A 57,671-nucleotide genomic window follows, 5' to 3' on the forward strand; every position below is an offset into this window, starting at 1 on the left:
ACTTTCGCTGATTCGGCGCCCCGATGCGCCTAATGCTGTGAGATATCCGGGCTAGCGCCACCAGCGGCTTGACCCAGGCGGTGGCCTGCTCGGCCAGCGTGGCGCGGGTTTTATCCTGCTGGGCCTCGCGCATCGCCTTGCCCACCGCGGTCAGAATCGAGGTCATGGTCGCCGTGAGCTTGTCGAAATCGGCACGGACCTTGGGGTCGGCGCATTCATAGGCCTCGATCGCGAGGTCGCGAGCCTTGAAGTTGGAGGCCCAGAAATGCTCCGCGTAGGACAGCGGCGTCCAGGTGAGAAAATCCTCGGCGCATTCCGGCATGTCCGGAACCATTTCGAGCAGCATGATGGCTTCGTTGAAATGATTCAGATAGTCGGTGGCGAGCCCGGTGCGGGGATTGATGTTGGCGGCGCGCAATTGCTCCGCGCGGGCCTCGTCTATCCGGCCCGTCGATGGTCGCATCGCGCAATCGGATCGCACTTCTGTGGCGGCCATGGAGGTCATCCACCGCACTGTTAACATCTGGGGTTAACACCCATTAAACGGAAGCTTATGTTGGTCAGATAATGTGCGGACGCTTCGTCATCACCTCGCCGCCGGAGGCGCTCCGGCAAATTTTCGGCTATATCGAGCAGCCCAATTTCCCGCCGCGGTATAATATCGCGCCGACTCAACCGATTCCGGTGGTGATTCGCGAAAATGGCGGCCGCCACTTCCGGCTGATGCGCTGGGGCCTGGTGCCGTCCTGGGTCAAAGATCCCCGTAAATTTACGCTCCTGATCAACGCGCGCTCGGAGACGGTGCTCGACAAGCCCGCATTCAAAAACGCCATCAAGCGGCGGCGCTGTCTGATCCCGGCGGACGGCTACTACGAATGGCACGACGCCGGCGGCCGCAAGCGACCGTTCTTCATCCATCGCCGCGACGGCCGTCCCGTTGGCTTTGCTGCGCTCGCGGAGACCTGGATGGGGCCGAATGGCGAGGAGACCGACGGCGTTGCCATCGTCACCGCACCGGCCAGCCGCGATCTCGCCACGCTGCATCACCGCGTGCCCGTGACGATCGCGCCTGACGAATTCGAGCGCTGGCTCGACGGCCGCATCCACGACGCCGAGGATGTCATGCCGCTGCTGCGCGGGCCTGTTGAGGGCGAGTTCGCCTGGCACGAGATTTCCACGCGCGTCAATCGCGTGGTCAATGACGACGCGCAATTGCTGCTGCCGATCACGGACGAGCAGCGCGCAGCGGAGGAGCCGAAGCCTGCGAAGCGAGCTGCGCCGCGTAAGGTGGCTTCGGCGGTGCCGGAGGATGACGGACAGGGCTCGTTGTTTTGAGGCGTGATGCTCTCTCCGTCGTCGTCCCCGCGAACGCGGGGACCCATAACCACAAATATCGGTTGTGAATGGGAACGTGGCCACGGCATTTCTCAACAATAAGATCAGTGGTTATGGGTCCCTGCGTTCGCAGGGACGACAAGTTGATAGAGTCATTCACCGAAAAATATTCAGCGCTGCGTATTGCAACAGCATGATGGTCTTGGCGTCGACGATGCGGCCGTCCGATATCATCGCGAGTGCCTGGTCGATCGGCAATTCCAACACCTCGATGTCCTCGCCTTCGTCGGCCAATCCGCCGCCGTCGCCGACCCGCATCGCAGCTTCGTATTCGGCGACGAAGAAGTGCAGTTTCTCGGTAACCGAGCCCGGGCTCATGAAGGCCTCGAATACCTTGCGCACATCGTGCAATCGATAGCCGATTTCCTCCTCCGCCTCCGCACGAATCCGATTCTCGGGAGTCTCGTCGTCGAGCATGCCGGCGGCGGCCTCGATCATGAGATCGTCGTGACCGGCACGATAGGGCGGCAGGCGAAACTGCCGCGTCAGCACGACGGTGCGGGTTGCGATATTGTACGCCAACAGCGTGGCGGCGTGACCGCGGTCGAAAACCTCGCGCTTCATCGTCTGCCATTGGCCGTTGCCGCGGCGATAGTCGAACTCGACTTCCTCCAACCGATAGTGCCGGTCGGAGAGCACGCTGACGTTCTTGACGCGGACACGATCTGCGAGGCTCATGGCAATCCTTCAGCTCACCGCGGCGGCTCGCGGCCGTCGAGCCATTTGGCGAAGAACAGGATCTGTTGTTCGCCGAATCCGATCGACTGGTAGAACGCGGCGACATCAGAATTTTCCGGCCGCACCAGCAATTGCAGTTTCGGAATGCCGGCTGCGCGCAGCCAGTCCTCGGCCGCGTTCATGATGGCGCGGCCATAGCCTTGCGCGCGGCGATCGGGATCGGTGGCGACGTAATAGACCCAGCCGCGATGCCCGTCATGGCCGACCATGGCGGTCGCGGCAATCGCGCCACCGTCGCGGCCGATCAGCACCGTGGAGTGCGGTCCACGGCGAGCCAGCGCAATATCGCTGGCGGGATCGTTCCAGGACCGCGTCAGGCCGCTGGCCTGCCACAGCGCGATCACAGCCGCGACGTCGGCATCTGCGATGTCGGTGATGGCGAGCGCAGGCACGGGCTTCGTCGCTGATACGGTCACAGCACCTTGCCCGGATTCATGATGCCGAGCGGGTCGAGCATCGCCTTGATGCCGCGCATCAGTTCGATCGCGACCTTGTCCTTGACGTCGGGCAGTTCGTCGCGCTTGAGCACGCCGATGCCGTGCTCGGCGGAGATCGATCCGCCCATCCGCAACACGATTTCGAACACCACCTCGTTGACTTCATGCCAGCGCGACATGAAATCGGCGGTGTTGCCGCTGATCGGCTGGCTGACATTGTAGTGGATGTTACCGTCGCCGAGATGGCCGAACGGCACCGGCCGCGAGCCCGGAATGAGCTTCACCACCGCCGCATTGGCCTCCTCGATGAAGGCGGGAACCGCCGCGACCGGCACCGAGATGTCGTGCTTGATCGAGCCGCCTTCCGGCTTCTGCGCGGCCGACATTTCGTCGCGCAGTTTCCAGAACGCGGCGCGCTGCGAGAGATTGGCCGCGATCACGGCATCATCGACGATGCCTTCCTCCATGCCTTTGGCGAGGATCGCTTCCAGCGCGTCACGCGCGTCGTCGCGCGAGGACGACAATTCCATCAGCACATACCAAGGATGCTTGGTCGAGAGCGGATCGCGGATGTCGATGCCGTGACGCAGGCTGAAATCGACGGCGATGTCGGCCAGCAATTCGAAGCTGGTCAGGCTGCCGGCAGCCTCGTTCTGCGCGATCGACAACAGTTTTAGCGCCTGCGCCGGGGATTGGAGACCGACATAAGCGGTCTCCACCGCGCGCGGCTTCGGAAACAGTTTTAGCGTTGCCGCGGTGATGATGCCGAGCGTGCCTTCGGCGCCGATGAAGAGGTTGCGCAAATCGTAGCCGGTGTTGTCCTTTTTCAGCTTGGACAATCCGTTCAGGATTCGGCCGTCCGCCAGGACGACTTCGAGCCCGAGCGCCATCTCGCGCGCCACACCGTACGCCAGCGCCGCCGTGCCGCCGGCATTGGTGGAGAGATTGCCGCCGATGGTGCAGCTTCCTTCCGCACCGAGCGAGAGCGGGAACAGGCGATCGACTTCCGCCGCGCGAGCTTGCGCGATCTGCAGCACCACGCCGGCCTCGCACGTCATGGTGTTGGAGGCGGGATCGATCTCGCGAATTTTGTCCAGCCGCCGCAGCGAGACGACGACCTCGCCATTGTGCGGCGTCTGCCCGCCGACCAGCCCGGTGTTGCCACCCTGCGGCACCAGCGCGATTTTGTGTTCGCTGGCGAGCTTGCAGATCGCGGACACTTCTGCCGTCGAGCCCGGCCGCAGCACCAGCGGCGAGCGGCCGTGGAACAGGTCGCGTTCCTCGGTGACGTAGGGCGCAATATCGGCGGCATCGGTAACTGCATATTTGTCGCCGACGATGGCGCGAAATTTTGCTATCAGCTCGGCGGGAAGCGGCGGCGCGGAACCCTGAACGATATTCATTTTCTTCTCTTTCATTCCCGCCCCACCGCTGCGCGGCGCAGCCGGTCGTTGATGGCTTCGCCCAATCCTTCGTCGGGAATTGGCATCACCGCGATGGTGCGCGCGCCTTTGCTGTCGAGCGCGCGAAGATGACCGAACAGGTTGGCGGCGGCCTCGTCGAGATCGCCACGCTCCGACAGATTCATCACATGAGAGGCGGCGTCAATTCCCGAAATTGCTCCGAGGCCAAACGCGAGCAATGCTTCGCCCGGCTCGAGCGCAACCGCATTGAGCCGCACACGCGCGCGCGGCGCGTAGTGCGAGGCCAGCATGCCCGGCGCCAGCGGCTGGCCGCTTTCGCTCTCAGTGTCCGCCGGCGGCTGCAGCAGCGCGCGGCCCAGCACGCGCTCGATCTCGGTGCGCGGCAGGCCGCCGGGGCGCAGCAGCATCGGCGCGTCAAGGCAGCCGACGATGGTCGATTCGACGCCGACCTCGACCGCACCGCCATCGACGATCAGGTTGATCCGCCCCGCGAGGTCACTCTGCACATGGGCTGCAGTTGTTGGCGAGACATGGCCCGAAATGTTCGCGGACGGTGCGACCACCGGGCCGCCGAACTCTCGCAGGATGTCGCGCGCGATCCTGTGGGCCGGAATGCGGACCGCGACCGTATCGAGGCCGGCGGTCGCAAGATCGGCGACTGCGCAACCTTCCGTCTTCGGCAGCACCAGCGTCAGCGGGCCGGGCCAGAACGCTTCGGCCAGCGCCGTCGCAGCCGCGTCAAACCGGGCGATCTGCCGCGCGGCGGCGACGTCGCCGACATGGGCGATCAGCGGATTGAACGCCGGCCGGCCCTTGGCCTGGTAGAGGCGGGCGATCGCGGCCGGATTGGTGGCATCGGCGCCGAGGCCGTAGACCGTCTCGGTCGGGAACGCCACCAGCCCGCCTTCTGAAAGGGCACGCGCGGCAGCCGCCACGGCGGCCTCGCCGGCGGGCAGAATCTGGGTTTTCAGGCCAACATTCACTGTGATTAATTTCCTTAATTCGGCTGCTTGCGGTCGCCGAAACCCAAGGCTATAAGCCGCGTTCCAAGTCGGAGTGTGGCTCAGCCCGGTAGAGCACTGCGTTCGGGACGCAGGGGTCGCAGGTTCGAATCCTGCCACTCCGACCATCCTTTCAAGTACTTATAGTTTCGATGTTTTTCGTGCGCAATGAAATGCGCAACGATTTGCGGCGCGGCAGCCATGCCCGTCGATTTCGAGGCGTGTGCCAAGGACGTCGAAGGGCAGATCCGCGGACGATCTTGAGCCGCTCGAAGCCGGAAAAATGACGATCGGGAAACGTGAGGGAAGCGGCCCTTGGCGCGATGCCACGCAGGACATGATCAAGCACCACAAGTCCTCACTCCGGACCTATGAGCTGATTTTGGCTGACATTAAGTAAGGCACGAATAACACGCGGCGGATAGCGGCCAGCTTAGCGCCTTCCCCCAAACGCTTCCGCCGCCTGTTCCTGGAAGTCCGGGTGGTGATGGCCGTAATTGGCCTCCAATTGCTCAACCGTCATTCCAAGCCAGCCGGCGGCTTCCCACATGTCCACGCCCGCCTGCATCAGCTAGGTCGCCGCTGTGTGGCGTAGCGAATGCCGGACGACGTCATCGCCCAGCCCCGCATCCTCCAGAATGCCTTCCCAGGCTGACCTTATCTTCCCGGCTAGCGGCTGCCCGTCGTGCATGCGGTTCACGACAAACCGGATTTGCTCACCGTCCCTCATGACTCCAGCGGCGCGGAGTTCTGCCGACCGAGCGTTGTCGATCCTGCGCCAACGAACTAGGTGGGGGCGCAGGCGGCTGGCGATCTTTGCCGGCGGCCGCCGCTTCTTGGTTGATCGCTCCAGCGCACCCTTGCCCTGGTAGACCATCGCGTCCAGGTTCATCCACGGATGAGTCGTTGTTGGCAGCCACTGGGTGCGCCGGATGGTCTCTTCGCGACGAGCGCTATAGATGCCAATTAGGCAGAAGCGCACCGCAGGATAGCGACGGCGAATGATCCACCGTTCCCGGCGCACGAGTGTGCCATTGTCCCTGCGCTTCCACGTCTCCTGCTCAGCGTCCCAAACGTAGCCGATTGCTGCACCGAGCAGGCGCGCGGCCTCATTGCGCGTCAGCCAGCGGTGTCGTCCCTCTGCTTTGGTGGGAAGAGTGATCTTCGGAACCACGCTGAGCGTGTGCTCGGCGTGGTAGGCGTTCACCGCAGCTCGCAAGTCTTCAAGCCGGCGTCGCGCGGTTTGATCGGAGACGGTCCCGTTGCGCGGGTTAATGCCGGCTCTCCTATTGTTGTCATTTGCAGTGCCGGTAGACCAGTCGACAAAGTCGCGACAGAGCTGGGCTTTAAGTTCGCTGACGGTCTTGTCGCCAAAGAAATTGTTGAGGTCGAGCAAACGAATGAGCAGCAGATCATGCTGCGCCCACGCGCGTTCGTCGCTCTTATTCTTAGGCCGCTTTGAAATTTCATAGGCAGTAAGAACGTCGGCTATTGCGAGGACGCTAGGGTCGGTTGCTCCGATCGTACTGGTATGCCGCCCGCCGATGTAGGTTTCGCGCGCCTTCGCAGCTCCGTCAATGTCGTCGCGGCAGCAGCCTGTGCGGATTTGCCGGCCACGGTCGAGGATGATCCAGGTTTCATCGTCCTCTCTGAACCAGAGGCGTGGGGGCTTGGCTTTACGACCCGGCATGACGGCTTGACCAATTTGCGGATAGCGCGAGGTGTGGTCAAATCCTTGCCTGCCACTTTGGCGATTTCAAGAGTCCCAGCGGCCGCTGCCCTGCGCAATGATGATAATGTCAGTGGACCTTGTGGGAAAAACACGGCAGCAGCCTCGACAAGGGTCATTACTTCGTCCTCGCCCCATTGGGCGGGATCGGGTCGTGCTTTCGCGCGGGCAAGCTTGTCGGTGTTACGCTTGCGCATGATTGGAAGCGGTGCTCATGAATTCGCGAGACCTTTGCCTCGGCCGTCTATCCAACGTGTACGCGAAATCTGCTCTTCGCGAAGCTTGAAGCCTTGGCTGGTGCGGCAATCGGCGACTTTGGAGTGCAATTGGGACGATGAAGGCGCTTCATCAGCGGGTCGCAGGTTCGAGCCCTGGTGCGCCCACCAAATCAATGCCTTAGCGAGAGAAAACCGTTTGAGCAGCTGATTTCAAACGGTCTTTTTTGACGAAGAGCGACCAACCAGCCGCTCGATGATGTGAAGGGCTACATCGCGCCATAGCTCAGCAGTTCGCGGTGCTGAATGCAGCCTAGACAGGTCTCAGCAGATGACGATCAGGGATGGCGCTGCGATGCGTCCAGTGATGGATTGGAGCGAGAGTTTAGTCGTTTCAAATGGTTAGAGGGCTGCGTGTGCACCATGTGTGCACCGGGAGATCAAGAAAAATCTTGTGAGCGCCAGAGTAAGCAAGTCTCTGAAGCAGGACTAGGCGGCGCGAGGTCGAGCGACGCGCACGACAATAATTCCCGAGAGCTGAGAAGATACGCCCGAAGGATGACCCGACCTCAGTTGTCGGAAGTGGAGAACTCAGCGCCTGCGTGCCAAAACGAAAAATTCTGGTAGGGGTTGGTAGCGCTCCCCCGCTACCACCTTTCCCCAAACCCTTGCGACCGTTTGATCGGATTGTTTCGGCTGGCTACCGCCACTGTTGAAAGGCAAGACAATTGATGTGGTCACTAGCCAAGGTCTGTTCGAATTTCAGAGCGAGGCGGGCGGCCGCGCTCGAATCTTGTCGCGCGCCTACGCTGAAGAAACGATGACTTTGCTCGGCTGCGCTGCTGCATAGGGCGAGCGCTGGTCGCTTACGTTGAGCCAGGTACCAGACCAATGGGTGGGAGATTGCGAGGGCAAGCTCGAGCGATAGATTCGGTCCTTCCCTCATCTAGATGGACGAAGGGGCCGCATGATTGATTTAGAGTGTGCCCGATACTGCCCACTCCAATGCCTTTTGCAGCAGCGCAACTTTTCCTGATGACTCAGGCGCGCCGCCGGCATGGGCCGAGAACGGCGCAGCCGGCCCCGTGACGAGTTCGACACGGGCGATTAATCCAGGCGCCTGCCTCGACGTTGACTCAGGCGGGTGCCGGCAGCGCGGCTACGGCCTGTCGATCGAGATGGCTGACCAACTCAGCTGGCAGCTTCAGCCGATGCGCCAGTGCTTCCAGATAAGCTTTCTCAGCCGCTTGGTCGGGATCGATCGCGAGGCGCGAAGCGAGATAGAGCTCGGCTGCCTGTTCCTGGCTCTGCGCGGCGGCGGCGATGTCCCCGATGTCGATCGGCTTGGCCAACGCATCGAAGACAAAGGCTTTCGCCTCGGCATCGAGGTCGAGCTTTTCGACATGCTCAAACAAGAGCCTCTGCTCCGCCCCGTCGACATGACCGTCGGCTTTGGCGGCGCCAATCATCGCGCGCATCAGCGCGAGTTCGAAGGGTTGGCCGTTCGCGGCGGGGCTGGCCGCCGGTAGGAACGCGGGATCGGCCTGCTGGATCTCGGAAGGCGTAGCGACCGGTGCCGATGCAGCGTTCTGGCCTTGCCTCCAGTTCTCGTAGGCCTTGTAGGCAAGTGCGCCCAGCGCTGCAGCGCCGCCGTAGCCAACGATACCACCTGCCATCTTGCGCGCCTTCTTGTTGCTGAGCAGCAGCGCCAGCAGGCCGCCGGCTGCTGCACCGCCGGCCAACCCGCCAAGGCCCCCTATGCGGTCCATTGCCTGACTGGCCTTGCCGCCAGTCTGATGCAGCATTCCCTGCGCATTACCGCCGAGGAATTGGTCGAGCAGTTTAGTCGGGTCCATTCTCTACTCCTTGTTGTGATCGGTTGATGATGTGAGGGAGCACGTCTGCACGAATACGCGGGATCGGCGCCTCAACACCGGGTTCGATTCGCGACAGGTGCTGTGCTCGTCGACTTCACGAGGGGCCGGCGTAGTTCCCGGTGATCCGGGCGAGGAAATCATCACTTTCGGCTGCGGAAGGGACATCGTGATCAGCCTGATGAGCCTGATCGCCTGCCATTCGTGCGAATGCATGTAACGGTCCGCTGCGGCCACTCGCTCCGCAAGCTCGATGATGTGCGGCGCGAGAGACAGTTCTGATACGGGCCGAAGCGCCTCGATAGCCACGTTCGCAAAGTCCGGCTGCTCGAGGCGGCGTACGCGCTCGTCGAACAATTTGGCGACGTCGGGCTCTGCGATCGTGGGCACGAGCTGCCGATCGTTGATGTAGCGCATGAACTCCTTGCGTTCCGTCGTGTCTGCCTGCTTGTCGGCAATCGCGACGAGAGCGCCTGCTGTCACGAGGGCGGCTGCAGCCCTTTGGTCACGCTCGGAAGGCCCGATGATCTCGCCTCGGGTATCGGCACGCGGTTCCCTGCTAGGCATAAAGTTGCTCCTCAACGTAGGCTGCTTATGCGCGCCGGAAGCTCTGAATCGCCTGATCAGGGAATGCAAATGTTTGGGCCCTGTGGTCGGCCGATCCAACGCGTCTGGCGCAGGATAGGTGATCCGACATCACGAGGTTGACCGACCAAAGCGGCGTCCTCGCCAGAGGGGCCCGGATTCGATTGTTAGCTCTACAGTTAGGTAGAACGTGGACAGCTGCAATCAAGGCGGAGGAATGCGACCACCTGTCGCGGAAAAATGTCGCAAGCCACACTGACGTTCTAAAGAAAGGCACAGCTCTCTCCCATGCGGCCAGCACTAGCTCCCCATTTCTTCAGCTTGATAGCTTAAGCCACGCCGCTCGCCACCGCGGATCGCCTGCATAGCTGCGTTCGCGAACCGCCGGCGCTCGCGCATGACCGGGTTGCCGCTGGCGTCCTTGATCGGCTTTCCCTCGTTATCGATCGCGGCGACAGAGACCAGTTTGTCGCATCCACGAAGCCTTTGGAGAAACTTGCAAGTTGCTTCGCACCAACGCGGCTTCCGTCCTTCAAAATGTAGTTCCCGACGAGGGACAACCCTTGTTCGTAGAGGCGCTGCGTCTTGTGGTCGATTTCCTTCCAAACGCGGTGAGCCTTAAAGACGGATACCAGCCAGTCGAAAGAGCCGCGCTGCACTGCCGCCGGCACCATGTCGGTCAGGCCGCGCGATCGCGGGAAGCAAGAAGTTTTTCAACTCGCTCCACGGCGGCCGAGTAATCTCGCCCCAACGCTTCAGCCTCAATTTGGCATCCCTGCTTGCGTGCCCAACTCGGCGGCTCAAGGAAATATGCCCATCGCCCATTTTTCAATGGCTTGCGCCGGAAATAACGCCGCGCAGTGCGAGGCGGTTTCATACGAGGGAGGCCAAGTTTTGTTGTCGTCCTAGACCATCGGAATCCGGCTCGCTGAAGTTGTCAATGGTGGTCTTCGACCAGATCGGTTCTCGCGAGCGGCCAACTCCATGATAGCCGGTCGGCGGAGGCGCTTCGCCGCGGCGCACGCCGCGCGCCAACTCACCAGTATCACCGTAATCAAGGTATGCGGCGGCCATGTCGGCACGCATCGCCGCAGGCCATGCGCCGGCGGGATAGCGGGCGGGAAGGGGAGAGCGTGCCGACATCACTCAAGCCCTTCACGCGCAGACCGACATCGACTTGGACAATTCAGCTCTTGGCGGCTCGGCTCCGCAACTCCGCGTCACTTCTCACTCCTTTGACCGAAGTCGGTACCGGTATGGGAGCAAACAAAGAACGAAGGTGAATAGTAGCGCGTCTTGGGCGTGCGGAATTCGGCAACTTTGGAGTGTGAACAGGATGAAGGCGAAAATCGCTGGATCAATTGCGTTCCCGATGCAAGGCGTCGCCCAACCAATTCAGGGAGCGCTCCTGTAGAACTCTCAGTTCTGTTCGGGTCGGAAGAAGGAGACGATCCCGCTGAAACTGGTGCGCTCACCAAGTGCCGCCGACATAGAGTTGCCCTAACCACTTGAAAATAAGCGAGCCTCGAAACTTGCAATCAGACCGTTATGAGCGGCAGGAGATCGATTGGATCCGTTGATTTTGCTGAATTTTCGATCTGTTTCGATCGCGTTCGTTGCGTTCTGTTTGCGTCGTTTCTGGTGCGAAACTGGTGCGGTTCGGCTGATGCAGTAACAAAATCGAATTCTGCCATGCGGAGGTTCGATCCCTACCGCCCCAGCCAAGCAGTCACTCGACCTTAGATTTTGGCTAATTTGTGCGCGAAATACCTGCATTTGCTGGGTTCGCGCTGTCGCGCGAGTCTCTGGTTGGCCCGAGTTAGCAACTTTGGCGAGAATTTGTCGAAGTCTCCAGCCCAAACGCGGAAAATTCCCGTTTTGGGGAGACTTTTCGCGGAGACAATTTCGATCTGCACTGAGTGGTAGGGTTGCCGGTACCGGAGCCAGCTGGACTGCATTCTTACGTGCGACGGCGTGCCAGGCGTGATGTATCACCGTTGGTGCGAATCCTAGGTGTGATCTATGCCAGACCCCAAATTCCCGAAGATCCCTTCCAACTTGGATGCAATCTTCAAAGCGGCCTCCCAACTAAAAAAGATCGATGGCCTTAGCCCCCGTTGAGCGCTATACCGAAGGTGGAGGCGCTCCAAGTGCCGCAGGTCGATCTGTCGGCATTCACAGAAATGCGGAAGAATGCGCTGACTGTCTTTCCTGAATGGCAGAGGCAGATAACCCGGCAAATGCAGCCCATGGCCGACCTACAATGGCAGATGCGGCAAATTGCGCTACCGCCGCAGTCCGTCATTGATCAGTTCAACGATGCTGCCAAAAATATCCGTTCATCGTTCCAGTTTTTGGTCCCTTCCGCCGAGCAGCTGGAAATTTTCAAGCAGCTAGCTGAACTCGAATTTCAGAAGCGCGCGCTTGAGCGAATTGGTCTTCTGCCTCATCGCTCGATACCACTTTCCTTGCTGACCGAGCAAGACGATGACGTGCTGAGGTCATCACTCCAACAGCACTACACCGAGAATTGGGAACGCATCGGCGAAGGCATCCGGGAGCGCGTGAACTCCTTCGATATCGATGATGAAGCGAAGGCGGTTATGGCCGAGGCGTTGGAGGCGCACCGCAACGGCCACTACCGGGCGGTCTGCCGGCTTCTACTGCCGGAAATCGAGCGTGTTGCCCGTGTTGAGTTCGAGGGCAATAGGGCAGGCCCAGTCAACATGAAAAAAGTCATGGTGGAGCCGGCTCTCGACCTTCCCCTCAGCAAGACAAGGTTGAACGGGTATTTCGCGCTTCTCCTGTTCGATCACCTAGCCGATCACTTGTACGTCCATGTCGACGAGAAGAACCGCTTGCAGCTTCAGCAAGACCCCGTCCCCAATCGGACGCGGCCATTCACGGTATCGTCGTGTACCGCTCGTTCTGGAATTCGCTTAACGTGATTTTCATGACCGATTTTGCCTTCCAGCTCATGGCCGCCATCAAAGAGGCCCAGAGGCAGTCTGGTGGGCTTAGTTGATGCCGAGGCGCAAAGGCTTGCGGAACAGTTCAGTGAGGCCGCGCTCGCCTGACCAGAGACGCGCTACGGCGACACGACGACGCGGAAACCGGCGGCCGCCGTTTTCTTCAGGTACAACTCCGTCGTCCCGAGGAGCAGCAGCGCATCGTCGTTGAGTGTAGCCGCAGATGCACCTGGTTGCGCGATGATGACTTCAAACTCGATAGCTGCGCGCCGGGATTTATCCCTGAAGTGAGCCAACTGCTTGATATCGCCCTTGAGGAAGCGAGAGACCCCGTCCTTCATCCAGAGTTCGTGCCGGCGCTTGAGATCGTTGTAGAGTCGCGACATGCCGTGGTGCTTGACGGTCACGCTTTTCTGCGCCTGTCCGCAAAGGACGTAAAAATTCTGGATATCCTGCGAAATCACGCCCTTATGCGCTTTTTTGCAATGGATCAGGCAGAGGCGGATGGTCTTCTCGTCGACCTCTTTCAGCCCGACGAGGTCGGCGGCTTCACCCGAACCATCGTCATTGAAGATGAGGTCGAATTCGGCCTTGAGACGCTGAAAGGCGTAGTGCTGGATGGTGTCCGCAGCGCGGGTCTTGCCCATGGATTCCCGGTTCAGCGGGATACTCTTCCATGGCCAGGATTCAAGCCGCCCGGCGCGGGAAGCGGCCCGCATTCAGGCTGGTCGGAATGTGATAGCAATTGTAGGAGTAGGTCCCGTCAGCGTACCTCACGATAAATGGATCAACCGCAAGATGCTCGTCAAGCGGCACGACATCCTTGTTTTTCTTTTTGAAGCCGACATCGGGCCCCGAGACCTTGATATGACGGTAGCCGGCCGGAAAGCTGCCCGAGATGCTCAACCGGTAGGTCGCGCTCAGCGTCTCTGACGAAAGGCGGATGTCGATCGAACCATCGGCTTGCACGGCGTCAACGTCCAGATCGACCAGGTACAGCGGAACGGCCGCGGGGCCGAAGTCCACAAACTGATCCGAAAAAGCGTTCTGGGCGTGCTCACCCCACTCGATTGCGATCGGGTACGAGTTGTGCGACGTCAGCCGGAAAGGCCTCAGAAAGTCTTCAGTGATGTTGGGCGCGGATGCTTTCTCTGCAGAAACCTTCTTCCACGTCTGCTTGCACCATTCCACCCATTCGGCGAGGGTGCCAGCCCTCTGCTGCCAGACCTTGCCTTTGCGTTTGGCGCCGCCCCAGAGCACGCGATCGCCGTTCTCATATCCAATGCAAGCGATGTTGTTCAGCTCGGATTCGGCCTTCTCGATGCTTGCTAGGCCTTCCGTGACGTTGGGTCCAAAGTATGACGTGAAGCTGATCGCGCCGACGCGCGATGAGCCCAGACTCTTGGCCAGCGGTAGCTCGACGTTATTCAGAATCTGGAATATCGGCGTGCCGGAGAGAAGGCGAGCGCTGTCCCCTGTTACGACGGATGCGAGCTGTTCGGTCCGCAGGGCCTCGTAATCGCTCGCGTAGATAAAAAGAGCGTTGTTAGGTTGATCCCACCACATCACCAGAAGATGGTAGGCGGTCTCTTCCAAGGTCTGATAGTTACCCCAATCCACCGCCTCTTCACGGTGGACGACCGCCACCATCAGGTTCTCGGCTTCGTCCAGTGCGTACCAGGTCTGGTCCTTTGATTTCAGCACCTTTGTATAAAGCGTCGGCGTCCACTCCAGGCAGCTTGTGCGGTAGATTTGAGTTGAGCGGGGCCGCAGGTTCCAAAGCGACAGCTGATCATGCAGGGTGCCTTTGCCCTTGAGGCCGGCCACCACGTCCTGCAGCAAAAGCTCCTGCTCGATCCGCTCCTCGCTAAGACGCTTGATGATCTTGTCCCAATCCGCTCCCTCGGCGTAGAGGTCACCCAGTTTTTTCTCGGCTTCCGGATCGGCGATGTTGGTGACGACGGTCGCCTCACCGATGGTCGCATCCGCGCCCTTGCGGGTGATGCGACCGATAAACTGGAGCGTAACTGCAAGCGACTTGTGCGTGTCGTGGAGGGCCGCAATCTTGAGGTTTGGCAGGTCCACCCCTTCACCGAGCATGTCCACACAGACGACAATTCGAGACCCGCTCGCGCTCCGATCGTAGAGCTGCGCCATGGCCTTTATATTCGCCGCTTTGCGTCCAGGACCCGAATAGACAAGCACAGGCTTCATTTCCGGGGCGAGCTTTCGGCAGTGCTTCCACACCTCTTCGGCGCGGCGTTATCCCGCAACTTCTCCGGCGCAGAACGCTCGCATGGCAACCGCTCAAAGTCGTATGCAACGTTGGCGCGAGATTCGAATTCGTCTAGCAACTGATAAGGAAATTACAAGCAGTTGAGGGCAGGGGCGTGCAATTGCGTAATGAGCAGTTATGCAACGGCTCAGTGAGGCAGTTAGCCATTGACTGCGAACACAAACCATACGACTTGGCGTTTATGCCTGCCTCGGCGAAAAGGAACCTCTTCTCTAGAGCCCGCAGCTTTCGTTGGCCACCTCGACGCCGCTTGGATCGCTCGGTGCTGTCGTCCAGGCTGGTTCGACCAGTGTCACTGTTCTTCGGCCCATGCCGTCGAGCTGAGAAACCAGAAGTCCCTGATCTTCGATGTAAGCCAACGCGCGTCGTGCACGGCGAATTGAGTGCGTGCCGTAAACACGAGCAATTGTCATATCGCTCGGACACGGCAAGTTCTCCCGTGCAGCATGCGCAATCATCAGGAATACGCCCTGCATGTCTTCCGGAAGAAGGTCGGCGCGACCCGAGACTTCCTTCCAGGGACCGTCCGCTTCGGTATTGGCGGAAAGACCGGCCTTGGCGCATGTCAGCATACGCCGGAACATACTGAGATTGGGGGCCGCCGAGCCGAGACCCTCGATCCGGCAGCGGACAGCAAACTCCTGATAAAGAATGCCGACAGGTCTGAAATCGGCGTCGGGCTCTGCCAGAATTGCGCCGAGAATGCGGTCCAATTGCTGACGCAACTCCAGCTGTTGTTCGGCGGTGAGTGGCTGCTCGATCGTTTCAGGAGTTATCTCCTTTGCTGCCATCAGTTGGCTGGCAATGCCTGTGGACGGACGCCGGGCAGGCCGGTTTGTCTCCGGTGGCGGCGCGGCCAGGATGATGTCGCGCGCGCCGTCCATTCTGACTTCTGGTAGCGGCATCAGTCGCGGAGAGGCATGTCGCGAGTGCGTCTCCGTCGGACCTATTCGCACATTCATCGGCCGCCGTGAAAGGCCGCGATCCAAATCGCGAAAGACCTCCGCTTGGCGGCGTTCCATGCCGAGGAGATCGGCGGCTCGCGCCATGTCGATATCAAGGAACGTCCGGCCCATCAGGAAGTTGGCTGCTTCGGCGGCTATGTTCTTGGCAAGCTTCGCAAGCGGTTGTGTCGCTATGAGCCCGGCAAGTCCGCGCTTGCGGCCGCGGCACATCAAGTTCGTCATAGCGGCAAGGGACAACTTGCGCGCTTCGTCCGAAACCTCGCCGGCCACAGCCGGCGCAAACAACTGAGCCTCGTCGACAACCACTAGCATCGGACACCAATGATCCCGTGCAACATCGAACAAGCCACCAAGAAAAAGCCGCAGCACGCCGCATCTGGTTATCGACGTCGAGTCCTTCCAGATTTAGAATGGTGGAGACCCGATGGACGCGGGCACGCTCAGCCGCCACCAGTAGGCCGCGCTCGGTGTGTTCCTCCGCGTCAATGACGACGTGACCGTACTGCTCCGCCAGCGTAGCGAAGTCGCCTTCGGGATCAATGACCGCTTGCTGTACCCAAGGTACGCTTTGTTCAAGCAGCCGGCGCAAAAGATGGGACTTGCCGGACCCGGAATTGCCTTGCACAAGCAGACGTGTCGCCCGAAGTTCCTCAAGGTCTAATGACGCCGACTCTCCCGTTGCGGTCCGACCAATCTCGATGGCAACGGTCATATTCCGACTGAAATCTCACCTTGGAAAGCGGATCTATCAATCTGCTCGCATCGGGTCGAGCGCGGCAATCCAAGGAAGCTAGAAAGTGGATAACTTGCATTTTGCCGGCGATTCGCAGCACCTAGGCTCTCGAATGACAATGGAAGTCTCGTGAAGAAAAGCAAAAAGGTCAGCGCCCGCGGCGCGACCAGCAAAAGCGCGACCAAGAAAGGCAGAAAATCCGCTGGTTTCGCGATCTCGACGTCCTCGCCCCTCGGCATGTTGGCGCTCCATCTTCGCGAGCAGTGGAAAAAGTCCGGTCGCGACGGGTTAGTGTTTCTCGCTGAAGACGAGAACAAGGCCGAGCGGCTCGGCGGCATCGTCCATGCACTCGATCCATCGCTCGATGTTCTCGTATTCCCCAGATTGAACACGTTGCCGTTCGATGGGCTGGAACCGTCGCGCGAGATCGCCGGCCGGCGGAGTTCGGTCTTGCGCCGTCTTGCCAGAAGAAAGAAGCCCATCTTGCTCGTCTCGACGGCGGAGGCGATCATGGAGCGGCTGCCCTTGCCGGCGAGTTGGTCGCGCATCAGCCTAAGCCTCAAGGTGCAAGCGTCGTATGCCGAGCAGGACCTCGCGGGCCGCATGGAGAAATTGGGCTACGATCTCGACGAAGAGGCAGAATATCCAGGCACCGCGCTCTTTCACGGCAAGACATTCGAGATCTTCCCGGCGGGTGCTCTCGGGCCGTACCGGATCGAGCATTCCGGCGGTGCGATCCGCAGAATTGTTGCCGTCGACCCGGATGAGCATGACGTCATATCCGATTTCAAGGAACTGATTATCGATCCGATGTCGGAACGCCTCGCGTTGGGCGGCAACCGGGCGCAGCGGGCTACCTTCCCGGACTATTGCGATCGGGCACGATGGATCGCGGATGCAAAAGTTCCGGCCCACGCCGACAGCTGGCTGAGTACGATCGAGGAGGCAGCTGGCCGCAGGGATTCAGAACGCGAGTATCTGGGGCGAGGGGACTGGAAGAAACTGAAGAAGCGCATGAGTGTGCTGCCTGCCAAGGCGGCGTTTGTGGCCACACCCGACTTCTCGAAGGTGGCGGCGCCGAGGAAAGCGTTTCGCGCGTTCGTAGCCGACGCGGAAAGCGCCGGATCTCGTTTGCTCTTCGTCGCCGCGGTCGAAGACGATCTGCGCGCGATGGAGCGCATGAGTGGGGTCAGGGCGGAGCGTTTCGCCAATTGGGACGAGGCGGCGGAGGCCAGAAATCGCGAGGGCGCGCTGTTGGCCGACTTCGACGCTGGCTTTTTCGCTCCCGGCAAAAAGCCGACCCTGGTTGTGACCGCGTCTGACGTGCTCGGTAGCCGCGCCCACCATCCGCAACCGATGGCCAAAGCCTGGACAGGCGCCTTCGATCACCCGGATATTCCCGAGCGCGGCGCGGCCGTCGTTCATCTCCAGCGTGGCTTGGCTTTGCTTAGTCGTTTGCAGACCGTGGACATGGGCAACGGCACAAGCCGCGAGATGATCAGGCTCGAATTCGCCGGGGATGATGCTGCGCTTGTTCCGCCAGCCGATCTCGCCTTGATCTGGCCCTACGCTGCAGAGCCCGGTAAGCTCACGTTAGACAAGGCCGATGGCAGCACGTGGTGGAACAGGCGTGGCGAGGCTGAGCAGGAAATCGAAGCAGCGGCCAGGCAGCTTGCGAAACATATCGCCCAACGACGGCGCCGGCGTGCTCCCAAGCTGGTCGCTCCGGGGCCGGCCTATGAAAGATTCGTCGCGCGCTTTCCCTATTTCACGACGGTTGATCAGGCCAAGGCGATCCGGGACGTGCTGGACGATCTGGCCGCTGGTCATCCGATGGACCGGGTGGTCTGCGGTGATGTCGGCTTCGGCAAGACTGAGGTCGCCTTGCGGGCGGCGGCAGCTGTCGCGCTGTCTGGAAAACAGGTCGCTGTTGCGGTTCCGACCACCGTCCTGGCCAGACAGCATGTCGAGACGTTTCGCAAGCGGTTCGGCCCGCTCGGAATCGAGGTGGCGAATCTGTCGCGGGCTGCGTCGGCAGCGGAGATAAGAGATACGAAAGAAAAACTCCGTAGCGCCAAACTGAAAGTCGTTGTTGGCACACAAGCTCTCGCCTCGACTGACGTGAGGTTTGCCGACCTCGGCCTCGTCATCATCGATGAGGAGCAGCACTTTGGTGCGGCGGAGAAGGCGAAACTTTCAGGCCTTGCGAAGGGCGTTCATACCCTTTGGATGAGCGCCACGCCGATACCGCGCACGCTGGCGGCGGGTCTTGCAGGATTTAGGGATCTGAGCGTTATTGCTACGCCGCCGGTTCATCGGCTGCCTATCGTCACGAAGGTTGCTCCGCTATCGGACGCCGCGATCGCCGCGGCTTTGCTGCGTGAGCAGAGGCGCCACGGGCAGAGCTTCCTGATTTGCCCCCGTATCCAGGATTTGGAGCCGATGCTGGCAAGGGTGAAGTTGACGGCTCCGGACCTTCGCATCGTGTGTCTCCATGGTCGGTTGCCTGCCGAAGATATCGACGATCGAATGATGAGCTTCGTCGAAGGTGAAGCGGACGTACTCCTCGCGACCAATATCGTGGAGAGTGGCCTCGATATTCCCCGGGCGAACACCATCGTCGTCTGCTGGCCGGAGAAGTTTGGTCTGTCGCAGCTACATCAGCTAAGGGGGCGCGTCGGACGAGGCGGCACGCGTGCTTTCGCGTATTTGTTGACCGAATCGAACTCCGAACAATCCGAGAAGCGTTTGGCCGTGCTGGAAGAGTTCAGCAAGCCCGGCGCCGGCTTTGCCATCAGCGAGCGTGATCTGGATCTCCGAGGCGTCGGAGACCTCTTCTCCGAACAGCAATCTGGCCATCTGCAGGTATTCGGGCCAATGCTCTATAGCTATCTTCTCAAGCGGGCGTCGGAGAAGGGCGCCGACGGTGGCGCCGATCTGTGGGTGCCTGATCTGAACCTGCCGATCGCCGATATGCTGCCCACGGGCTACGTACAGTCGGACGCTGTTCGCTTGGAAATCTATGGTCGTATTGCCAGATGCCGCACCGAGGATGATCTGGAGGATTTGGAGGACGAAACCGCACGTCGTTTCGGCAGGCTGCCGCCGGCCGCGTGCGAGTTTTTCGCGGCGGCGAGGCTTAGGCTCGATTGCAAGCGGCGCGGCATTATGAGGCTCGACGTCGGCCCCGAGGCTGTTGCGGCGACGTTCCTCCCTGGTCGGCTTCGCAAGTCGAGAGCGAAGTCGCTTGAGCGCGATGGCGATCGTGTGGTCTATATTGGCAATCGCAATGCGAAGCCGTTCGAACGAATAAGCGACTTCCTTGAGTTGTTAGACGAGTAGTTCGCTAGAGCCGTTCCATAACGCCTCCCATCTTGTAGGCCCTGATCCTCTCGTGGGCGATCAGCTCATAAGCCTTAGTCTTTCCGAATTTGCCATAGCGGCAACCGTCCTTGAATTCGACGAGCCGGCGCCGCTTGTTGTTATCATTGTCAACCATGATCCCTGCATGTGCTCCGATGACTCCGCCACAATTGGATCAAGCCCCGCTGAGCGAGATGGGCATTCTATGGCGCGACCCTGGCTGACGAGGTTCTGCTGACTTGTTCCGGCGCAATCTGCGCCTCGCTCCATTGCGTAGGATGCGTTGATCTACATCGCCGGTACCAAATAAAAGGTTCTTTGATGCCGCCGGTAACTCCCGCGCGCTTTAGCGTGCAAATCGGAGGACCAGAAGCGCTGTTTGCAAGTTAGTGGTCTGCCGTCCACGTGCTCATTTGGCCTCGTTGGGCAAAACGGTCTACGAGCGCTATTCAAAAACTCCGACGCTTGCTCATGTTCGCTAAGTCTCTCCATTCTGATCTTTTGCTTCCACGCAGAATGCGGTGCGCCTCGGGATAGCTCCTCTCAAGGCTGAAACAGGGGTTCGATTCCCCTAGGGAGCGCCAGCCTTATTCCTGCCGCTCTGATTTTCCTCTCGTTTTCGGCGTTTTCCCCAAACCCACAGAAGTAGTTTGGGCAATCCTGTTCGCCCTGTGTCCTTCAAGCTTGATCACTGCGTCTTCCGCGAGACCAGCCTGATCAGCCTCTTCCGTATAGCGCTCAGCTTCAGCGAGCGTTGTGTGTCCGAGGATCGACATGATCATCTTCGCCGTCGCGCCGGCTTCGGCGAGCAAACGTCCGGCGGCCTTCCGTAGGCCGTGCGGCTTGCAATCGAGAGGCAGCCCGGCCTCGGAGATAGCGTCCCGCATCCACCCACTAAAACCGTCGACGGTGAATGGTTTGCCATAAGCAGTCGTAATGATCACAATGTGATGCATGTCATAAGCGTCGAGCGCTTCGATCGTGTCCCGATGCAACGGAATGAGAAGCTCGCGCCCGGTCTTCTGTTGCTTTATCCTGATCTTGCGTTCGGGCGTGACATGCGTCTGCGCCATCCGCACTACGTCGGAGCGGCGCTGTCCCAGATTGAGGAAAAGATGAAACGCCGTGCGCTGTTTGGTGCCGAGCGGCCAGCGCTTTTTGAATTGCTCAATTTCGCTATCGGTCCATGACCGAATTTTTTTGATCTTCGGCCGCTTGATGCCCAATGACGGATCGTGCTTCAGCCATCCGATATTGATCGCGTGACGGATCAGGATCCGGAGCTTCTTCAGAGTGTCGAGCGCTGCTCCGGGGCGATCAGCGTAGGGCTGAAGAATGCCGGTTATGATGCGCTCGCGCGAGAGCCCGGCGACAGTGCGATGACCGTGTTCGGTGCGGAGCATCTCAAGGCGGCTAATGTAGCCTGCCTTGCTCGTATCGCGGAGGCCGACATATTCGGCGCTCTTCATGTAGGAGGCAATGAGCGCAGCAATAGTACCTGGCGCCGCCGGTACAAACCGATCTCGAACCGGTGCGGGCTGGCCAAGCAGTGCGGCTTGGTAGGCCGCCAAAAATTCTTCGCTCGTGGGATCGTTCGGCAAACGAATGCGAGGTCCTTTGCCGCGACGGAAAGATAGGTACGTATGGCCCTTGACGTGATTGCGCTCAACGTGAAGGGGCAGCTTCCGGGGCATCGACATCGCTCCACGTTTCGTCAACGCGGGTATTATTGCCATCGAACGGCAATTCATCAATGGCAATGTCAAGCTGGCGCACGTCCCAAGCTCGCCGTCGTTTGCCGAACAATCTTGCTCGGGGCATTTGGCCGTTCTTCACCATCGCGTCGAACGTGTTGGGTGACACGCAGATATAGGCGGCAGCAGCCTCGCGACTGATGAGTCGGGGGGCAAGTGATGGCGGGAGCGCTGTCTGCCTTGGCATCGCTATACCCTGTGCCGGGCGATCTCGATTCTGCCGATCCGAGAATCTCGAACAGCATGAACCAGAGATGCTGATGCAAGCAAAAGGGCAAGCGGTCCGTTCGGATGCTCTGGCGTGTTATGGCGTACAAATCGGCCAGAGATTGCGCCACGTTGATGCGCCGGCATCCGCGATTGATGAGAGCCTGCCTGCTGGGCTCACGCTCGAATATCAATGCGACCTGGCCGGCATCCAAGAAGACGACCAAGCAGCTGATAAACCGCAATTTTGTGGTCAGCAAAAACCGAGATTACTATTAGGTATGACGCCGTACGCTCCGCTGCCTCTCTGTTCCCGATTGGAAGCACCACCGCGCTTCCAAATCGTACCCTTAGTCTAGCTGCACGGGGAGCCCAAACCGGGACGGCGTCAGGCCGTCAAGGCCGAAGCCGCGAAGCGGGGGCGCGATAGCGTCAGCCTTTACGGCCTGACGCCGGTCCGGTTCACTGTCGCCGGCAGCAAGCCGACCGCTGACGTCATCTGGCCGCATCGAGCTCGTGCTTCGGGCGCCATGCGACGGGATCGGCAATCCAGCGGTTGATGTCGGATTCATGCCAGCCGCTCCCGTTGACGCTGATCTTGATCTGCGGCGGGAATGTGCCCTCGGCGATCTTGCGGTAGATAGTGGACCGGGACAGCCCGGTCCGGGAAAGAACGGTCCTCAAGCGGATGATACGCTCTGGTTCGCGCATGGCCGCGCTGCCTCCTGCCGGCTGTTTCTGACGGCTGCTGAGACCAGACAGGACAAACAGTTGCAGGTGGGCAAGAGGGGTGTTCGACTCGTCATAGTGTGGCGTAGAGACGGCGGCAGATGGATCAAATTCCGATGCCCCGGCCTCTGCCGAGGTCGATGCCGTGAGTGAAGGCCAATTCCTGGCCCAGCCGGCGGCCTGATTCAAACGCGATGCCGAGATCCCGCTTGCGGTTGGCGAGGATGGATTCCAGTTGCGGATCGCGTTCGAGGCTTTTTGCCATGTCGCCCATCGCCGAGCGCGCCGCCTTGTAGCCGGCGATGTCGCCCGCCTGATACTGACGCTGGCTGGTGTGGTCGAGCTTCTGCCAGCGTTCCACGAAACGGTCGGCGCGGCGGCCCGGATCGGTGCGCAGTTCGGTTTCGAGCTGGAGCGCGCGGACGGCGCGGGCGGAGTTGCCCGAAGCGGCTTCAAGGGTGAGTACCGGGTTCTTCTTGTAGGCCGCTTCGGCGTCGTGCGAGCCGTAGGGCCGCACCTCCTCGAAGACCTTGCGGGCCTCCTGCAATTCCTTCACCTGCTCGGGACTTGCCTCGCCGCCTTGGTCCTGCATATCGAAGATCGCATTCACAGCTCGGGCATGACGGATGAGAGCCTTGGTGCGGGCCTTACGCAGCGCCGCTTCCGGGTCTTCCACCACCTTCCTTGCCGGCGCTTCCCGTTGCGGCCTCCGCGCGCCGCCTGTGCCAGGCACAGCTTCGGCAGACGGGCGCAGGCCATCGAACATATTGCGCACCCTCTCGGGTACGACCCTCCGCACGATCTCGGCCACGCGCTCGCGGAAGGTGAACCCACGTCGTTCGGCATAGCTCTGTGCCGGATCGCGCTGCTCGTAATCCGAGGCCATGTCCTTGGCCCGGTCGCGCGACAGGGTACGGGTGAGCCGGTCCTGATTGGCAAAATCGTCGCGGCCATAATGCAGCTCCAAGCCGTCGCGGTGCCGCGACAGGGCTACATAGCTGCCATGGGCGTCCATCCCGGGCGTTGCCAGCACATGGGCGCGGTCTACCGTCATGCCCTGAGCCTTGTGGATGGTCGCGGCATAACCATGGTCGATGCGATTGTAGTCCTTCAGGTCGAACTGCACGGATCGAGCGTCGTCGGTGGACACGGCCATGCTCTGCGCGCTGACCTGCTGGACGGTCCCGAGCGTGCCGTTCTTCACGCCAAGGCCGCGCTCGTTCTGCAGGAACATGACGCGGTCCCCGCTGGCAAAGTGGCGCTCGCCGCGCTCGACCGTCAGGTGCACCTCATCCCCCAGATCACCCGCAGCCCGCATCCGTTCGCGCGCCGCGTCGTTCAGCGCGCGAACCTCGTCGTTGGTATGAGTTAGGATGATCCGGCTGCGATCCGGTGATGCCTGCCGGTCGCGGTCCCAGCGCTCGATCAGATCGTCGCGCGCCTGCTCGCGGGTTTGAGCTTCATGCACCATGCCGTGGGAGCGGTAGGCGTCAAGCGCATTGCCGGTCCTGCCGAGCGCCAGATCGCGCGTGGCGTCCCGCTGCCAGTCCTCACTTTGGCGGCGCACCTCGCCGATTTCCGCGCCGCCATGACGATCATGGATCGAGCGGAACGCCGCGCCCGCCTCGATTGCTTGCAACTGCCTGATATCGCCGACCAGCACCACCTTGGCTCCCGCCTCTGCGGCATGGGATAGCACCCGCTCCAATTGGCGCGTGCCGAGCATACCCGCCTCGTCGATCACCAGGATGTCGCGCGACGTGAGCAGGTCGCGGCCCTGCTGCCAGCCATGATCCATGCTGGCGATGGTGCGGGACGATATGCCCGATCCACTTTCGAGGTTTTCCGCGGCGATGCCGGACAGCGCCGCGCCCCGGACCTCGTAGCCCGCCGTCTCCCATGCCTCCCGCGCCACGCCCAGCATCGCGCTCTTCCCCGTCCCGGCATGGCCAACCACGACGCCCAAATCGCGGCCGTCCGTGACATGCGCCAGTGCGTCGGCCTGTTCGCTGGAAAGCACAAGCCCGCGCTGTCCGGCCCGTAGGAGCGCGGCCTGTCTGCCAGCATCATCGACCGCATGGCGTTCCCGTTCAGCCATCAGTTCGGCCGCGCGATGCAGGCGCTGTTCGGTCTCGATCATTTCGCGCGTCGTGAAGCGATCCTCGCCGCGCCCATCCTTGCCGAGTTCGGCCAGATTTGGTGCGCTACACATCGCGCCCAAAACGTCGTTGAACTGGTCGATCCCTTCGCTGTGCCGGTGCGCGAACTTTGCCATATCGCGCCGCGTGAAGGTCGATTGCTGCTGGGTGATTGCGTCGAGCCCGAGGGAAGGATCGGCGATGATCCGCGCGCCATTGCCGCGCGCGATCTCGCGGTGCATCTCGGCACGGTCGGCTTCGAGCCCTTCGCTTTCGATGTCCCGAACCTCGATCCGTTTAGCGGGCGCGCCGATCTGGCTTTGCGGCTCCAGCGCGATCCCCTGTGCTTCCAGGCTGCGATGGTCGATCCGCGCGTCGATGTCGAGCTCAGCCAGGCGCTCGTTGGCGACTTCGGCCCAGCGCTCGCGCCAGCGCTCAACCATCTCAGTGCGATTCCACTCCCGCACCTTTTGGCCAAAGCCGTTCTCGTCCACCGCGCGCATGGTGAGCATGACATGGGCATGGGGTTTGGGCATGCCATCCTCGGCCATGTCCCAATGCACATTGAGATCGGCGATCATGCCCAAACCTACGAATTCGGCCTGCACGAAGTCGCGAGCAAGCTCGATCCCCTGAGCCTGTGTCATCTCGCGTGGAATGGCGAATTCGACCTCGCGGGCAAGCTGGGCGTCCTTGCGGACGAACGCCTCGACATCGTTCCAGAGCCGTTCGCGGTCACTCCATGCTTCCGGCGCGTTTGCTGGCAGCATGATCTCGGAATGGACGACACCGCGCTTGGCGGTAAAGTCGTGGCTGCGGTCGAGGCGCTCGTCACGCAGACGCAAGCCCGAGCGGTAAGCGGCGGATGCCACCGCGCTTGCGCCGGACTTGCGGCCAATGACCTTGACGTGAAGATGATAGATCGCCATCGCGACCGGATCATTGACACGGCAAAGCGCACGTCGGAACGACGTATAAGCGCGCCCTCCCTCGAAAAATTCTCGGGCGGGACTATCCCGTCCCAAGCCGTCCTGGCAGCCTTACATCATTCTGCGGGTTGCTGAACTATCATCGCTCCATCGACAGCTTACGGAGAATATGATGCGCAAGCCACGGGACTTTGACGCGGAACTGAAAGCGCTCGAAGACAAGGCACGCGGGCTGAAAACCCGAAAGGTGCGACAGATCGGAGAACTGGTCATCGCCACCGGAGCTGACACACTCACCGCCAATGAATTGGCGGGTGCGCTGATCGTGCTCGCCGAGACAAAAGAGGCCGGAAAGAGGGAGGCATGGGCCAGGCGCGGGGCCGCGTTCTTTCAGGGACGGTCGCGGCGATCTGCACCGGCAACTCACCGCGACACTGACGGCGCTCCGGCGCAACCGGGTAGCGCGCAACCGGCATCAGGCCGCAAGGGCGCGACATGACATGCGCACATGGCAGGTCGAACGTCGCAAGCGCACGCGGCATCTCATCGAACTCGGCGGCCTCGTTCTGAAAGCAGGTGTCGTGGACCTGACCGGCGACGACCGTGCCATGATCTACGGCGCGCTGCTCTGGATGGCCGACAAGCTCCAAAGCGGTCAGGGCGAACAGGCGCGAGCGCTGTGGGCAGCCGAAGGGAAGCAAGCGTTCGAGTTGGGCTCGGGGAAACACAACGGGACAGATCGAATTGCTCGTCGTTGATGGCGCGACAATGGCATGTCAACCGAGCGACGACGGATTGCACCTTGGCGGCTTTGAGATTGATGACTAGCTCGAATCTGGTTGGGGTCTCGCCCGGGAGTTGGACCATGAAGCAAGCTGCCTTGCGGCCAGAATCATACACGAAGAAGGTTGCACTCGTCCTGCAAGGCGGGGGCGCCCTCGGAAGCTATCAAGCCGGCGTTTACGAGGCGCTCACCTTGTCGGACTACAAACCTGACTGGGTGGCCGGCATCTCGATCGGCGCAATCAATGCCGCCCTGATCGCTGGCAATTCGCCGGAAATGCGGGTTGGAAAACTGCGTGAATTCTGGCGCACGATCACTACGTCCGCGATATGGCCCGTACGGATTTCTGATCTCGTCAACGGCGCGGGTTTGCCTTTCGACCTTGGAAAGCAGATCAGCGCAATGCATGCGCTGATGTTCGGCCAGCCTAACTTTTTGCACCGCGAAAGACTACCGACTGGTGGTTCGGCCACACGCCGACCAGCTACTACGACACGAGCTCGCTGAAATCCACATTGGAGCGGCTCGTCGATTTCGACCGCATTAATTCCAGAGAAATTCGCTTCAGTGTCGGAGCCGTAAACGTCAGGACAGGAAATTTCGCGTACTTCGAAAATGCGGAGACTGAGATAAGACCGGAGCACGTTCTCGCGAGCGGCGCTCTGCCGCCAGGCTTTCCCTCCGTTGAAATCGACGGAGAGCACTATTGGGACGGCGGCCTGGTATCCAATACGCCGCTGCAATATGTGATCGAGTATTACCCGCGTCGTAGTCATCTCATCTTCCAGGTGGACCTTTTCCCGGCCCGCGGCGCCTTGCCCGGGAATTTGAATGAGGTTACCGAGCGGGACAAGGACATCCGCTATTCCAGCTGAACGCGGGCGGGCACGGATACATTGCGGCGACTGCACGATCTGCGCCACAGCATCAACATGCTTTGGGAGAGACTCCCCGAGAATCTGAAGCGCGGCCCGGAAGTTCGCCTTGCTCGACGAATTCCGTTGCGTGACTACCATGGACATCGTTGAATTGATTTACCGTCCGGAGCACGCGCTGGGACAATCAAAGGACTACGAATTCGACTGCCCGACGATGGAAACGCGCGGGGTCTCTCCGATGCGCAGGAAACGATAATGGCTGCGCCGTGGCTGGAGCCGATGCCGCCGGAGCTCGGAGCGCGTACATTCGACGTTCGCGGGAAGGATCGATGACGCCGGCGCGGTGGTGATTTCGTTGCGAGACGTCTCGTTCCAACAGTTCCAAAAGCGGACCTCGACAGCGGAATCGCGCGTCAGATTGCGTGGATGTCGCGTGAATCCATTGCCTCAACTCCGGATGAAGCCTTCGAGTTCGCCTTCCGCCCAAGCGAGAGTCTTCTCCATGGCTTCGCCTTGATAGAAACGCACGCACATCTTCGTCAGGATCGCCTGCGTATAAATCTGTTGGGCAATCTTCGGCGGAGCGGGCGATGCCGAGATCGATAGCGTCTGGTGATTGTACGGATTTGGATAATGGAAGAGGGTGCCCTTCGGCGGTCCTGCCTCGGCCCATGTCTTCAGGGTGGTCAGCTTCTGGAACGCCGGCAAGTCGTAGCCGTCGCTCGCAGCCACCAGTCTTTCGATCGACGCCGGTTGCGACAGATGCGTAAGCAGGCTCTTTGCCGCTTCCTTGTTCTTGGAGAAATTCCAGACGCTCCAGAAAAACGGAAGGTAGGGTGCAAAGCGGCCCTTCGGGCCCGCCGGGAAGCCGTGGGTCCAGCATTGCTTCGCGACCTCCGGCGCATCCCGTTTGGCAACGGCCCATGCGCTCGGCGGGTTCATGATTAGTGCGCCCTTGCCCGAGATCAGCCATTTGTTGTTGGAGGCATCGTCCCATGCCGGCACATCCGGCGGTAGGAATACCATCAGCTTTCTGTAATATTCGAGAACCTGCCGGACGTTGTCATTCTTCACAACGACGTTGCCTTTGGCATCGACGACCTCGGCCCCAAAGGCCTGGAAGAACGCGCCGACCGTATCGACGGAGTCGCTAGTTTGACCGAGACCGATGCCGAAGGGAAGACCTCCCTTATGGCAGGTCTCTGCCGCTTTCAGGAAGGTGTCCGTCGTCCAATTTTCCGCTTTGGGCGGTGCCCCGATCGGATACATCTCCTGAACGTCGACATTGGCGTACTTTTTCATCAGGTCGATGCGGGAGCAGGGACCTCTGATCTGGCTGCCGATACAGGCGGGAACAGCTAGCCATTTGTCTCCTGCCTTGCCAAGGTATTTGACGGCGCCATTGACTTCACCGTTTAGCTTGATGAGCGGCTCGACGACATCGTTCATGGGCTCAAGCAGATCGGCCTGCGCGTGCGGCCACCACGTCGTCATTGCAAGCACGTCGTGGCCAGACTTCGCTTGCGCTTGAGCGACGATGGTCACGAGGAGCTTGTTGCCTTGGGTCGTGATATAGTCGATCTGAACTTCAACCCTCTCCTTCTCGGCCCACTCATTGATCAGATCAGTACTGGTCTTGCTGGCGCCGGGGACCCAGTGATCCCAAAAACCGATCGAGAGTTTGCCGGCCGCGTAGGCGCCACGAATGTAGGGCGCGGTGATGAGCGCCACAGATGACAGGGCGGTGGCAGCCACAAATTGACGTCGAGAAAACTTCCTCTGAGACATGGCATTCCTCCATGATCAGCCAATCGGTGGCCAAGATGTTGCTGTGGGTCTTTGGTCTCTATCTACTAGTCAGGCCAGAAACCACTGCGGTGATTTGATCTGACGATCCGCACAGAATCGCTGGGCGTCTGTCGAGAAATAGGTTGAGCCGGCGTCTAGGACTTAAGTTGCGTGTGGAAACTTCAAGCAGGGCGCTTAGCCCACCTCCTGCCTTAAACACAATTGTCTGCAGTTTTGGCACCACGCCGCAATCCAAGGATATCACGAAGTTCGCGCTCCCGAAATAGGGTGCTGCGCGCGCTTTCCGAAGAAGAGCCCCAGGGGATCCCTCGAACGCGGCAAGTTCGTCTAGAATTCATAAACCAACTACTCGTGAGTGCGTGCCATCGCGCATTGCGGCCATCAAGTCGGCGAGTGCGACAGTAACTCCTGCGGCGAGTGCAACGTCCGGCATGGGCTACAGTCATCTGTCGCGCGCAACAGCTCACCGACGAGGTGACCGAATAGAGATAGATTTTGCTGTGGTGCAAATTCCGCAGCACTTGTATTGGCCCGGCTGAAGATTCGTAATGCGGGCGATTTTGTTGCAAAAATGGGTTGCCTCCGATCGGGCCACTGGGCCTATCGTTATGGCCGAAATTCGCTCAACGGACTCACGCCAGCCTCAACCGACCTCCGCAACAAAATCCGGGCAGAAGCGGACATCCTTAGGCCTTGCACCACACTGAGGTGATCTAGGCAACAAAACCAAACCGGCTTACCTTGTTCTGGACCGCATGCGGATCAGCCATGGCCAGCCCTACGTTGACAATTCTCATTCAACCTACGAACACTATCAAGACAGGAAATACTCAGGATACCGGCCTGTGGCCGTAGCGAGTAAACTTGACGCCATGTAACAAACTAGGGCGCTACCATGGACGTTGGCAGCTGGCTGCGAAACCTAGGATTGGGACGATACGAAACAGCATTCGTCGCGAACGCCATCGACAGCGACATACTGTCAGAACTGACAGAGGTCGATCTCGAAAAGATGGGGATCCCGCTAGGCGACAGGAAGCGCCTTATGAGAGCGATCAGCGTGCTGGGCGCGGGCTCTCCGCGCGCAGTCACCGGGACGGATATTGGTGAAAATGCACAAAACGGGCAAGGTGCTGAACGCCGTCACCTCACCGTGATGATCTGCGATCTGGTCGGTTCGACAGCCCTAACGGCTAGACTTGATCCGGAGGACATGGGCGCGGTGATCGATGCCTACCACGCCGCCTGTGCCCGTATCACGCTGTCCTATGACGGTTTCCTTGCCGATTTTCGGGGAGACGGAATATTGGCCTATTTTGGCTATCCCCGCGCGCACGAGGACGATGCCGAGCGAACCGTACGAACTGGGCTTGATATCATTGCCGCTGTTGCGCGGCTCGAAACGCGCGCTGGAGAACCTCTCTCGGTCCGCATTGGCATCGCCACCGGCATAGTGGTGGTCGGCGACCGCGGCGGCGAGGGCAACTTGCAGGAGCATGCTGTGGTCGGGGACGCCCCGAACCTTGCAGCTCGCCTGCAGACGTTGGTCGAGCCGAATACGGTCGTCGTCGCCGAATCCACGCGCCGGCTGCTTGGCGATCATTTCCTTCTGCGCGATCTTGGCCAGCACGAGCTCAAGGGTATTGCCGAACCAGTCAGGGCGTGGGCGGTCGAGGGCCTGTCCGCCTCCGAGAGCCGCTTCAAGGCGGTCCGCCCGGCCGGTTTGGCTGATCTCATCGGTCGTGAGGCCGAGATGGATTTCCTGCTCGAACGTCAACGCTTGGCCTGGAAGGGTGAAGGACAAATCATTTTGATTTCAGGCGAGGCGGGAATCGGCAAGTCCCGTCTTGCAGCCGCTCTCGCCGAACGCGTCGCCGGGCAACCGCACACGCAATTTCGTTACCAATGCTCATCGTACCATGCCAACAGCGCGCTTCATCCAGTCATCAACCAGTTGGAACGAGCGGCGGGGTTCAAAGCAGACGATACGCCCGGGATACGACTCGACAAGCTGGAAGCGCTACTCGCGTTAGGCACAACACAGGTTCAGGCCGTCGCGCCGCTTTTTGCCGCACTGCTATCGATCCCGTTGGGCGACCGGTATCCCCAACTGGTGTTTAGCCCGGCGCAGCAGCGCCGGCGGACCCTCGCGGCGCTGCTCGATCAGTTCGAGAGTCATGCGCGCCAACAACCAATACTGTTGCTGATAGAAGACGCGCAATGGGCTGACGACACCTCCCTGGAACTACTCGATCTCATAGTCGAGCGGGTACGCCAACTGCCGATCCTTGCACTGGTCACCTTTCGGCCGGAGTTCGAACCGCCCTGGGCTGGTCTCGCCAATGTCGGCACCTTGACGCTCGGCCGGCTCGACCGTGAGAACGTTGAAACTATAGTTACGCAGGTGGCCAGCGGGCGCGCGCTGCCCACCGAGGTGATGAAACAGATCGTCGCCAAGACTGATGGAAATCCGCTGTTCGTCGAGGAACTTACCAAGACTGTTCTGGAAGCGGGCATCCTGGTCAAGCAGGCTGATGGCTATCGGCTCGATGGGCCCCTTCCGCCTCTGGCCATCCCGGAGACCCTTCAAGACTCCTTAATGGCGCGACTTGACCGACTGCACTCGGTAAAGGAGATCGCCCAAGTTGGCGCCGCCATCGGGCGTGAGTTCTCCTATTCGTTGATCCGTGCTGTGGTCGCACGCGACGAGATCACATTGAAAAACGCACTAACCCAACTCGAGCAGGCGGAACTCGTGTACCGCCAAGGCGAGCCGCCGGAAGCCGTCTACAGCTTCAAACACGCGCTAGTGCGAGATGCGGCCTATGAGAGTCTGCTTAAGAGCCGGCGGTACCAATTGCACGGCCAAATTGCGCGCACATTAGAGGAGAGGTTTCCCGATGTGGTAGCGGGCGAGCCGGAAATCTTGGCGCGCCATTTCACTGAAGCAGGCATTGTTGACCTCGCCACCAACTACTGGCTCAAGGCAGGAAATCGCGCACTCAGCCGCTCAGCAAACGCTGAAGCCGTCAAACATCTCAGACGGGGTATAGAGCTTACTCGGGAGCTAGCACAGTCGCCCGAACGCGTTCGCAAAGAACTGGATTTTTACCTGGCCCTCGGACCGGCAGTGGCGGCAACCGAAGGCGATGCCGCGCACGAAACGTCAAGGGTATTCTCACACACTCGCGAGCTGCTGGGCGGCGGTGGCACTTTGAAGGAACAGATGACGATCCTCTGGGGTACCTACTTGGCTCACAGCATGCGGGCAGAATATACCGCGGCGCTCGAAGATGCTCAGCAATGCCTGGCCCTAGCTGCAGATCATAAGCATCCTGGAGTATCGGCGCTTGCTAACCGGTTCATGGGTCAGACATTGCATTTTATGGGCGTTTTCGTTGATGCGCGCGCTCATCTAGAGCGGACGCTTGCACTCTGCGCGACCAATCCAGAGACGATTGCGACTTATCGCAGTTTCGGCGTGGACGACCAAGTTAATTCCCTATCGTTTCTCGCATCAACACTCTTGTTCCTCGGCTATCCGGAGCAGTCTGCCGCTGCAGCGGAAAAAGCCGAGGGTCGTGCCCGAGCGATAGGACTCGCTTTCACGACCGCCTTAGCATTTGGCAATATGGCTGTCCTTGGCACGATAGGTGGTGATCCACGGCGCGCGTTAGCCAACGCTGATGAAGCGATAGCCATCAGCGTCGATAACGAATTTGCAGTTTGCGAACAAAGGGCGCGTTTCTTTCGAGGGTGCTTGTTAGCCCAAGCCGGTGATCCCCAACTTGGGATCGAACTGATGCGAAGGGCTCTGGCGGCAGCCGAAGGCAACTCTGAACGGAATCGTCGGACCCTTTATCTGGGCCATATCGCTTCTGCTCATGCGAGCCTCGGCCAGCCTGAAGTTGGCCTTGGTTTGCTGGACGAAGCAGTTCAAATCGCCGAAGCAACAAGCGAAAAGTTTTTCGAAGCCGAATTGTATCGTCTGCGCGGAAAGATTCTCCTGAGCTTGGGCAAGAAAGGTGAGGCGGAAGCTGACCTGCAGCAGGCATTGACGATTGCGCGGCAGCAGCAGGCCCGTTGGTGGGAGTTGCGCGCCGCCATCGACCTCGCAAGGCATTGGCACGACGACGGTAGATACGTTGAGGCCAATTCTCTTCTGCAGCCAGTTTACACCTGGTTCGTCGAGGGTTTCGACACGCCAGATCTGAAAGATGCCAAGGTCCTCTTGGACAAGCTGGGGACTTGGCAGGCACGCAATCCAAACGACCGAGGCAACGGCTAGAATAATGCCAGCCTCATTCACGCATAAGCCTCAGGGGACCTAAGAACCAAAGCCCCTGGTTGAACATTTGAGACCGCACACGATACGCTGGGGTTGCGCCGGTCAGATCAACCCTCGGTATTCGGAGATTGGCCGTCTTCGCTATGTGACTCAGTTTGCGTCGTCATCATGTTTCTGCCGACGATATCTCTTGCGCTGCAGCGTTTTGATGGCTGTTTCGACATCGGCCAACGCCTTTTGAAGCTCCTCTTTTCGCTTCTGAAGAATTATCGCGAGTTCGGCCCTTTGCTCGTCAGTCAGGCCTTCTTCGACCACATTCACGGCATCTGTTGCACCCATTGCTTTATACCTTGTGGTTGTCCGGATATGAAAAATGGCAAAAAATTAGCGAACCTATTGTCTATGATCGGGAAGTTGTAGTCAAACGCCTTCGCTAAGTCAGATCATCTGTAGTTGGGCATAAGCCTCCACCTCGCGGATCGGGGCACGGTATTGGCATGATATACGTTTCTTGCTCCTTGCGATCAGCTTCGACCTCATCGCTCAACGATCCGTCAACTGGCCAAGCGACCTCTCAGGGTTTGCGACGGCTTTAGTCAGGATCGCTTCGTATTCCGCGATCCAGTTCTGGAAAGTGTTCGCCTCGAACAGGTCGACTTTGTAGGTGCAAGAGCCGGCAATGCCCGAGGGTTTCTCCTCGAGCATCAAGGTAAGCCAAGCGCGATTGATCGGCAGGACCGGCCGCCCTTCCCTGTGAGCGCTTCCGAATGATTGGGCCACTATGTCGGGCAGCTCAAGTGGTCGACGAATCGCGTCCTGAAGGACGAAAAACACTTGAATAAGCGTTGCTGGGTCCACGTCGTCTTCTTCCGCTAGCCTCGCGGTGAGAATCTCGAAAGGCAACTCCTGCCTTGCATAGCTCTCCAGGACAGAATCCCGCACGCGGCGCAGCGCTTCGCGAAATGACAGATTCGAATCTATTCGAGTTCGGATGATCGTGGTGTTCTCCATTGGCCCGATAACTCGTTCTGTCCACTGCTGCGTGCGGTTGGCCATTGTAGTGGCGATGCAAATGTCACCGCGTCCCGTTCGAGCCAACAGCATAGCCTTGAAACCCGCCAGCAACGTCATGAAAAGGGTCCCGCCCTGGCTGCGGCCTAGAGCGCTCAGACGAACAACCAAGTCATTCGATAAATGAAACGGTTCATGGGCAATGGGTGCGGTCAGCAGCGCGCCTGCAGCGCTAACGTCTGTGGGGAAAACAGGTGAGGTCTCGCGCAAGTAGTCCTTCCAATAGGCGAACTGCCGGGTCGCTGACTCGCTAGTACACCACCGGCGCTGCCAGTCAGCGAAGTCGGAAAACTGAAACGCTTGCGCCGGCAACTGCACATTTTGACCGGCCGCAAAAGCGGTATAGACCTCGGCGACCTCCTCAAAGAAGATCCCGATGGACCAGCCGTCGACGATGATGTGATGCAGGATTAGCAGCAAGACGTGGTCGTCCGGCCCGAGCCGCAAGAGGCGCGTACGGAATAACGGCGCACGCTCGACGTCGAAGGGTGTCCAGGCTTCTTGCGCGGCCCGCAGCTCCGCCTTCTTGAGCACGAGCGCTTTGGCGCGCTTGTTTCCGGCAGATATTCCTACCCCAAGATCTTCAATGCCGAGGGGTGAAGCGACGTTGGATGTTGGAATGATGAAGGGAACGGGCCGCTCGCCTGCCCAGCTGAAGCCCGCGCGTAACGAATCGTGCCGACGGACAACCTCAACCAGACTCCGTTCAAGCGCCGGGACGTTGAGCGGCCCCTGCAGCCGATAGGCAAAGGGTAAATTGAACTGCGGCAGACCCGGCAATTCTCGCTCGATCTGAAGCATTCGCTCCTGCAGGATGGAGATCGTCTGATGAACATTGCTTTCCACGCGCGCAATCTCGAGCCGTGGCTCTGTTGACTGCGTTGCTTGTGCCTTGTCAATCCGCTGGGCCAAAGCCTCAACTGTACTTGCTTCGAAAATCGCTCGGATAGGCAACGAAACCTGAAAGACACTTGCGACCCGCGCCAGAACCCGTCCGGCCAGAAGCGAATGGCCGCCCAAATCGAAGAAGTTGCTAAAAATGCCGACCTGATCGACTTCAAGCAATTCCGCCCATATGCCGGCTAGGGCCTTCTCGGTAGCGCTTCGTGGCGCCACAAAGTTACCGGCCGTCACTCCGAGCCCCGAGCCGAACCCCGCCAGGGCGCGCCGGTCGAGCTTGCCGTTAGCCGTCAACGGCAGGTGATCGGGGAAGACGTAACCTGTGGGAACCATGTGCGCCGGAAGTCTGGTCCTAAGAAAATCGCGAAGCTCAACTGCCTCCGGCCGATCACCGGGCGCAGCAACAATGTAGGCGATAAGTTGCGTCTCGCTGCCCATGCTGTCTCGCGCCATGACCACTGCAGATCGGACTCCCGGGTGTTCCATTAGAACATGCTCGATTTCCTCCAGCTCGATCCTGCAGCCACGGATCTTCACCTGATGATCGATCCGGCCCAGGCACTCCAATATGCCGTCGGAGCGCCAGCGCGCTAAATCTCCCGTCTGGTACAGCCGTGCCCCGCGGCGCTTCGAAAAAGGATCGCGCAAGAATCTGCGGCGGGTCTGTTTCCGGTCGTTGAGGTAACCGCGAGCCACGCCGATGCCGCCTACATACAGTTCACCTGCAACGCCGATTGGCACCGGCTGCAAGTGGGAATCCAACACATAGAGGCGTACGTTGGCTATGGCGCGACCGATTGGCACGGTCGCCGTTGAAGTCGGCGGTGCCGTGAGGCGATGCGTTGCCACGTCGTCAGAGGTCTCGGTCGCTCCGTACGCGTTGATGATTGGCACGGCTGGAAAGTGCCGAAACCAGTCATGACAGAGATCTGGAGGGAGGGATTCGCCTGTAGAAATCAGCGATCGAATTCGGCTTAACGCACGAAGGGTGGCCCCACTTGGAGACGGTTGAAGGATTTCGCGCAGCAACGCTGGCACGATTTCAAGGGCAGTTACCCCCTCGCGTGATATCTCCTGCATGAGGAGCGCGGGGTCCCGCGTCTCTTCGTCCGAACAGATATGGACGCGTGCGCCTACCATGAGAGCTGCAAGAAACTGCCAGATGGCAATGACAAAGCTCTGGGGCGATGTTTGAGCGACCACGTCGAAAGCCGACAATTCGAGGTCGGCGATCTTGGAAAGGAGGTGGTTGAACATGCCCCGCTGCTCAATCATGGCTCCTTTTGGAGCGCCCGTCGAACCGGAAGTATAGATAACGCACGCCAAACTCGAGGGCGCTCGGCGGAGCGCAGTCATGGAATCTCGGGAGATTGCCGCAGTGAGCCTTTCAATAATCAGAACTCGAGGGCGCTCTCCGCGCCGCAACCCTGACAGCATCAGTTGCAGCGCAGGCGTACAGTCTTGCGTGGTCAGCACAATGCGTGCGCCGCTGTGTCGGATGATCTGTGCCAGCCTTGCCGCGGGCATCGTCGGATCGAGCGGAAGAAATGCACCTCCCGCCCGCAGCACCGCTATCATTGCAGCCAAGAAATCAATGCCGCGCTCGGTAAACAAGACAACCACTTCATCAGGGCGGACATTCTCGCGACAAAGCCGATTGGCAATGGCGTAGGCTCGGCTTGCGAGCTCGCGGTAGCTGAGCCGAACCCGCCCGATCGACACCGCTTCGGCGTTGGGGGTGCGCTCGACCTGCATGTCGAAACGTTCGGAGAAAGTGCTAAGCGGGTGAAGCCCAGTCTCGGTCCGATTCCAATCTACGACAACTTGCTTGCGTTCTGCCGCCGGCAAGAGTGGCAGATCAGAGATCCGTTGCTCGGGATTTGCGAGAATTGACTCCAGCAGCGTGCGGAAATGCGCTGCCATTCGCTTGATCGTATCAGCCTCAAAAAGTTCGGTGCTGTATTCGAGCCAGCCACTCAGAAGCCCATCCTCATCGACGAGTTCGAGCAACAGGTCGGACCGCGCGATGCCAGGGTCCGCGTTGATGGAGTGGGCAGACAGTCCATGGAGAGCCAAGCGTGTCGAAGATGCCTTTTGCAGAACGAACATCACCCGAAACAAAGGATTGCGATCCAAGCTGCGGGGCACACGGAGTGCCTGCAGAATCTCTTCGATCGGGAGTTCCTGGTTTCGATAAGCATCCAGCGTCACCTGCCGAACACGCCGCAACACCTCGCTGAATGTGGGGTCGCCGGATAGGTCGGTACGAAGAACCACGGCATTGGCAAACATCCCGATAAGTCGCTCAATTTCGATCTGATTGCGATTGGCAATCAGCGACCCAACCGCGATGTCGTCGTGCTCCGTGTACCGGCAGAGGAGGCATTGAAACGCGGCGAGCAGTGTCATGAACAAGGTAGCATTGTGGGTTCGGCTCAACGACTTGATGCCGCCGGACAAAGTCCGCGACAACGTCAGCGGCAGCCTGGCGCCGCGCCCGGTCCACGTCTTTGGACGGGGCCGGTCCGTTCGCAGCGGGAGTTCAGTCAACCCTTCGAGGCGCCCACGCCAGTAGTTCAACTGGGCTTCGGCGGCGGGCGTTCGCAGCCACGCGCGCTGCCATTCAACGAAATGTCGGTATTGGAATGGAATCTCGGGAAGTTTGGCAGGTATCCCTTTTGATCCGGCGTTATAAAGTACCTCGAGTTCTTCAAGGAATAGCCGCTGCGACCACCCGTCTGTGATCAGATGATGAAGCTTGATCAGCAGGGCATAGTCATGTTCGTCAAGTCTCAGTAGCTGCGCCCGTATGGGCGGCTCCCTTTCAATGTCGAAGGATTGCTGCAGCAACTCCGATGTCCGCGATTGCATCGCGGCGGCTCGCTTGGGTTCGGGCAGCGGTCGGAGGTCAAAGCGTTCCAGGCACGGCCGAACTGTCGTCACCGTTTGCATCGGCTCGCCCAGACGTTCCATGAAGATTGATCTCAATGCCTCATGGCGCTCACTGATCGTCGCGACGCTCGCCTCAAGGAGGTCAGGATCGAGCGGCCCGGACAGAAGCATGCCGGTCACAACGTGAAACTTGTGTCCGACCCTATCTATCCCGCTAAGGACGTAGATTCTTTGTTGCTGGCGTGACAGCCGGCCGCAGTTATCCGCCCTGATATCGCATAAGCCAGGGGGGGCGATGCCTTCCTTCTTCGATGGCTCGATGAGGGCTGCGAGAGACGCAACGGTTGACGCATCAAAAACATCCCTGAACGAGCAATCGACCCCGAAGCGTGTCCTCAGACGCGAAAGCAGCTGCGCCACCGTGAGGGAATCGGCCCCGAGCGCGAAGACGTCTTCATCGATCCCGACCTCATTGAGCTCCAGGAGATCCGCCCAGATTTTGGCCAGTTGCCACTCAGTCTCCGAGCGGGGGGCCGCCAAATGAGCTTTGCGTTCTACGCGCGACCTCGGCGTCGGTATCGAAAGCATCGCGGCGAGTTCACCGCGAATGACCTTGCCGTCGGGGCCCGCCGGGATCGTCGGCACAATGCGGATCAGGCCGGGCACCTTGAACTGCGCAAGGTGCTCGCTCGCGAACCGCCGGAGCTGCAGTGAGCTGATCTTGGCCTCCGCCCGCAGTACCACAGCGACAGCGACGTCTTCTCCAAGTCGCGTATGGGCAATGGGAAAAGCTACGGCTTGGATTACGTCGGGGTGGCTCAACAATGCCCTTTCCACCTCGGCAGGTGAAACCTTCTGCCCTCCGCGGTTGATCACATCCGCCTTCTTGATGCGACCGAGCAGAAACAGATATCCCTCGACATCCATATAGCCGAGATCGCCGGTTCGGAACCAGTCGCCCCGAAAAGCGGATTTTGTAGCAACCTCGTTATTGTCATAGCCCCTTGTGATGGTCGGACCTCTTAGCGCGATCTCTCCACGTTCGCCGGCGGGTAATTGTCGGCCCTCGCCGTCCATGACGACGATCTCGACCCCGGTGGGCTTGCCAACGGATCCGGGCTTCCGTCGTTCGAGAGGGTTCGCGGCAATCTGGCTCGCAGCTTCCGTCATGCCGTAGGTCTCGATTACGGGAACGCCAAAAAGCCCCTCCAGCTCGTCGAGCATGTCGGTTGGCAAAGATGCAGAAGCGGACCGGATAACTCGCAGGGATGACGGCCGGGCGTCGCGCTTGTGGCGGCGTGCTGCCGATATCAGCGCTCGATGGATTGGCGGGACTGCGGTGTACCAAGTGGGTCGAAACTTGGCCAGCCAGCCGAAGAAAGCCACGGCATCGAAGGCGGGCGGGCATACAACACTCGACCCGGCTGCCAGCGCAGTCAGCAGTCCCGAGATGAGGCCATGTGCGTGAACCAGCGGCAGAACGTTCAACAATCGGTCTTGGGATTCAAGCGCCAAGGCCGCGCCCGCATTATAAGCCGACCGACAGACGCTGGCCTGGCTTAGAGGCACCAGCTTCGGCTGCGCCGTGCTGCCCGAGGTCAATAGGATAAACGCGTCGTCAGCGCCCGCTGCCAATTCGCCGACGACGGCAGGTCGCGCCGCCGGGCACACAAGGCTGAATGCACCGGGCACCTCGCGGGATCGCTGCGACAGATCAATGACCGGTATGCCGAGGCTATATGCGACACCGCGGCTCGCCGAATCCACGTCGGCGCGCGTCAAGAGCGCCGCCACCCGCAGATCGCCGAAATAGCGCCGCCATTCGTCTGCGGCAAAGCCAGGGTGAAGCGGCACACAAACCGCGCCAGCGGCGACCGCTATTGTTGCCACTGCAGCATCCGCTCCGCCAGGTAACACGACCGCTACGCGGTCACTTCTACCGATACCCAGGTCGCGCAACTCACGAACAATTTCGGTCGTTCGGGCCCAGAGCGCGCCATATGTCAGCGATTCGCTCCCGGGCGCTAGAATGGCAGGGTGGTTAGGCGATATTCGTCCATAGTGGGCGAGAAGATCTCCGAGGCAGGCAAAGACGTGTTGTCCGGCCTCGCCTGCGTCCGGGCGCGGCAACTCTTTTGTAACCTTTGACAACGCCGTCCCTTTCTCAATTTCACTTGGCGCGCTGGCGCCGTTTCACTTGTGTTTTTGCTCCTTTGAGCCGTCTCCGGGCGATCGCGCACGGACGCGTTGCCGGGGGATAGTGGCGGCAGATTCATCGGTTGAATTTCGCGACTGGAGTGCGCCGCGAAACGCGGCGCGCATGGCTGGGTCGAGCTGATCGATCAGTTTGTCGGAACTGAGTGCTTCGGAGCCGAGGCGGCTGACCCACGCGTACGCACTTTCAAGCGTTTCCAATTCGGGCACCGCATAGGTAAGAAGATCTTGATAATATGCGGCGGAATCCTCCCGAAACAGGTCCCGCGCCAAACCGTTCACCAGCCGGCGCACACCATACTTTATCCCAGTAATAGCCGCTCCCGTTAAACCTAGACTAGGCATAGCTCCGAAGGTGAAATTGTGCAGTCGACCGAGGAAAGGAGCGCTTCCGGGCCGCCGCTCCATGAATTCAAATGCTGCGCCAAGGTAAGGGTGTCGTGCGAGCAAATCACTTTCCTCACCGGGTGGAGGCGTGAATCGGTCGCGCCAAAGGGCAATTTGGTGAAGGATCGGGGCAAGCTCTGAGCGGGCCGAAAGGTTTGTCTCAACGCCCGTAGCAAAGATGATGAAGTCAAATGCGAAGGTGCCAGCGCTGGTTTCGACTGTCGCGACGCCTGCTCCGTCACGAACCGATTTCCATGCGCAATCGGCATGCCACGCGAAATTTTCAAATCTGCGGCAACGCCAAAATGTATCTTGAGTTGGCGGTACCGGAAGCTCCTCCAGAATGTGGCGCATGAAGCGCCAGCGTTCCAGGTCTGACAATTCTCCAAAATGGCCGAACATGCCCGCGAAGTTCATCCAGATGAGGGGATTGACCCGGGGAATGTCTGAGCGACGGAAGCAAAGGTCGACCCGAGCGGCGCCGGCTTCAAGTGCGCTAGCCGCATTGTCGAAGGCGGAAGCTCCAACGCCGAGTACGCCAACGCGCTTTCCCGCAAGTCTATGGAAGTCTATGTCATCAGCCGAATGGGCATAACGCTCCGCCGGGAGATCAGCGACAAGAGGTTGAGGAGCCCGCCAACTTCCGCTGCCATCGAAACCCGTTGCGAGGACGATCTTTCGCGTATGGACGCGTTCGATCCGGTCGGGACGGCGGAGATGAGCCAAGAGGAAATCGCCGGCAGGCTCGATCGACGTTAGCTCAACCTCGTTTTCGACGATTATGTCGAGAACGTCGCGGTACCAATCGAGATACGAGCGCCATATCTCCTGAGGTATCCTGTCGATGCGCTCCCATGCCCGGCGGCCGAATTTCGCCTCATACCACGCGCGAGCCGTGAGACTTGGGATGCCGAAATCGATGCCAGTCACTTCCTTTGGAGTCCGCAACTCCTTCATGCGGGCAAATCGGCGCCAGGGCCCTTCGAGCCCCCGCGGACTCCGGTCGATAACTCTGATATTGGTTATCCGCTCAAGCTTCAGACCGAACGCGGTCGCAAGTCCGCTTTGACCACCGCCGACAATCAGCACATCCAGGACCGGAACACCGTCCTTAGAGTGTGGCACAGTCCACTCTCGAGGGGGATAGCTTAGATACGTCAGTTCGCGCCGCACCCGATCCGAGAGCTGGGTAACCCTCATGTACATGCCCCCGCTACAAGGCCGCAAATGGCGGCCATGCTCGATCAGCCAAGGCGGTATCAGGCGCTGTCGAGCCGTTCAAATTCCGTCGTGCATTGCCTTTTCAAAGCCGTCGTGCGCAGGCTTCAGCCAATCGCCGGATGCCGACAATTTCCGATACATTCCCGTGCACCGCATTTAAAATGCATCAGAATAACCCGCTGGATGCAAGGGCTTTGCCGACATGGTCAAGCTCGCGCTCGTCCGCGACCACATCCAGAATGATCGTGCTGACGTTCATTTCCACGAAGCGACGCAATTTCGCTCCGATCTCCGCATAACTGCCCACAAGGTACGGACAATCCGCTTGAAACGTCAAAAAGGGAAGAAGCCAATAACCGTTCTCATGAAGTTCGTCGTTTTGCCCGGCATCCTTGAGTCGTCGTTTCCAAACCGAGTCGGTATTCTCCATCGTATATTTTAGCAACTCGCGTTTCTCGGCACTGTCTTGAAAGAACAGCTTCGCCTCCCGCCTCGCTTCATCACGGTTCTCTCTTGCAAAAATCCCGAAATTTACACCGGGACCATTTATTCCTTCCTCAAGGTTTGGCGGAAGCATCTGCATCATCAAGCACCCCATCTGCTTCGCTACTCGATGGGCGTCATCGGATTGGCCCGCGATCAGAAACTCCGGCATCAGCGCCGGCGGCAAGCCCGGGCGCAGCTGCAAATTGTTCGTCGTGTAAAATTTTCCGTTGAAATTCACGGGCCTGGTGCTGGCCAACAGTTGACGCACAATGTGTATGAATTCGCCCAGCCTTGTATATCTGTCATGGTGGGAGAGCTGCTCGTCGCCAAGCCCATGGAGATCGCTCGCCGCGGTGCCGGTGATCGTATTGAGATAGATCTTCCGGTTGTAGAGCAGTGCGAATGACGAAACGAACTTGGCCGCCGTGAATGGGTGCATATAGATCGGATTCACGGCAATCAGCGGCGAGCATTCTGCCGTGTGCGCCAGAAGATGCTGGGCAATAGACCATGGCTCAACAAGCGTGTCGTTTCCCGCGAACAACAGAATGCCAGCCAATCCATTGCGATCGCTGAAACGTGCAGCGCGCATCAGCTCATCGATGTATCTGGCAGAATCAATATTACGCGATATAGCAGGAAATACGCGAAGCTTGGTCTTGCCCATTTCCACCGATCCTGGGTCGCGTTATGAATTCCAAAAAGTCAGGGCGATGAGCTCAGTCGAGCATCGACGCCCGAACACTTTGACTCATGCGAGCTTACGACAAGGGGGATGTCAAGCTCGCCTTCGATCGCTGCTGCTGCTGCCACGCCTGAACTGATCGCCAGGGATTCTACTGTCCAAGTTCGTTCGTCGAACTTGACGATGCTGCGGCCGGGTTCAGGTCCGACCTCTACCTCGCGTGGATCGATAAAAAGCCCTCGGCCCAATGCCTTGAGTACGGCCTCCTTCCGCGTCCAAAGGTCAAAGAAGCTGGAAAGGACTTGGCTGGTCGGCAGCTGCTTCAGCAGTCTGGCCTCGCGGGGCGTCGCAATTTGGAGCGTAACTCCCAAGGGATCAGTGATCGGCCGCCGCACTTCAATATCCACGCCGACGCATCGATCTTTGGCTGCTGCGATCAAGCCGTGGCGGCCGGAATGGGAGAGATTAAATTGAAGGCCTTGAGCCGGTCTGGCAAGCATTGGCTTTCCGGCCGCGGTCGTATCAAACTCGATGTGCCGTGGATCGCATCCGAGCTGAAGGGCAAGTATGTGTCGAAGCGCACAATGTGCGCGCAATGACCGGTCGCGATCCTGTGGCCGCTTCAGGCGATCGGCTCGCACGCGCTCACTCGTCGAAAGCAGGCTTAAATCGCCGCTTGAGCAATCCAGATTTACCGTCCAGATCTTCAGGCCTGTACTTCGCAAGTGGTACCTCTTAAGTAGGTTCACTAGGAATCCGTCCTGTGGGTCGCGCGTCAAGAACTAACTGATTAGGCTGCGTGGATAGGCGAGAAGCCGGTCGAACAAGGATATGGGAGCGCTAGCAAATTAGCGCTTCACGCTTTCCAGCGCACGATGACGATGCGGGCGGCCACACATCGGCGGACGCCAAGAGCATCGGGAACGTCAGTTGAAGATTGAGTATAGATCGAGTATAGATTGTCCGGGAGAGGCGCACAAGGAGCGGTCATCATGGCCATTGGTGCGTTTTCAATGCCCCAAAGCGGCGCTTGGCATCGCATCGTGGGAGCGGTCCTTGGCGGCAGGAATGCTAGTTTTGTTGCCTTGAGCTTCTGTTGCTCGCTTTCGGTTGCCGGAATAGCTGCCGATGTTCAGGTCAATGCACCGGACCACAATCTCCCGCACCAAGGCAATTTCACGAGCGAGAGCGAGACCAGTGTGGCGGTGGCCGGCCCGCTCGTCGTCGTCGGCTACAATTCGTCCAAACAGGTGGTCCCGCCCACCATCTGCCCGACAGGTCGCGCCACCAACTGGAATAGCATTAGCGGATACGCCTTTTCGACAGATGGCGGAGCGAACTTCACGGACGGAGGCTTGGTTCCGGCAAACGGGAATCGTTTGGAGGGTGATCCCTCCCTCGCCTTCGGCCCGAATGGCACGACGTTGTACTATGCTTCAATCGGCTCCACGGGAATGTCCTCGCGTATCTTCGTCAGCCCCTCAACTTCGCTCAGTCCCGCCGTGACATTTGGGGCTCCTGTCCCCATTTCCGGCCTCGCGGCGGACCCCGTATCGTCTACACTCCCTGAAGACAGACCGTCTCAAGACAAGGAGATGATCGCGGTGGACACGACGGGGGGTACATACGGCGGCCGTGTCTACGTTGCTTGGTCGGAGTTTCCTGCCGGGCACCGCCCCAATGGAGCCAGCCGGATTCTGTTCGCAGCTTCGTCATCGACGACCCCGCTTGCCTTTTCGGCTACACAACCCCTTTCGCCGATCACTGCAGTGAATCATGGCGCCATGCCGGCGGTGGCGCCGAATGGCGACGTTTACGTCGTTTGGAGTGTCGTGACACCCGGAACGGGACCGGCACCGCATCAAAACCCCGCGGCGCCGCAAACGATTCAAATTGTCCGATCGACCGACGGCGGTGCCCATTTTCATGACCCAGATACCGGCGCCCCCGCCCCCAACTCCAAGACGATCGCGAGCGTCACGTCGGCCGTCGGCAGGATGATCAGCTCGGGCATCAATCTCCGCACCCGCGGGTACCCACACATCGCCATCGACCGGACGTCGACGGGGAGTCCGACACGCGGAAACATCTATGTCGTATTTCAGGCGACGCCGCCTGCTCCGGCGACCGCGCGCTCTGAGATATTCTTCACTCGCTCCACTGACCGCGGCAAAACCTGGGACACGCCGCGAAGCATCAGTAATGGCCCGGCGGTGACGCTCAATGGAGATGCGACGCAGAACGACAATTGGATGCCCTCAATCGCCGTGTCCGATGTGACCGGACACATCCGGGTGGCCTTTTACAGCCGGCGCGAAGACCCGCTGAACACCGATATCCGTGTCTACGATGCTGGATCCACCGATGGGGGGCTGACCTGGTTTAATCAGCCCCGTTCAACGACCGCATTCAGACCGAGTACGGCGGGTGACGATCAGGTGATCGGAAACGACACCTATATGGGCGATTACATCAGTTTGGTCGCTGCGGGGTCGAACTTTTATGCGGCTTGGGGCGACACCCGAAATAGCTGCACGCCTCCGGCCGGCGCCACATGTCCGTGCCATCCAGCGGGGCGCGGCGATCAGGATGTGTTCTTCTCCACTGACAGCGACCCGGTAGGTGCTGATCTCGCCATCACTCCCTGGGGCTTCGTAACGGGGCACGGACCGGCGTGGCAGTCGCCCGATATTTTTGTCGTCGACAATGGAAACAACGTGGTCAATGCGAAGCAAGGCATGATGAACCGTTTGCGGGCCCGGATCCGCAACCTCGGGAGTGCTGCGGCCAATGCTGTGACAGTGAGATTCAAGTACGCTCCGTATTTAATCGGTCTCACTACTGCGGGCTTCTTCAAGGAGATCGCCGCGCCAACGGTCAATTTCGCCGCGGCGCGAGATGCATCTGGAAACGATCTAATGGTGGTTCCGGCCCAATGGGACTTGACGAATCCTTCCGAGAACAATGGCGGTATCTGGCCGATGCCGATCAGCGCTTTCCAGCACTTCCGCATCAAGGTCGACGTCGAACTTTCCGCCGACGTAAATCAGAGCAACAACGCCGCGCAGACCAATTCCGTCGATTTGACTGCGGATTGTTGTCGGCCGTTCCGCTTCCTGGTCGGAAATCCATTCGAACGCGACATTACCGCCCGCCTTGTGATCGATCCGCTTCCGAAGGGGTACAGTGTAAAGCTCGAGGGAGGCGGTGGCGAGCAGGGGAACCCGTTCGTTCTGCGGGCGAGGGAGATCCGGGTAGCCACGGCGCAGTTTGTGCGGCCCGCCGGATTCGCGAAGCTGCCAAGGACGAACGATGTTGTGGCATCGATTTCGATGCAGGTGGACAACCAGATTGTCGGCGGCTTGTCGGCGCGATTGGCCAAGGCGAACATCAAAGTGTCCCCCCTGCGTGAAGTGCGGCCGAGGCCCCGTTTAATGACGCAAGCACCGGCGCGATCCGCACCCGCACCCGCATCATCCGCACCCGCACCGGCCACGCCGAACACCGACGTCACGCTGGATGTATCTGCGGCCCCGGCACTCGTCACGCGCGCCATTGCCTCAGCCCTTGGGGAACGGCAGCTCCCAGTCGCTCAGGTCGATGCGGAGCGCGGCCTCGTCAGTTCGGGCCCGATTCCGCTGAATGACGCGCAGATGAGAGAAGCGGTCGCGGCCGAGTTGCTTCGCGGCCTGAAAGAGGTAACGGGACAGCATTACGTTTCATTCAAAATCGATAGAGACGCCGCCGATGAGAGATCGCAGGTGATCGTATCGGTGCGCATCTTTTTGGAAAAAGCAGAGGTCAACAGCCCGATCGGTGGCGAGCTCGTACCGTCGAATGGCAGTCTAGAAAAACAGTACAGCGAGATGGTTACTCAAGCTGTGCCGCGGTCGAGATAGGCGCATTCCCCGGCGATGAGGTGTCGAAGGCTGTCTAGCCAAGGCTTAGGTCAGCTTGACGAACTGGATTGTGTGACGAACTAGTGCTGTCTTAGATCGCGGGTCGCGACTTGGCGCACCCAGCCGAGCGAGGGAAAGAATTGGGGCTTGCGAGTGGCTGCCGGCTGGGTCGGCGCCAACGCGATGAACCCCCATCGTCAATGTCTCGACCAGCGCGAAAGGGAAGAATGGCGGTTGGTGCGGCTGGCCAAAAGACGCGCAGATGGAAGCGATGCGCGACACCTTCGCGCGTTCGTCGATCCCCGATCCTTCTCCCGCCTGGTCCGCTGACCGCGTTGTCTTCGGCAAGGTAGTTTGGGGGATCATGCTGAAACATCATGAAGATCAATGAGGCACATTTTCCCCAAACTGCTCAGCAACACGTTGAAATCGTTGGATTCGCGGAATTCCCTAGGGAGCGCCAGCAAACTCAGGCACTTAGGTAGCCATCTGCCGCGTTCGTTGAATAATGGTTGAATAAGACGCTGGTGAACAGTCGCGAACGCTTGGGGAATTTGCTGCTGACATCAGCAGACTAGCCTCGGCGCGATGCCTCACTGTGACTGGCGCATTCGCGGAAAATTTCCTCGTCGCCCTTGGTGTCCGGAAATATTCAAACCGCCGCTGACGTGCGCTGTCGTACGCGAGCGCCCTCGGATGTTCGCATTGACGTTGCTCGTCGCACAATCAACTCTTGTCCTGTCGAGCTTTGTGCGAATAAGAGGGCCACGTGAGATACAATCGACGAGAGAAAACTGGCGGACAACGGTCACAAGTCAGTCTATCCGCTCCGAAAGCCGCAGAACCGAGCACGATGCCATTCGCCCAGCGGCTCACCTGCACGATTGACGATGCATGCGAAGTGACCGGCTTGGGACGCACGAAGCTTTACGAGTTGATAGGAGCTGGGGCGTATCGTCACGACAACGATCGGACGTCGGCGACTAGTAGTGGTGCGCTCACTTCTGGCGCTCCTTGACACCAACATGTCAAACTAATGGAACGTGCGACTTAAGGAAGCAACCCCACTTTCAACGCGCTTTTCCTCCAGCACTCATTTTGATGACACGACCATGCTCCATTAGCCGGTCGAACCCACCCACCACCGCATCATCCGCACGGCGCCCCTGCCAGAATTCGACGGCATCCCTGGGATCGCGATCACGTGATCGTCGATACTGCCAAACACAATGTGACGAAATGCGTTGAACTGATTTGTGCAGCAATCTAACGGAAAGGCGCGACCTTCGTACCGCGTCTATGGCATCGGGTTCAGATTTCTGCGGAAAGCAAGGATTCTAAACGCCGTCTGTCCGCCCCGCGCGGCTCCGGTGTTTCCCGCGGACTGAGGCGAAGGTCGCCGTGTTGATCTGCCGAAGATGGATGAGAGTCATCAGCAACGCGGCGTAACCGCGGGCATCATCCAAGGCCGAATGGTTATGAGATATGCCACCAAGCCACTCTTTTGGATAGGTGTCGCGCGAACACTCAGTGTAATTCCACCCGAGTGCCCCGACGGCCAGCGACTGAAGATCCACACCGGATCCGAAACATAGCCCATGTGCTCGCGGCCGATCGAACAAACGAATGCCTCGGAATCGTTGAAGATACCAGTCGATCCAGGCACCATCGAACGTCAGGGGATGCGCGACAAAGACGGGAGTGCCTGGCAACGATTTTACCCAACGTGCGTAAGAAGCCATTCCCTCGCTTGCATCCACGGGATCTTGAGTTGCGCGCAGCCACGCCTCAGGTTGTGTTTCCACCAGGTCATTGTGCCCGGGTCTGACAAGCCTCCACGAAGGGGGCGAATGTTTATGGCAAACTGACCGAAGTCTCCTCCGTCCGCGCTCTTAGCAATCGAAGCGAAGCTTAGCATCGAGTGCACACCGGGATCTGGCCCGTTCGTTTCTACATCGGTTACGACGAAGATTGTTCGCTTAAGCATGCGGCACTTCGATCAATCATTGGCGCTATGACCGTGGCCACAATAATTTGAACACACCATCGGGGCAATCGCCAAGCTTGCACAGATCCTCTTGAATATAATATGAAAAGTGAGGCGCGAATAGTATTCGTGCAGTATGCATAATATTCAAAATGAATCACGAAACTCTTTAAAGTCACCCCGCACACGCTTGTCTTCGAGAGCCCCGAGTGGCAACGAACCGAACTTGGCCTCGATGAGTTTGAGGTAGCCATCATAGGCGCGCTTACTCTTCTCACCGAGGTCCTTGTACTCGCTGCAGTCCTTGAAGTAGTCGATGAGCGAGCTGAACGTCTCGGCACTCTTCTTCTTGTAGGACGCAACAGCTTCATTGTAGAGGCGCATGAACTCGGGCGTGCCAGGCTCCGCGTCGATGCGTGGGCCGCCCTTCCAAGCGTACCAATAGGTTTTCGACGTTCCGTCAGCGAGTTTTTTGATTGACCAGTTGATTCCCTTCAGCCGCACTCGCATTTTGGGATGCCTTCCACGCGTCGTATGGTGATAGCCGCGGTTGCATTGTAGGCTGGAGACCGGATAGCCGGTCGACGATTCTGCAACGTTTATGCCAAATCTGGATGACGTGAGCGGGCACTTGCTCCGCCACGAATTCGCGCTCCGATGGACGCGGTTTTCACGTGTCTCAGCGTTTTATCTTTCGCTCCGATTTGAACGAAACGCCTAACCGCATTGCAGCTTTGCGAATGCGCTCAGGCGTGCGCTTCATGATACGAGCTGCTTCCTCTAAAGACTTCGACGCTTTTGCAAGTTCGATAACGCGACGATCATCTGCAAAAGACCAAGACTTGCCAGCCATCGGTGAAGCGCTCCTTATGAAAGACAAAGCCGCCGAGCGGAGTATGTTCGCTGACGGCTTTGCTTGGGGACCGGACGAGGGCAATTGCCCGGCGGTTTTATCGATAGCTCAACTTCTCGATAGAGCAACGCATGTTGGGCATTAAGCTAACTGCTCAACCTTACTGATACGGGTATTCCAAGCGGCCGTTGTACGACTTCCGTATTTTTACGGTAGGTTCGTTTGCGCTTGGAGGATGCCGTTACCCCGCTGTCTTATCTTCCTTGTCTGCGCCGCGCGCCACGATCTTCAGTGCCTCATCCGGCAACGGCCTTTGCAATGCCTTCGCCTCGTCCCAGGGCGCTCGCATCCATACGTCGCGCTCCTCGTCTGTTAACAAAATGACCGGCATGGCCTTGGGATGGATCGGCTCGACGACTGCGTTCGGCAACGTCGTCAGGAAGCCATAGACCAGATGCGGACCGGGAATGGGCTTCGACTTAGTGCCGCGATCGCTCTTGAATTCGGTCCAAATGCCCGCGAAGCAGGTCAGCGGCCGATCATCATTGATTCGGCTCCTAAGGGGCTAGAATTTAGAGAGCAATCTCAATCACAAGAGTTCGCAGTTTTATTCTGGGCGGCGCGCCACCCACAACTCAGGTCATGCAACCAGCCTAGGAATTTCCTGTTCTATCAATCGCAAGAATGATGTTGCGAGCCCCGCAAGGTGCGACGGCGCACCCTTCACTTGCGGTTGAGTTTGCGGTTCCCCACATTCATGGTCATTCAGCCAACTTGCGACGTCGATAGAGCGACCCGGGAGGCCGCGCGCCCATGAACACATTGTTTGATAATACTGTTCAATCCATCCAGCTTGGCATCGAGGATTACGAACACAACGACCCGAAGCGGGCGCTCTCGGCCGTCCGGAATTTCTACGCCGGCACGCTGCTGCTGGCCAAAGAAGTCCTGGTCCGTGCGGCACCGAAAGCGGAAAAGGAAAGACCAAGCGCATTCGCCAACGGCCGAGGTGGAGCGCGGCCGGCTTGCTGTTGTGGTTCGCACCGCGCTGACCGAGATGGGCGATGACTGTCGCGAACAGGCACCCTTAATGCCTTACATAAACCAGTGGCCCGATTCATGCTTGACCCCGTAGCGCGAGCGCGGGAGATTTCTGTTTTTCAGCACCAATTTTGAGCTGTTGTTGGGAGTACAACATGATTGACGAGAATTTTGCTCGGCTTCGAACACATCGCAGCAACATTCAGCGCTATCGCCATCTGCTAGAAACCAGCCTGACGGACCTCGAACGAGAGTTTATTGCCAAGCGCCTTGCGGAAGAACAGTCGGCCATCGAAACGCTCTCTGCGAGCATCCCGGCAACCTCATCCCAGGACCCACACGCAGCTTAACAGTAAGCCTTAAAAGCGGCCCGGCGCACGACAGGTTTCCGGCCGACATGCGCCGAGCCTACCACCACGGTCACCCACCGGAACGGCTTGTTCAGCGTGTGTGTGATTCTTGGCAAAATTGGGTGCCATGCAGAAACCCGCCGGGTTGAGATCGGCGGGTTTCCGTACTCCCGCGGGGGCTTAGGGGCTTTCCGCGATTAAGCCCTGCGTAGCAATCCGTGATTAACAATTTATTAGGATTGCAGTCTCACAGGCCGTGCAGCTGGTCGCCGGTATCATAGGCCCGTGGCACGGACCTGCAGTGTATGAAGCGCTGGGGATTTCAGTGTCCCAGCTTAGGAATAAGCGCCGCCGGGCATGCCATTTTGATCCCGGCGGCGTGTCTTTTTGGGAACCTGCACTCTCAGGAAAACTTGGTAATTGCCGCCGAATGGCCGTCTGCTTACTCCGACATAACAGCGGGATTGCCGGCCTAGCCAGAATTCTCTGGCGCCGTTTTGGCTCGCTTGGGGGTTGAATGGCCATGCACTTCAGCCGCGTTGCTCCCGGGACAAAAGAGCTAGAGATATGGAGCGCATGCGAGCGCGGCTTCTCATTTGTAATCAGTAACGAGAGTAGCAATGGTCCTGGACTCCACGGGAAGCCTGGCTTTGTAGCTTCCTGGCGCCCCATCAATATCAACCAGCCTGCTATCAGGGTGGGCGGATCACCCTTCAAGACGTTCGCCGAAGCTGAGAAGGCCTGCCAGGCCATGTTGGAGCACCTGACCAGATAACCTCGGCTTTGGCGCACCCCGGTGCTGCTGGCGCGCTCACTGAATGCGAAATGGCCGCAGATTGCTCTGCGGCCCACCGACTAAAATAATTCTGCCGTGCTGAAATCATAGCCCTCGGTGCTGCGGGTAACCTACCTCAACTCTGTTTCAATTTCGCTTCGCCACTCCCCGTGTGACTACGGACGAGCATATAATTTGCCGTGAACCATCGCGGGCGCGGCGCATTGGCCCGATCGCGTGTTCGTGGAAGTAGCGGCACGCACTCGGACGGCTCCAGTTGAGCCTTGAGCCCCCTGGCCGCCCTTCCATCCTGCTCGGCCCTTCCATCTTCCTCACGGCCGGCGCCGTTGGGATCATTGAGCATCTGCTGGGGATGTCTGACGGAGCGAGAAATCACGACAGGACCGACGATCCCGGACGGCCGAGATCGAGCATTTCGGCACCTGCCCGGTTTGCGGCGCGCTGGTTCGACATGCGTGACCGGGCCAAGTCATAACGCACGCCATACGCGGAGATCGAGACCATCGAGGATGATGGCACCGACGCGCTGGGGTGAACTAACCGACTGGTTCGATTGAGGAGGCCGAGGGTGTGCTGAGACCTAGCGACCCTATTTCGGGGGCTGCGGCGCCTTCAAGATGCTCGCACCCACCGGCAAAGATTCGTGCAACGAGCGCTTTTCGTTCATTCATGAACCTTGGCCATTCCGTAATTTCTACTTACGCAACTGAGCCTGGAAACAGGCCAGTACCATATCACGCGCGCGGCTCATTTCGAGAATGCGGCACAACCACCGCGTAACGCTCATCCAAGCAGCCGCACGACACCGCCGCACTCACCTCGATTTTGTCAACGGGAGCATGCAGACCGCGGCTGCTGTATAAGCGAGTCAAAAGCGGTCACCTATACATCAGTATCATTGAAGGGCCGGGCGTGATCGGTTTTATGGTGCCGCAAGGGTCCTTGACGGGCCACCGGGCCTTAGGGCTCGCGCGCTTGTGATCCACCTCGTTTGCTTACCCCTGCCGGCTCCACCGGCAGGGGTTTGCGTTTGTGGTCCCTGCATCCAAACCCACGTAAGCCCGCGGGTGATCCATGTTCAGCTGACGTCATCACGGAAGTTGGCCATCATCATTGGCTCGTGTTTGCGGATCGGCAAAGCATGGTTTTTTGCGCCGGACGAAAACGAGGCGGTAAAAGCGATGGCCGAACATGAGCGCGCGCGGCCGCCAATCACGTGGGTCTGCAGATAATTCGCCGGATCAAAGCCGCCAGCGTGAGCCAGCGGGCTTGAATTCACCCGATTCTTAGATTTTCCGCGGACGTTTTGCCCCGGTTGCTCATTTCTTCATAGCTCACCTTGGCACCCTCATTGAGGCTGCTCAGGCCGGCTTTCTCGACAGCTGAAATGTGCACGAAAAAATCTTTGCCGCCGCTGTCGGGCTGGATAAATCCATATCCCTTGGCCGGGTTGAACCACTTTACGGTACCTGTCGCCACGTCGGCACTCCCTGTTCAAGGGAGACAAGCTAGGTCCGTATGACCGCGCGTTGCAAGGAAAACCCGCCGGTTTGAGCCGACGGGCTGTGACGCCGGACCGAGCCGGCACCATTCCGGCCGCTGGGTAGAGATCGGGCGGCTCGGCGGAACGTCTGTTGGTGGATCTTTGAGACGTGCGGACGTACCCTGCGAATTCCGCTGATCGGGCTGAACCGGAAGTCTCTGGCCGACCGTCAAAACGACGCGAATGACCCGGAGCGGACATTGCAAATGTTCGGAAACACCGCCGGTAACGGCGTAATCGGAGAGATGCAGCGGATTGTTCGGGGACGACGCGCCAATGTGATTAATGATGCAGCTCGCGACACCAACCATGAGTCACCTAATTGCCCATTCTCCGGGAAACGGAGCGCAGGCATTTGTGCGAGGCCCTGGATTGCTTCGGCGCTCCTCGGAAGGAGGTAACCCTGCGACTTGCCGGCAAACTCACGTCTTCAGTGCCCGGAGAGAACGACGCCGCTCCAGTGTATCCGAAGGACTCTCTCCGAAGCGTCTCCGATACTCGACGGAGAAGCGCCCCAAATGGGTGAACCCCCAACTCATCGCGATGGTCGTAACGCTCTCTCCTGGCTGCGCCCGCGCCAGTGCCTCATGCACCTTTTCGAAGCGCGCATTGCAAACGTAACGCATCGGGGAAATGCCCTTGGTGTCTCCGAAATGCTTCAACAGAGTACGGCCTGCGACCCCTGACGCTTCAACGATCGATTCGAGGGTTACGGCCGAGTCAAGGTGCGCCTCTATATAGTCGATCGCGCGCTTCACGTCGCGCGGAGCAATCCTTCGCGCGCGGCGTCGAAGCGCTTCGAGGTAGTTGTGCGGCTGCGACAGCAGCAGCCCGGTCATGATGAACTGCTGGAACATGCTCATCGTGATCGGATTCAGCAGCGCTGAATCGGGCTGCTCAAGATCAGTGACGGCCGCGAGCACGTAGCGCGCGAGGCTCCGCCCGTAGCCCGCCTCCAGGTCCATTGCCGGTGCGAAATCCAACGGGGCATCAGGCGGCTCGCCGAGCAACGCTGCAAGCTGCCCGGCCAACGCATCGCCGGTTATGCAGAGCTGGATTCGAGCGCTGTCCGCGCTCGATAAGAATTGGCACTTTTCACGGCCGGGCGACGCAATCGCAGCCAGTTGCGGACCGCAAGCAATGCTGTGGCCCTCAATGCGTGTTTCCAGGTGTCCGCGGAGGGGCAGTTGAATCAGATGATCTTTGCGGGCCCGCCCGGCCGTGAGCGCAACGGATACGGTGCCGTAATGAATGTAAGCGATGTACAGGCTCGGCATGTAGACTGCATTGAGCCGCGCGTCGAGCTGTCGGTCCCGACGCCATGCCGGATCAAAGCGGTAGTCCTTGCGGCCCAGGAACGCACGCGTCTCTTCCGCATCTCGGCTATGAAAGACGCGGTGATGCTCCAGGAGCGGACCTACGCCAAAGTCCATTTTTTCTGCCTCGGCCCTTCCAGAGCAAGCATAGCACAATCGGTGCGCCTACAGGAGGCGGCGAACACATCTTTTTGCGATTTTTGGATAGTGACGCTTGCGGAGCGTCAATGCCAAGCCGTTGTCGCGAAGGCCCGGGCCAAACTTGGATATCGACATGGCTTCCGGATGACTAGGCTCTCGCTGGATAGGAGGATTTTCCGTCCGTTGGAGCCGTGGACGCTCTACAAAGTCCTCGATGCCGACGGCAACTACAATCGGCGAGTTAATGCACGGCCGACGCCACGTGCGTCGATCGGTGAGAATTTCTTTGCGCACATTGCAGCCGTGGGTCGCGTTAATCCGGAGCCGATTTTCGTAGGCAGGAAAGCGGAAGAAAGACCAACTTCGATGATGACGGCGCTCGTGCTGATCATATGGCACATTTGAGACATGCCGGCGCACGGTAACGATGTCTGTTTATAGGGGGTTGAGCGGAAGTCGTCGGGACGCGGCCAAACCGACGCGAATGACCCGTACCAGACATGCTCGATACACCAAAGAGGCCGACCATCCGGCTCCAACCCAAGGGATGCGCCCTGTGTCTCACTCTCTGCCATTCTGTATGTGATAGCATTGCTATCGTCGGAGAGACGAGCACGGCCTGTCAAGGACAGGAGAAATGGCTGAAGTACCCTCAACCCACTACGTCAAGAGCGATGACGTGTACATCGCCTATCAAGTGTTCGGCGAGGGCTCGCTTGATCTGATTTTCGTGCCGGGCTTCGTGTCGAACATTGAGGCCATGTGGCAGTCGCCGAATCGAAGCAGATTTTTTCGGCGTCTCGCCTCGTCCTGTCGCGTCATCATTTTCGACAAACGGGGCACTGGAATGTCTGATCGAAGTTCTCAGATTTTTACGCTCGAACAACGTATGCACGATGTGCAGAGCATTTTGAACGAAGTCGGGTCCGAGCGTGCAGCGCTGTTTGGCATTTCCGAGGGCGGCCCGATGTCCTTGCTGTATGCCGCCACCTATCCGGAACGAACCTCGGCTCTCGTTCTGTACGGCGCTTACGCCAAGCGTTCTTGGTCGACCGATTATCCGTTTGGCTGGAAGGACGCGAAGTGGAACAGTGTGCTTGACAATATCGAACACTATTGGGGGACCCCGCAAGGAATAAGCGTCACGATGTGGGCGCCCAGCATCGCCAGTGACCCTCGTGCCGCGGAGGGCTTGGCTTCATATTTCAGGGCATCGGCAAGTCCTGGCGCGGCGGCGGCTATCATGAAAATGAACCGCGAGATCGACGTGCGCCATGTCTTGCCCGCGACCCGCGTGCCGACGCTCATTCTACACCGTACCGCAGAGCGCGTGATCGACGTGGAGCATGCACGCTACTTGGCTCAGCGTATCCCCGGCGCAAAGCTAGTCGAGCTTCCAGGCGAGGATCATATGGCTTGGTTTGGTGATCAAGATTCGATTCTTGATGAGGTCGAACAGTTTCTGACAGGCAGACGCCATGCTCACGAGCCAGAGCGGGTGCTCGCAACCGTGCTGTTTGTGGATATCGCAGGTTCGACAGCACGGGCAGCGATACTTGGCGACAAGTCCTGGCGAGAGTTGCTTGAGACGTTTTATGCCAGGGTGCGCGAGGTCTTGCATCAGTACCGCGGGCGTGAAATTAACACATCAGGTGACGGCTTGCTCGCCACCTTCGACGGGCCGGCGCGAGCGGTGCGCTGTGCCAGTGCCATCCGCGATACGGTGCGCTCGCTCAATCTTGAAGTACGGTGCGGCGTTCATACTGGTGAATGCGAGCTCGTAGGTAACGACATTGCTGGAATCGCAGTGCATACCGGCGCGCGCATTGCCTCCATCGCGGCTCCGAGCGAAGTGCTGGTCTCGCAGACGGTGCGCGATCTAGTGGCTGGCTCCGGCTTGTTCCTAGAAGAATACGGTACTTATGCGCTTAAAGGTGTGCCCAATGAGTGGCGCCTATTCCGTGCAGCGAACTGAAAGAATTACGGCATCCAGGCCAAGCCGCGGCCTAAGTCGAACATCGAAACCATCAGAGGGAGGCATCGAAACCATCAGAGGGAGGAATGACAATGGGTAAACTGATTTTAGCGGCAAGTTTGGGTCTGACTTGCTTGCTCAGCACCGCAACAGTCGCCCTCGCTGAGGCCCCGGGCACTGAAGACCCGAACAATTGGCCGCAATACAATCGGACCAGCAACGCGTGGCGTTACAGCCCGCTCGATCAAATCAACAAGGACAACGTCAGCAAACTTTCTGTGGCATGGATCGCCCAGGGCGGCGATATCACGATGGGCATCCAAGAGACGCCTTTGGCGATAGACGGCGTGATCTATTCGATAACCTCTGGGAACCGGGTGGCGGCGCTGGACGCGAAGACCGGGCAGGAGGTCTGGAACTATCAGCCGAAGCTCGATCCGCTCACCAAGAAGGTGTTGTTCTCACCGTATAGCCGTGGCGTCGCGGTCGGCGACGGCAAGGTCTTCATCGGAACAGTGGATGGGCGCGGCATCGCCCTCGATCAGAAAACGGGCAAGGAGATATGGCAAGTCCAGTTGACCGATTTTGCGAACTGCCACGGTTGCAATTTCACCTCGCCGCCCGTCGTTGCTGGCGATATGCTGACTTTCGGATCGACTGCAGGCGAATTGGCG

General features: G+C 59.4%; 43 protein-coding genes, 1 tRNA gene and 2 pseudogenes (1 of these 46 running past the window's edge). 17 read left to right on the forward strand and 29 right to left on the reverse strand.

What is annotated here, in order from left to right; all coding sequences use genetic code 11:
* Positions 1-463 (reverse strand): hypothetical protein (locus KJQ96_RS32115; protein WP_249734783.1); only part of this gene is annotated, 463 nt, incomplete at its 3' end.
* Between the two features lie 104 nt (positions 464-567).
* On the opposite strand from KJQ96_RS32115, the gene KJQ96_RS32120 reads away from it, so the two are divergent.
* On the forward strand, positions 568-1,335 hold the full coding sequence (locus KJQ96_RS32120; protein WP_213290367.1) for an SOS response-associated peptidase: 768 nt from the start codon (positions 568-570) through the stop codon (positions 1,333-1,335).
* A 156-nt stretch (positions 1,336-1,491) separates the two neighbouring features.
* Here KJQ96_RS32120 and KJQ96_RS32125 read toward each other — a convergent pair whose 3' ends face one another.
* The 4 genes from KJQ96_RS32125 to KJQ96_RS32140 are packed head-to-tail and all read right to left on the reverse strand — an operon-like array spanning position 1,492 to position 4,977.
* Positions 1,492-2,073 carry an NUDIX domain-containing protein gene (locus KJQ96_RS32125; RefSeq protein ID WP_213290368.1) on the reverse strand — a complete coding sequence of 194 codons (582 nt, stop codon included), beginning with the start codon at positions 2,071-2,073 and terminating at the stop codon, positions 1,492-1,494.
* 14 nt (positions 2,074-2,087) lie between these two features.
* A complete protein-coding gene (locus KJQ96_RS32130) occupies positions 2,088-2,525 on the reverse strand; it encodes a GNAT family acetyltransferase (RefSeq protein ID WP_213290405.1) in 438 nt (145 codons plus the stop codon).
* 20 nt (positions 2,526-2,545) lie between these two features.
* Entirely contained in the window at positions 2,546-3,973 is a 1,428-nt protein-coding gene (locus KJQ96_RS32135) for an FAD-binding oxidoreductase (protein ID WP_213290369.1), read from the reverse strand.
* A gap of 11 nt (positions 3,974-3,984) precedes the next feature.
* Positions 3,985-4,977 (reverse strand): L-threonylcarbamoyladenylate synthase, encoded by a 993-nt coding sequence (locus KJQ96_RS32140; protein WP_213290370.1) that lies wholly within the window; start codon positions 4,975-4,977, stop codon positions 3,985-3,987.
* A gap of 69 nt (positions 4,978-5,046) precedes the next feature.
* Between KJQ96_RS32140 and KJQ96_RS32145 the strand changes: the two genes are divergently transcribed.
* Positions 5,047-5,123 (forward strand) — tRNA-Pro (locus KJQ96_RS32145).
* Between the two features lie 305 nt (positions 5,124-5,428).
* Here the strand turns inward: KJQ96_RS32145 and KJQ96_RS41480 are convergent.
* The 4 genes from KJQ96_RS41480 to KJQ96_RS32160 form a co-directional block, all read right to left on the reverse strand.
* Positions 5,429-5,563, reverse strand: coding sequence for a hypothetical protein (locus KJQ96_RS41480; RefSeq protein WP_256441693.1), 135 nt, complete (start codon positions 5,561-5,563; stop codon positions 5,429-5,431).
* A gap of 3 nt (positions 5,564-5,566) precedes the next feature.
* Positions 5,567-6,685: a hypothetical protein gene (locus KJQ96_RS32150; protein ID WP_213290371.1), complete on the reverse strand. Its 1,119-nt coding sequence runs from the start codon at positions 6,683-6,685 to the stop codon at positions 5,567-5,569.
* 1,390 nt (positions 6,686-8,075) lie between these two features.
* On the reverse strand, positions 8,076-8,795 hold the full coding sequence (locus KJQ96_RS32155; RefSeq protein WP_213290372.1) for a tellurite resistance TerB family protein: 720 nt from the start codon (positions 8,793-8,795) through the stop codon (positions 8,076-8,078).
* 3 nt (positions 8,796-8,798) lie between these two features.
* Entirely contained in the window at positions 8,799-9,380 is a 582-nt protein-coding gene (locus KJQ96_RS32160; RefSeq protein ID WP_213290373.1) for a TerB family tellurite resistance protein, read from the reverse strand.
* A 2,168-nt stretch (positions 9,381-11,548) separates the two neighbouring features.
* Here KJQ96_RS32160 and KJQ96_RS32165 point away from each other — a divergent pair.
* Positions 11,549-12,346 carry a hypothetical protein gene (locus tag KJQ96_RS32165; RefSeq protein ID WP_213290374.1) on the forward strand — a complete coding sequence of 266 codons (798 nt, stop codon included), beginning with the start codon at positions 11,549-11,551 and terminating at the stop codon, positions 12,344-12,346.
* A gap of 140 nt (positions 12,347-12,486) precedes the next feature.
* On the opposite strand, the gene KJQ96_RS32170 is transcribed toward KJQ96_RS32165, so the two are convergent.
* From KJQ96_RS32170 to KJQ96_RS40600, 4 genes and pseudogenes are all read right to left on the reverse strand, one after another.
* The gene (locus KJQ96_RS32170) at positions 12,487-13,014 is read right to left on the reverse strand and encodes a hypothetical protein (protein ID WP_213290375.1); all 528 of its coding nucleotides are present in this window, start codon (positions 13,012-13,014) and stop codon (positions 12,487-12,489) included.
* Between the two features lie 40 nt (positions 13,015-13,054).
* Positions 13,055-14,524: a helicase-related protein gene (locus KJQ96_RS32175; protein ID WP_213290376.1), complete on the reverse strand. Its 1,470-nt coding sequence runs from the start codon at positions 14,522-14,524 to the stop codon at positions 13,055-13,057.
* A gap of 351 nt (positions 14,525-14,875) precedes the next feature.
* A pseudogene (locus KJQ96_RS32180) lies at positions 14,876-16,340 on the reverse strand (helicase HerA domain-containing protein).
* A complete protein-coding gene (locus KJQ96_RS40600; protein WP_249734780.1) occupies positions 16,337-16,909 on the reverse strand; it encodes a hypothetical protein in 573 nt (190 codons plus the stop codon). Before KJQ96_RS40600 ends, KJQ96_RS32180 begins: the two are co-directional and overlap by 4 nt.
* Here KJQ96_RS40600 and KJQ96_RS32185 point away from each other — a divergent pair.
* The gene (locus KJQ96_RS32185; RefSeq protein WP_249734781.1) at positions 16,872-19,703 is read left to right on the forward strand and encodes a DEAD/DEAH box helicase; all 2,832 of its coding nucleotides are present in this window, start codon (positions 16,872-16,874) and stop codon (positions 19,701-19,703) included. The two genes, KJQ96_RS40600 and KJQ96_RS32185, sit on opposite strands and share 38 nt — an antisense overlap.
* A 4-nt stretch (positions 19,704-19,707) precedes the next feature.
* Here the strand turns inward: KJQ96_RS32185 and KJQ96_RS32190 are convergent, their stop codons facing one another.
* From KJQ96_RS32190 to KJQ96_RS32200, 3 genes are all read right to left on the reverse strand, one after another.
* Positions 19,708-19,860 (reverse strand): hypothetical protein, encoded by a 153-nt coding sequence (locus KJQ96_RS32190; RefSeq protein WP_213290377.1) that lies wholly within the window; start codon positions 19,858-19,860, stop codon positions 19,708-19,710.
* A gap of 451 nt (positions 19,861-20,311) precedes the next feature.
* Complete coding sequence (locus tag KJQ96_RS32195; protein ID WP_213290378.1) at positions 20,312-21,418, reverse strand: tyrosine-type recombinase/integrase; 1,107 nt, start codon at positions 21,416-21,418, stop codon at positions 20,312-20,314.
* Positions 21,390-21,665: an AlpA family transcriptional regulator gene (locus tag KJQ96_RS32200; protein WP_213290379.1), complete on the reverse strand. Its 276-nt coding sequence runs from the start codon at positions 21,663-21,665 to the stop codon at positions 21,390-21,392. The genes KJQ96_RS32195 and KJQ96_RS32200 overlap by 29 nt, the downstream gene beginning before the upstream one ends.
* A 67-nt stretch (positions 21,666-21,732) precedes the next feature.
* Here KJQ96_RS32200 and KJQ96_RS32205 point away from each other — a divergent pair, with 67 nt between their 5' ends.
* Positions 21,733-22,044: a hypothetical protein gene (locus KJQ96_RS32205; protein WP_213290380.1), complete on the forward strand. Its 312-nt coding sequence runs from the start codon at positions 21,733-21,735 to the stop codon at positions 22,042-22,044.
* A gap of 136 nt (positions 22,045-22,180) precedes the next feature.
* Here KJQ96_RS32205 and KJQ96_RS32210 read toward each other — a convergent pair whose 3' ends face one another.
* Positions 22,181-22,396, reverse strand: coding sequence for an AlpA family transcriptional regulator (locus tag KJQ96_RS32210; protein ID WP_213290381.1), 216 nt, complete (start codon positions 22,394-22,396; stop codon positions 22,181-22,183).
* Positions 22,397-22,520: 124 nt separating this feature from the next.
* Positions 22,521-25,481, reverse strand: a complete 2,961-nt coding sequence (gene traA, locus KJQ96_RS32215; protein ID WP_213290382.1) for a Ti-type conjugative transfer relaxase TraA — start codon at positions 25,479-25,481, stop codon at positions 22,521-22,523.
* Between the two features lie 172 nt (positions 25,482-25,653).
* On the opposite strand from traA, the gene KJQ96_RS32220 reads away from it, so the two are divergent.
* From KJQ96_RS32220 to KJQ96_RS42230, 6 genes are all read left to right on the forward strand, one after another.
* Positions 25,654-25,980 carry a conjugal transfer protein TraD gene (locus KJQ96_RS32220; RefSeq protein ID WP_213290383.1) on the forward strand — a complete coding sequence of 109 codons (327 nt, stop codon included), beginning with the start codon at positions 25,654-25,656 and terminating at the stop codon, positions 25,978-25,980.
* Position 25,981: 1 nt separating this feature from the next.
* A complete protein-coding gene (locus KJQ96_RS32225; RefSeq protein ID WP_213290384.1) occupies positions 25,982-26,239 on the forward strand; it encodes a conjugal transfer protein TraD in 258 nt (85 codons plus the stop codon).
* Positions 26,240-26,346: 107 nt separating this feature from the next.
* Entirely contained in the window at positions 26,347-26,772 is a 426-nt protein-coding gene (locus KJQ96_RS41485; RefSeq protein WP_213290385.1) for a patatin-like phospholipase family protein, read from the forward strand.
* An 8-nt stretch (positions 26,773-26,780) separates the two neighbouring features.
* Positions 26,781-27,140: a patatin-like phospholipase family protein gene (locus KJQ96_RS41490; protein WP_256441694.1), complete on the forward strand. Its 360-nt coding sequence runs from the start codon at positions 26,781-26,783 to the stop codon at positions 27,138-27,140.
* Between the two features lie 21 nt (positions 27,141-27,161).
* Positions 27,162-27,293, forward strand: a complete 132-nt coding sequence (locus KJQ96_RS42225) for a hypothetical protein (protein WP_213290386.1) — start codon at positions 27,162-27,164, stop codon at positions 27,291-27,293.
* Positions 27,280-27,399, forward strand: coding sequence for a DUF3734 domain-containing protein (locus KJQ96_RS42230; RefSeq protein WP_213290387.1), 120 nt, complete (start codon positions 27,280-27,282; stop codon positions 27,397-27,399). Before KJQ96_RS42225 ends, KJQ96_RS42230 begins: the two co-directional genes overlap by 14 nt.
* A gap of 191 nt (positions 27,400-27,590) precedes the next feature.
* Here the strand turns inward: KJQ96_RS42230 and KJQ96_RS32250 are convergent, their stop codons facing one another.
* Positions 27,591-28,931: an ABC transporter substrate-binding protein gene (locus KJQ96_RS32250; RefSeq protein WP_213290388.1), complete on the reverse strand. Its 1,341-nt coding sequence runs from the start codon at positions 28,929-28,931 to the stop codon at positions 27,591-27,593.
* A 916-nt stretch (positions 28,932-29,847) separates the two neighbouring features.
* Here KJQ96_RS32250 and KJQ96_RS32255 point away from each other — a divergent pair.
* Positions 29,848-33,240: an AAA family ATPase gene (locus KJQ96_RS32255; RefSeq protein WP_213290389.1), complete on the forward strand. Its 3,393-nt coding sequence runs from the start codon at positions 29,848-29,850 to the stop codon at positions 33,238-33,240.
* Between the two features lie 150 nt (positions 33,241-33,390).
* Here KJQ96_RS32255 and KJQ96_RS32260 read toward each other — a convergent pair whose 3' ends face one another.
* The 5 genes from KJQ96_RS32260 to KJQ96_RS32280 all read right to left on the reverse strand — a co-directional run bounded on the left by KJQ96_RS32260 (position 33,391) and on the right by KJQ96_RS32280 (position 43,821).
* A complete protein-coding gene (locus KJQ96_RS32260; RefSeq protein WP_213290390.1) occupies positions 33,391-33,579 on the reverse strand; it encodes a hypothetical protein in 189 nt (62 codons plus the stop codon).
* A gap of 204 nt (positions 33,580-33,783) precedes the next feature.
* Positions 33,784-40,254, reverse strand: a complete 6,471-nt coding sequence (locus KJQ96_RS32265; RefSeq protein ID WP_213290391.1) for a non-ribosomal peptide synthetase — start codon at positions 40,252-40,254, stop codon at positions 33,784-33,786.
* Positions 40,255-40,296: 42 nt separating this feature from the next.
* Complete coding sequence (locus tag KJQ96_RS32270) at positions 40,297-41,904, reverse strand: NAD(P)-binding domain-containing protein (RefSeq protein ID WP_213290392.1); 1,608 nt, start codon at positions 41,902-41,904, stop codon at positions 40,297-40,299.
* Between the two features lie 187 nt (positions 41,905-42,091).
* Positions 42,092-43,078: an LLM class flavin-dependent oxidoreductase gene (locus KJQ96_RS32275; protein ID WP_213290393.1), complete on the reverse strand. Its 987-nt coding sequence runs from the start codon at positions 43,076-43,078 to the stop codon at positions 42,092-42,094.
* Positions 43,079-43,116: 38 nt separating this feature from the next.
* A complete protein-coding gene (locus tag KJQ96_RS32280; protein WP_213290394.1) occupies positions 43,117-43,821 on the reverse strand; it encodes a 4'-phosphopantetheinyl transferase superfamily protein in 705 nt (234 codons plus the stop codon).
* Positions 43,822-44,088: 267 nt separating this feature from the next.
* On the opposite strand from KJQ96_RS32280, the gene KJQ96_RS32285 reads away from it, so the two are divergent.
* Positions 44,089-46,995 carry a glycoside hydrolase gene (locus KJQ96_RS32285; protein WP_213290395.1) on the forward strand — a complete coding sequence of 969 codons (2,907 nt, stop codon included), beginning with the start codon at positions 44,089-44,091 and terminating at the stop codon, positions 46,993-46,995.
* Between the two features lie 262 nt (positions 46,996-47,257).
* Entirely contained in the window at positions 47,258-47,386 is a 129-nt protein-coding gene (locus tag KJQ96_RS41495; protein WP_256441695.1) for a hypothetical protein, read from the forward strand.
* 1,743 nt (positions 47,387-49,129) lie between these two features.
* On the opposite strand, the gene KJQ96_RS32290 is transcribed toward KJQ96_RS41495, so the two are convergent.
* The 3 genes and pseudogenes from KJQ96_RS32290 to KJQ96_RS32300 form a co-directional block, all read right to left on the reverse strand.
* The gene (locus KJQ96_RS32290) at positions 49,130-49,492 is read right to left on the reverse strand and encodes a hypothetical protein (RefSeq protein ID WP_213290396.1); all 363 of its coding nucleotides are present in this window, start codon (positions 49,490-49,492) and stop codon (positions 49,130-49,132) included.
* A gap of 169 nt (positions 49,493-49,661) precedes the next feature.
* A complete protein-coding gene (locus KJQ96_RS32295; protein ID WP_213290397.1) occupies positions 49,662-49,835 on the reverse strand; it encodes a hypothetical protein in 174 nt (57 codons plus the stop codon).
* Between the two features lie 241 nt (positions 49,836-50,076).
* Positions 50,077-50,385, reverse strand: a pseudogene (locus KJQ96_RS32300) (SOS response-associated peptidase family protein); the annotation flags it as partial.
* A gap of 646 nt (positions 50,386-51,031) precedes the next feature.
* Between KJQ96_RS32300 and KJQ96_RS32305 the strand changes: the two are divergent.
* Positions 51,032-51,226 carry a hypothetical protein gene (locus KJQ96_RS32305; RefSeq protein WP_213290398.1) on the forward strand — a complete coding sequence of 65 codons (195 nt, stop codon included), beginning with the start codon at positions 51,032-51,034 and terminating at the stop codon, positions 51,224-51,226.
* 2,071 nt (positions 51,227-53,297) lie between these two features.
* Here KJQ96_RS32305 and KJQ96_RS32310 read toward each other — a convergent pair.
* Together KJQ96_RS32310 and KJQ96_RS32315 are read right to left on the reverse strand one after the other, a co-directional pair.
* Positions 53,298-53,501, reverse strand: a complete 204-nt coding sequence (locus KJQ96_RS32310) for a cold-shock protein (protein WP_213290399.1) — start codon at positions 53,499-53,501, stop codon at positions 53,298-53,300.
* 486 nt (positions 53,502-53,987) lie between these two features.
* Positions 53,988-54,998 (reverse strand): AraC family transcriptional regulator, encoded by a 1,011-nt coding sequence (locus KJQ96_RS32315; RefSeq protein WP_213290400.1) that lies wholly within the window; start codon positions 54,996-54,998, stop codon positions 53,988-53,990.
* A 661-nt stretch (positions 54,999-55,659) separates the two neighbouring features.
* On the opposite strand from KJQ96_RS32315, the gene KJQ96_RS32320 reads away from it, so the two are divergent.
* The gene (locus tag KJQ96_RS32320) at positions 55,660-56,997 is read left to right on the forward strand and encodes an adenylate/guanylate cyclase domain-containing protein (protein ID WP_213290401.1); all 1,338 of its coding nucleotides are present in this window, start codon (positions 55,660-55,662) and stop codon (positions 56,995-56,997) included.
* Between the two features lie 92 nt (positions 56,998-57,089).
* Positions 57,090-57,671: the 5' end (the start) of a PQQ-binding-like beta-propeller repeat protein gene (locus KJQ96_RS32325; protein ID WP_213290402.1), read on the forward strand. It continues 1,083 nt past the right edge of the window; the window shows 582 of its 1,665 coding nt (coding positions 1-582); it begins with the start codon at positions 57,090-57,092; its stop codon lies off the right edge, out of view.

It is taken from the genome of Bradyrhizobium sp. sGM-13, assembly GCF_018398875.1.
Lineage (GTDB): Bacteria > Pseudomonadota > Alphaproteobacteria > Rhizobiales > Xanthobacteraceae > Bradyrhizobium.

Excerpts from the sequence above, each read along its gene's own strand:
- KJQ96_RS32120 (WP_213290367.1), top strand. The coding sequence starts at position 568 with ATGTGCGGACGCTTCGTCATCACCTCGCCGCCGGAGGCGCTCCGGCAA.
- KJQ96_RS32125 (WP_213290368.1), bottom strand. The coding sequence starts at position 2,073 with ATGAGCCTCGCAGATCGTGTCCGCGTCAAGAACGTCAGCGTGCTCTCC.
- KJQ96_RS32135 (WP_213290369.1), bottom strand. The coding sequence starts at position 3,973 with ATGAATATCGTTCAGGGTTCCGCGCCGCCGCTTCCCGCCGAGCTGATA.
- KJQ96_RS41480 (WP_256441693.1), bottom strand. The coding sequence starts at position 5,563 with ATGCAGGCGGGCGTGGACATGTGGGAAGCCGCCGGCTGGCTTGGAATG.
- KJQ96_RS32150 (WP_213290371.1), bottom strand. The coding sequence starts at position 6,685 with ATGCCGGGTCGTAAAGCCAAGCCCCCACGCCTCTGGTTCAGAGAGGAC.
- KJQ96_RS32155 (WP_213290372.1), bottom strand. The coding sequence starts at position 8,795 with ATGGACCCGACTAAACTGCTCGACCAATTCCTCGGCGGTAATGCGCAG.
- KJQ96_RS32160 (WP_213290373.1), bottom strand. The coding sequence starts at position 9,380 with ATGCCTAGCAGGGAACCGCGTGCCGATACCCGAGGCGAGATCATCGGG.
- KJQ96_RS32170 (WP_213290375.1), bottom strand. The coding sequence starts at position 13,014 with ATGGGCAAGACCCGCGCTGCGGACACCATCCAGCACTACGCCTTTCAG.
- KJQ96_RS32175 (WP_213290376.1), bottom strand. The coding sequence starts at position 14,524 with ATGGCGCAGCTCTACGATCGGAGCGCGAGCGGGTCTCGAATTGTCGTC.
- KJQ96_RS32185 (WP_249734781.1), top strand. The coding sequence starts at position 16,872 with ATGGAGCGGCTGCCCTTGCCGGCGAGTTGGTCGCGCATCAGCCTAAGC.
- KJQ96_RS40600 (WP_249734780.1), bottom strand. The coding sequence starts at position 16,909 with ATGCGCGACCAACTCGCCGGCAAGGGCAGCCGCTCCATGATCGCCTCC.
- KJQ96_RS32190 (WP_213290377.1), bottom strand. The coding sequence starts at position 19,860 with ATGGTTGACAATGATAACAACAAGCGGCGCCGGCTCGTCGAATTCAAG.
- KJQ96_RS32195 (WP_213290378.1), bottom strand. The coding sequence starts at position 21,418 with ATGCCCCGGAAGCTGCCCCTTCACGTTGAGCGCAATCACGTCAAGGGC.
- KJQ96_RS32200 (WP_213290379.1), bottom strand. The coding sequence starts at position 21,665 with ATGCCAAGGCAGACAGCGCTCCCGCCATCACTTGCCCCCCGACTCATC.
- KJQ96_RS32205 (WP_213290380.1), top strand. The coding sequence starts at position 21,733 with ATGCTGATGCAAGCAAAAGGGCAAGCGGTCCGTTCGGATGCTCTGGCG.
- KJQ96_RS32210 (WP_213290381.1), bottom strand. The coding sequence starts at position 22,396 with ATGCGCGAACCAGAGCGTATCATCCGCTTGAGGACCGTTCTTTCCCGG.
- traA (WP_213290382.1), bottom strand. The coding sequence starts at position 25,481 with ATGGCGATCTATCATCTTCACGTCAAGGTCATTGGCCGCAAGTCCGGC.
- KJQ96_RS32220 (WP_213290383.1), top strand. The coding sequence starts at position 25,654 with ATGCGCAAGCCACGGGACTTTGACGCGGAACTGAAAGCGCTCGAAGAC.
- KJQ96_RS32225 (WP_213290384.1), top strand. The coding sequence starts at position 25,982 with ATGCGCACATGGCAGGTCGAACGTCGCAAGCGCACGCGGCATCTCATC.
- KJQ96_RS41485 (WP_213290385.1), top strand. The coding sequence starts at position 26,347 with ATGAAGCAAGCTGCCTTGCGGCCAGAATCATACACGAAGAAGGTTGCA.
- KJQ96_RS42230 (WP_213290387.1), top strand. The coding sequence starts at position 27,280 with ATGGACATCGTTGAATTGATTTACCGTCCGGAGCACGCGCTGGGACAA.
- KJQ96_RS32250 (WP_213290388.1), bottom strand. The coding sequence starts at position 28,931 with ATGTCTCAGAGGAAGTTTTCTCGACGTCAATTTGTGGCTGCCACCGCC.
- KJQ96_RS32255 (WP_213290389.1), top strand. The coding sequence starts at position 29,848 with ATGGACGTTGGCAGCTGGCTGCGAAACCTAGGATTGGGACGATACGAA.
- KJQ96_RS32260 (WP_213290390.1), bottom strand. The coding sequence starts at position 33,579 with ATGGGTGCAACAGATGCCGTGAATGTGGTCGAAGAAGGCCTGACTGAC.
- KJQ96_RS32270 (WP_213290392.1), bottom strand. The coding sequence starts at position 41,904 with ATGAGGGTTACCCAGCTCTCGGATCGGGTGCGGCGCGAACTGACGTAT.
- KJQ96_RS32275 (WP_213290393.1), bottom strand. The coding sequence starts at position 43,078 with ATGGGCAAGACCAAGCTTCGCGTATTTCCTGCTATATCGCGTAATATT.
- KJQ96_RS32285 (WP_213290395.1), top strand. The coding sequence starts at position 44,089 with ATGGCCATTGGTGCGTTTTCAATGCCCCAAAGCGGCGCTTGGCATCGC.
- KJQ96_RS41495 (WP_256441695.1), top strand. The coding sequence starts at position 47,258 with ATGGAAGCGATGCGCGACACCTTCGCGCGTTCGTCGATCCCCGATCCT.
- KJQ96_RS32290 (WP_213290396.1), bottom strand. The coding sequence starts at position 49,492 with ATGCGAGTGCGGCTGAAGGGAATCAACTGGTCAATCAAAAAACTCGCT.
- KJQ96_RS32295 (WP_213290397.1), bottom strand. The coding sequence starts at position 49,835 with ATGGCTGGCAAGTCTTGGTCTTTTGCAGATGATCGTCGCGTTATCGAA.
- KJQ96_RS32305 (WP_213290398.1), top strand. The coding sequence starts at position 51,032 with ATGATTGACGAGAATTTTGCTCGGCTTCGAACACATCGCAGCAACATT.
- KJQ96_RS32315 (WP_213290400.1), bottom strand. The coding sequence starts at position 54,998 with ATGGACTTTGGCGTAGGTCCGCTCCTGGAGCATCACCGCGTCTTTCAT.
- KJQ96_RS32320 (WP_213290401.1), top strand. The coding sequence starts at position 55,660 with ATGGCTGAAGTACCCTCAACCCACTACGTCAAGAGCGATGACGTGTAC.